Annotated in this window: 29 protein-coding genes and 3 pseudogenes (1 of these 32 running past the window's edge); 16 read left to right on the top strand and 16 right to left on the bottom strand. The window is 70.7% G+C overall.

Annotated elements, in window-relative coordinates; genetic code table 11:
- Positions 1-3,475: pseudogene (locus ACH45E_RS13210) on the top strand (BTAD domain-containing putative transcriptional regulator); the annotation flags it as partial.
- 61 nt (positions 3,476-3,536) lie between these two features.
- Here the strand turns inward: ACH45E_RS13210 and ACH45E_RS13205 are convergent.
- The 3 genes from ACH45E_RS13205 to panB all read right to left on the bottom strand — a co-directional run bounded on the left by ACH45E_RS13205 (position 3,537) and on the right by panB (position 6,606).
- Positions 3,537-4,364 carry an ABC transporter permease gene (locus ACH45E_RS13205; RefSeq protein ID WP_361437758.1) on the bottom strand — a complete coding sequence of 276 codons (828 nt, stop codon included), beginning with the start codon at positions 4,362-4,364 and terminating at the stop codon, positions 3,537-3,539.
- Entirely contained in the window at positions 4,361-5,386 is a 1,026-nt protein-coding gene (locus ACH45E_RS13200; RefSeq protein ID WP_361437756.1) for an ATP-binding cassette domain-containing protein, read from the bottom strand. The genes ACH45E_RS13205 and ACH45E_RS13200 overlap by 4 nt, the downstream gene beginning before the upstream one ends.
- A gap of 341 nt (positions 5,387-5,727) precedes the next feature.
- On the bottom strand, positions 5,728-6,606 hold the full coding sequence (gene panB, locus ACH45E_RS13195; protein ID WP_361437754.1) for a 3-methyl-2-oxobutanoate hydroxymethyltransferase: 879 nt from the start codon (positions 6,604-6,606) through the stop codon (positions 5,728-5,730).
- 200 nt (positions 6,607-6,806) lie between these two features.
- Between panB and ACH45E_RS13190 the strand changes: the two genes are divergently transcribed.
- The 4 genes from ACH45E_RS13190 (at position 6,807) to ACH45E_RS13175 (ending at position 11,737) form a co-directional block, all read left to right on the top strand.
- The gene (locus ACH45E_RS13190; protein WP_361437752.1) at positions 6,807-8,396 is read left to right on the top strand and encodes an MFS transporter; all 1,590 of its coding nucleotides are present in this window, start codon (positions 6,807-6,809) and stop codon (positions 8,394-8,396) included.
- 82 nt (positions 8,397-8,478) lie between these two features.
- Positions 8,479-9,108: a TetR/AcrR family transcriptional regulator gene (locus ACH45E_RS13185; protein ID WP_361437750.1), complete on the top strand. Its 630-nt coding sequence runs from the start codon at positions 8,479-8,481 to the stop codon at positions 9,106-9,108.
- A 180-nt stretch (positions 9,109-9,288) separates the two neighbouring features.
- Positions 9,289-10,347, top strand: coding sequence for an endonuclease/exonuclease/phosphatase family protein (locus tag ACH45E_RS13180; RefSeq protein ID WP_361437748.1), 1,059 nt, complete (start codon positions 9,289-9,291; stop codon positions 10,345-10,347).
- 172 nt (positions 10,348-10,519) lie between these two features.
- Positions 10,520-11,737, top strand: a complete 1,218-nt coding sequence (locus tag ACH45E_RS13175) for an MFS transporter (protein WP_361437746.1) — start codon at positions 10,520-10,522, stop codon at positions 11,735-11,737.
- A gap of 388 nt (positions 11,738-12,125) precedes the next feature.
- On the opposite strand, the pseudogene ACH45E_RS13170 reads toward ACH45E_RS13175, so the two are convergent.
- A pseudogene (locus ACH45E_RS13170) lies at positions 12,126-12,839 on the bottom strand (class I SAM-dependent methyltransferase); the annotation flags it as partial.
- A 122-nt stretch (positions 12,840-12,961) separates the two neighbouring features.
- Between ACH45E_RS13170 and ACH45E_RS13165 the strand changes: the two are divergent.
- Positions 12,962-13,402: a glutaredoxin domain-containing protein gene (locus tag ACH45E_RS13165; protein WP_361437744.1), complete on the top strand. Its 441-nt coding sequence runs from the start codon at positions 12,962-12,964 to the stop codon at positions 13,400-13,402.
- 29 nt (positions 13,403-13,431) lie between these two features.
- Here the strand turns inward: ACH45E_RS13165 and ACH45E_RS13160 are convergent, their stop codons facing one another.
- From ACH45E_RS13160 to ACH45E_RS13145, 4 genes are all read right to left on the bottom strand, one after another.
- On the bottom strand, positions 13,432-15,480 hold the full coding sequence (locus tag ACH45E_RS13160; RefSeq protein WP_361437742.1) for an NAD(+) synthase: 2,049 nt from the start codon (positions 15,478-15,480) through the stop codon (positions 13,432-13,434).
- Positions 15,481-15,617: 137 nt separating this feature from the next.
- Positions 15,618-17,564 carry a S53 family peptidase gene (locus tag ACH45E_RS13155; protein WP_361437740.1) on the bottom strand — a complete coding sequence of 649 codons (1,947 nt, stop codon included), beginning with the start codon at positions 17,562-17,564 and terminating at the stop codon, positions 15,618-15,620.
- Positions 17,565-17,810: 246 nt separating this feature from the next.
- Positions 17,811-18,434, bottom strand: a complete 624-nt coding sequence (locus ACH45E_RS13150) for a DUF305 domain-containing protein (RefSeq protein ID WP_361437738.1) — start codon at positions 18,432-18,434, stop codon at positions 17,811-17,813.
- Positions 18,434-19,108 carry a DUF3105 domain-containing protein gene (locus ACH45E_RS13145; RefSeq protein WP_361437736.1) on the bottom strand — a complete coding sequence of 225 codons (675 nt, stop codon included), beginning with the start codon at positions 19,106-19,108 and terminating at the stop codon, positions 18,434-18,436. The genes ACH45E_RS13150 and ACH45E_RS13145 overlap by 1 nt, the downstream gene beginning before the upstream one ends.
- 148 nt (positions 19,109-19,256) lie before the next feature.
- On the opposite strand from ACH45E_RS13145, the gene ACH45E_RS13140 reads away from it, so the two are divergent.
- Positions 19,257-19,697, top strand: a complete 441-nt coding sequence (locus ACH45E_RS13140; protein ID WP_361437734.1) for an Rrf2 family transcriptional regulator — start codon at positions 19,257-19,259, stop codon at positions 19,695-19,697.
- Between the two features lie 9 nt (positions 19,698-19,706).
- Here the strand turns inward: ACH45E_RS13140 and ACH45E_RS13135 are convergent, their stop codons facing one another.
- Positions 19,707-20,894, bottom strand: a complete 1,188-nt coding sequence (locus ACH45E_RS13135) for a globin domain-containing protein (RefSeq protein WP_361437732.1) — start codon at positions 20,892-20,894, stop codon at positions 19,707-19,709.
- Between the two features lie 361 nt (positions 20,895-21,255).
- Between ACH45E_RS13135 and glnA the strand changes: the two genes are divergently transcribed.
- Entirely contained in the window at positions 21,256-22,617 is a 1,362-nt protein-coding gene (gene glnA, locus ACH45E_RS13130) for a type I glutamate--ammonia ligase (RefSeq protein WP_361437730.1), read from the top strand.
- Between the two features lie 180 nt (positions 22,618-22,797).
- Here the strand turns inward: glnA and ACH45E_RS13125 are convergent, their stop codons facing one another.
- The 5 genes and pseudogenes from ACH45E_RS13125 to ACH45E_RS13105 form a co-directional block, all read right to left on the bottom strand.
- A complete protein-coding gene (locus ACH45E_RS13125) occupies positions 22,798-22,995 on the bottom strand; it encodes a DUF397 domain-containing protein (RefSeq protein WP_361437728.1) in 198 nt (65 codons plus the stop codon).
- A 34-nt stretch (positions 22,996-23,029) separates the two neighbouring features.
- Positions 23,030-23,248 (bottom strand): annotated as a pseudogene (locus tag ACH45E_RS13120) (helix-turn-helix domain-containing protein); the annotation flags it as partial.
- 116 nt (positions 23,249-23,364) lie between these two features.
- Complete coding sequence (locus ACH45E_RS13115) at positions 23,365-24,384, bottom strand: TolB-like translocation protein (RefSeq protein WP_361437726.1); 1,020 nt, start codon at positions 24,382-24,384, stop codon at positions 23,365-23,367.
- The gene (locus ACH45E_RS13110; RefSeq protein WP_361437724.1) at positions 24,381-25,652 is read right to left on the bottom strand and encodes an MFS transporter; all 1,272 of its coding nucleotides are present in this window, start codon (positions 25,650-25,652) and stop codon (positions 24,381-24,383) included. Before ACH45E_RS13110 ends, ACH45E_RS13115 begins: the two co-directional genes overlap by 4 nt.
- A gap of 1 nt (position 25,653) precedes the next feature.
- Positions 25,654-26,550 carry an alkaline phosphatase family protein gene (locus ACH45E_RS13105; protein ID WP_361437722.1) on the bottom strand — a complete coding sequence of 299 codons (897 nt, stop codon included), beginning with the start codon at positions 26,548-26,550 and terminating at the stop codon, positions 25,654-25,656.
- A gap of 289 nt (positions 26,551-26,839) precedes the next feature.
- Here ACH45E_RS13105 and ACH45E_RS13100 point away from each other — a divergent pair, with 289 nt between their 5' ends.
- Entirely contained in the window at positions 26,840-29,833 is a 2,994-nt protein-coding gene (locus ACH45E_RS13100) for a bifunctional [glutamine synthetase] adenylyltransferase/[glutamine synthetase]-adenylyl-L-tyrosine phosphorylase (RefSeq protein ID WP_361437720.1), read from the top strand.
- Positions 29,834-29,882: 49 nt separating this feature from the next.
- Here ACH45E_RS13100 and ACH45E_RS13095 read toward each other — a convergent pair whose 3' ends face one another.
- Both ACH45E_RS13095 and ACH45E_RS13090 read right to left on the bottom strand, forming a co-directional pair.
- Positions 29,883-30,746, bottom strand: a complete 864-nt coding sequence (locus ACH45E_RS13095; RefSeq protein WP_361437718.1) for a phosphatase PAP2 family protein — start codon at positions 30,744-30,746, stop codon at positions 29,883-29,885.
- 75 nt (positions 30,747-30,821) lie between these two features.
- Positions 30,822-31,856 (bottom strand): LacI family DNA-binding transcriptional regulator, encoded by a 1,035-nt coding sequence (locus ACH45E_RS13090; RefSeq protein ID WP_361437716.1) that lies wholly within the window; start codon positions 31,854-31,856, stop codon positions 30,822-30,824.
- Positions 31,857-32,231: 375 nt separating this feature from the next.
- On the opposite strand from ACH45E_RS13090, the gene ACH45E_RS13085 reads away from it, so the two are divergent.
- The 7 genes from ACH45E_RS13085 to ACH45E_RS13055 form a co-directional block, all read left to right on the top strand.
- Entirely contained in the window at positions 32,232-33,506 is a 1,275-nt protein-coding gene (locus tag ACH45E_RS13085; RefSeq protein ID WP_361437714.1) for an extracellular solute-binding protein, read from the top strand.
- A 114-nt stretch (positions 33,507-33,620) separates the two neighbouring features.
- Positions 33,621-34,625, top strand: coding sequence for a sugar ABC transporter permease (locus ACH45E_RS13080; RefSeq protein ID WP_361437712.1), 1,005 nt, complete (start codon positions 33,621-33,623; stop codon positions 34,623-34,625).
- Between the two features lie 19 nt (positions 34,626-34,644).
- A complete protein-coding gene (locus ACH45E_RS13075) occupies positions 34,645-35,550 on the top strand; it encodes an ABC transporter permease subunit (protein ID WP_361437710.1) in 906 nt (301 codons plus the stop codon).
- Positions 35,551-35,691: 141 nt separating this feature from the next.
- On the top strand, positions 35,692-37,386 hold the full coding sequence (locus ACH45E_RS13070) for a glycoside hydrolase family 13 protein (protein WP_361437708.1): 1,695 nt from the start codon (positions 35,692-35,694) through the stop codon (positions 37,384-37,386).
- A 133-nt stretch (positions 37,387-37,519) separates the two neighbouring features.
- A complete protein-coding gene (locus ACH45E_RS13065) occupies positions 37,520-38,899 on the top strand; it encodes an alpha-amylase family protein (RefSeq protein ID WP_361437706.1) in 1,380 nt (459 codons plus the stop codon).
- A gap of 139 nt (positions 38,900-39,038) precedes the next feature.
- A complete protein-coding gene (pulA, locus tag ACH45E_RS13060; RefSeq protein ID WP_361437704.1) occupies positions 39,039-44,438 on the top strand; it encodes a pullulanase-type alpha-1,6-glucosidase in 5,400 nt (1,799 codons plus the stop codon).
- Positions 44,439-44,528: 90 nt separating this feature from the next.
- Positions 44,529-44,725, top strand: partial view of an isomerase gene (locus ACH45E_RS13055; protein ID WP_361437702.1) — the 5' portion only. Its footprint extends 166 nt past the window's final position; only the first 197 of its 363 coding nucleotides appear in the window; it begins with the start codon at positions 44,529-44,531; its stop codon lies beyond the right edge, outside the window.

Here is a 44,725-nt window from a genome sequence, read left to right as displayed (position 1 = left end):
GCTATCGCATTCTCGGTACCACCCAGGTCCTCCGTCCCGACGGTACGTCCGTCCCCGTGGGCGGGGCGCGGTTGCGTGCGCTGCTGACCGTGCTCGGGCTCGGGGCGGTGCGGACGGTGGGGGCCGGGCCGCTGGTCGGCCTGGAGGCCGGGGGCGCCCCGCCGCGGAAACCCCGTGACCGGTGGTGAGTTCGGCGGGGAGAATAGGGTCCGTGCGCTATCGCATTCTCGGTACCACCCAGGTCCTCCGTCCCGACGGTACGTCCGTCCCCGTGGGCGGGGCGCGGTTGCGTGCGCTGCTGACCGTGCTCGCGCTCAGACCCGGGCGGACGGTGCCGGTCGGTGTGCTGGTCGACGAGGTGTGGGACGGGGATTCGCCCGCCGACGCCACCGCCGCGCTCCAGGCGCTGGTCGGGCGGCTCCGGCGGGCGGTCGGGGCCGACGCGGTCGCCTCCGCGGAGGGCGGGTACCGGCTCGCCGCCACGCCCGACGACATCGACCTGCACCGCTTCGAACGCCTGACCGGGGAGGGGGTGCGTGCCCTGGCCGACGGCGACGCGGCGAAGGCGGCCACCGTCCTCGACGACGCCCTCGCGCTGTGGCACGGCCCCGCCCTCGCCGACCTGCCCGACCGCACCGCCGAGGCCGCCCGCTGCGACACCCGCCGCCTGGACGCCCTGCGTGCCCGGCACGCCGCCGCCCTCGCCCTCGGCCACGCCGAAGGGGCGCTGCCCGAGCTGACCGCCCTGTGCGACACCCACCCCCTGGACGAACCCCTCCAGACCCTGCGGCTGCGCGCCCTGCGCGACGCGGGCCGCACGGCGGAGGCGCTGGCCGCCTACGAGGACGTACGACAGCTCCTCGCCGAGCGGCTCGGCTCCGATCCCGGGCCGGAACTGCGGGCGATGCACGCCGAGTTGCTGTGCCCGCAGCAAGTACCGGCGGCGGTGCGCCGGCCCGCGGAGCCCCCGGCGCAGGGCAACCTCCCCGCCCGCCTCACCTCCTTCGTCGGCCGGGAGGGCGACATCGAGGCACTCCGGGCGGACCTCACGACGGCCCGGCTGGTCACGCTGCTCGGGCCCGGCGGAGCGGGGAAGACCCGGCTGTCGCAGGAGGCCGCCGAAGCCGTGCGGGGCGCGGCCCGCGACGGGGTGTGGCTGGCCGAGCTGGCACCCGTCGACGACCCGGAAGCCGTACCGGAGGCCGTGCTCACCGCGATCGGTGCCCGCGAGACCGTGCTGCACGGCGCCGGCGCCGAGAGCATGCGGGCCGTCGCCGACCGGTACGACGACCCCGTCGAGCGGCTCGTCGAGCACTGCGGCCGGCGCCGCATGCTGATCGTCCTGGACAACTGCGAGCACGTGGTGGACGGGGCGGCCCGCCTCGTGGAGCGGCTGCTGGCCCGCTGCCCGGAGGTCACCGTGCTCGCCACCAGCCGGGAACCCCTCGGCGTCCCCGGCGAGCTGCTGCGCCCCGTGGAACCGCTGCCCGAGCCGGTCGCCCTGCGGCTGCTCGCCGACCGGGGCGCGGCCGCCCGGCCCGGCTTCCGCACCGAGGACGACCCGGAGGCGTGCGCCGAGATCTGCCGGCGCCTCGACGGCCTGCCCCTTGCCATCGAACTCGCCGCCGCCCGGCTCCGGATGCTCACGCCCCGCCAGATCGTCGACCGGCTCGACGACCGCTTCCGGCTGCTCACCTCCGGCAGCCGCACCGTGCTGCCCCGCCAGCAGACCCTGCGGGCCGTCGTCGACTGGTCCTGGGACCTGCTCGACGAGGGTGAACGCGAGGTGCTGCGCGGCCTGTCGGTCTTCGCGGGCGGCTGCGACCTCGCCGCAGCCGAGGCGGTGTGCGGACCGTACGCCTTCGACGCGCTGGGCTCCCTGGTCGACAAGTCCCTCGTCGTCGCCGCCCCCGCCCCCGACGGCGGGATGCGCTACCGGCTTCTGGAGACTGTCGCCGAGTACGCGGGCGAACGGCTCGACGAGTCCGGCCGGCGGGGCGAGACCGAGCGCTCCCACCTGACGTACTTCCGCGAACTCGCCCGCACCACCGACCCGTTGCTGCGCGGCGCCGGCCAGCGCACCGCCATCGAGCGGCTCCAGCTGGAGTACGAGAACCTGCGCACCGCCCTGCGCCGCGCCATCGCCGCGCGGGACGAGCAGGAGGCGATCTGCCTGATCCTCTCGCTGGCCTGGTACTGGCAGATGCGCGACCTGCGCATCGAGGCCCGCAATCTGTGCACCGAGGTCATGGCACTCGGCCCCGACCCGTTCGCCGAGCCCGTCCGCCGCGCCGCACCGGTGTGGCAGCGCTGCACGGACACCCCGCCCCCGTACACCGGCGAACTGCTCGACGAGGTCCGCCGCGGGCTGCACCTGACCCATCTCGCCTGCATGGACACCGAGCTGGACGCCTGGCAGACCCCCGCGGCCCAGGCGAAGCTGCGCGTCATCACCGAGGTGTACGAACCCGGCCTGCCGCAGACCTGCCGTCCCCCCGGCATGCTCTGGTTCTACGCCGTGCTGCTGACCGGGGGCATAGAGCGGCTGCGCGCCGTCATCGACGCCTGCGTGCGGACCTCCCGGGAAACCCCGGGCTTCGAATGGGAACTGGCCACCACCCTCCAGATGCGGGCCAACATCCTCGCCAACCGCAGCGAGTGGGCGGGCGACGCCAGGCGCGACGCCGACGAGGCACTGGAGATGTTCCAGCGCCTCGGCGACGCCTGGGGCGCGGCCGAGGCGCTCTCCGCGCGCGGCGAGTCCTACGAGCGCAAGGGCGAGTACGAGTCGGCCGCCGCCGACTTCCGGGCGGCCATCGAGCAGGCCGAACGCCTCGGCGCCCGCGCCCAGACGGCGGTGCTCGGCGTCCGCCTGGCCGCCGTGGTCCTGGAGACCGGCGAACCGGAGCTCGGCGAGCGCATGCTGCGCGAGATCATCGCCCGCCAGGACGGCAGCCACAACGAGGCGATGCCCATGGCCCGGCTCTTCCTCGCCGGCTGGCTCTCACTCACCGACCGCGTGGCGGAGGCCCGTGAGCAACTCCGCCTGCTCCGCCTGGACTTCGGGATCTCGCACTTCGTCGTCTTCGACGCCTTCATCCTCGGCCAGGAGGCCTGGGTGGACGCCGTCGACGGCCGCCCCGACGAAGCCCTGGACAAGATCCGACGCGCACTGGAGCAGGCCGGCGACCCGCTGGCCCTGGCCCTCGCCCCGCATCTGCGGACCCTGTACCTGACCACCGCCGCGACGGCCCTCGCCGAGGTCGACGGCGGTGCCCGTGCCCGCGACGCCGCCCGCTGCCTGGGCGCGGCCGCCGTGCTGCTGCCTTCCGGCCATGTCGCGGGGAGAGTCGAGCGCGCGGTGCGTGCGCGCACCGAGGCGGCCGTCCGGGCCGTGCTCGACGAGGAGACGTACGACTCCGCGTACGCGGAAGGCGGTGGCCTCTCCCTCGTGGAGGCCACCGCCCTGGTCTGACGTAGTTCTCGGTACGTCAGCTCTTGCTACGTCAGCTCTTGCTACGTCAGCTCTTGCTACGTCAGCTCTTGGTACGGAACTTGTGGATCGCGACCGGGGCCATCACCGCGGTGATCGCCACCGACCAGCCCAGCGTCACCCACAGGTCGTGCGCGACCGGGCCGCCGATCATCAGTCCGCGCGACGCGTCCGCCAGCGTGGACAGCGGGTTGTAGTCGGTGAAGGCCTGCAGCCAGCCCGGCATCGACTTCGTCGGCGCGAAGATCGACGAGCCGAACTGCAACGGGAACAGCACCAGGAAGCCCATCGCCTGCACCGACTGCGCGTTCTTCAGGATCACGCCCAGGGTGAGGAACACCCACATGATCGACGAGGCGAACGCCGTGGCCAGGCCCACTGCAGCGAACAGCCCGCCCCAGTGGTGGATGTCGAAGCCGACCAGCACGGCGACGACCATCAGCACGGCCGTCGCGAACAGCATCCGCGCCAGCTCCACCGTGATCTTCGCGAAGAGCACCGACCCGCGTCCGATCGGCAGGGAGCGGAAACGGTCCATGACCCCGGAGTTGAAGTCCTGGCTGAAGCCGGTGCCGACGCCCTGGGACAGCGTCATGCTCATCATCGCGATCATGCCGGGGATCACGTACTGCACGTACCCGTCCTGCCCGCCGCCCAGCGCCTGCCCGATCGAGCCGCCGAAGACGTACACGAACAGCAGGGTGAAGATGACCGGCATCAGCACCGCGTCCATCATCGACTCGGGGTCCTGCTTGATCCACAGCAGGTTGCGGCGGATCAGGGCGCCGGTGTGACGCAGGTGGCCGCGCAGCGGGATGCGGGTGTCGGCGGCGCTGACAGTGGGCGTCGCGGTGGCGGTTGCGGCGCTCATACGGCGACCTCCTGGCGGGTCTCGGTGGGCGTGGCGTCCTGCGGGGCACTGGCGCGGTGGCCGGTGAGGGACAGGAACACCTCGTCAAGGCTGGGCAGTTCGGTGGTGATGGAGGTGATCGTGATGCCGCGCGCGGTGACCGCGCCGACCACGGCGGTCAGCTGCTCGTCGCTGAGGATCGGCACCAGCAGGGTGCCGCTGTCGGTGTCCACGGTGGTGGCGGCGAGGCCGGTGATGCCGAGTTCGTCGAGCATGTGGGCGAGCGGGCGCAGCTCCAGCGGGTCGGCCGGCCGCACGCGCAGGGTGCGCCCGCCGACCTTGGCCTTCAGCTCCTCGATGCCGCCCTTGGCGATGACCTGGCCGCGGTCCACCACGGTCAGCTCCGAGGCCAGATGCTCGGCCTCCTCCATGTACTGGGTGGTCAGCAGGACGGTGACCCCGTCCCCGACCATGGCCTTGACCTCGTCCCACACCTCGTTGCGGGTACGGGGGTCGAGCCCGGTCGTCGGCTCGTCGAGGAACAGCACCTGGGGCCGGCCGATCATGGACGCGGCGAGGTCGAGCCTGCGTCGCATACCGCCGGAGTAGGTGCTCGCCGGGCGCTTGGCGGCGTCCGTGAGGGAGAACCGCTCCAGCAGTTCGTCGGCGCGGGCGCGGGCGTCCTTGCGCGGCAGATCGAGCAGCCGCCCGATCATGTAGAGGTTCTCCCAGCCGGGGAGCTTCTCGTCCACCGAGGCGTACTGCCCGGTGAGCCCGATCACCCGGCGCAGCTGCCGGGGCTGGTGCACGACGTCGTAGCCGGCGACGGTCGCCTGTCCGGCGTCGGGGGCCAGCAGGGTGGACAGGATCCTCACGAGGGTGGTCTTCCCGGCACCGTTCGGCCCGAGCACACCCATCACGGTGCCCTCACGCACGTCCAGGTCCACCCCGTCCAGCGCCTTGGTCTCGCCGTAGTGCTTGACCAGCCCCCGCACGGTGACGGCGCGGTCCGCGCCGGTGGGGTTGTTGTCGATTCGCGTCATGCCGACGACGGTGCCAGCCCCTGCCTACAAACCACCGACAAGCCGCCTACATGCCTCCGACGTCAGTGCGAGTGGGCTGGAAGGCGCGACTCTCCTCTCCCGTCGCTGCCGGCTCTTGTCAGCCCGTCCGGCGTTTGAGAACGAGGCCGTTCAGGCCGATGGGGTCCGGGGCGGAGCCCCGGCGGGGTGCAGGGGCGGAGCCCCCGGCGGGGTCGAAGGGGCGGAGCCCCTGGGGATGGGAAGGGTAGGGGCGGCGGGGGCGAGGAAAACGGTGGGCAGTGAACGCGGCAGCCCGCCGACGGGGGAAGATCGGCGGGCTGCCTGTGGTGCGGGCAATGGTCCTAGTGGACGGAGTGCTCCTCCAGCGGGAACGTTCCGCCGACGACGTCCTCCGCGAATGCCTTCGCCGCGCCGCTCATGACCTCACGCAGATCGGCGTACTTCTTGACGAACTTCGGCACCCGCCCGGACGTCAGCCCGAGCATGTCGGTCCACACCAGGACCTGCGCGTCCGTCTCCGGCCCGGCCCCGATCCCGACGGTCGGGATGTGCAGCACCCGCGTCACCTCGGCCGCCAGCTCCGCCGGCACCAGCTCCAGCACCACCGCGAACGCGCCCGCGTCCTGCACGGCCTTCGCGTCCCGCAGCAGCTGCGCCGCCGCCTCCTCGCCCCGCCCCTGCACGCGGTAGCCCATGGCGTTGACGGACTGCGGGGTCAGGCCGATGTGGGCCATGACCGGGATGCCGGACTCCACCAGCAGCCGGATCTGCTCGTGCGAGCGCTCGCCGCCCTCCAGCTTCACGGCGCCGACGCCGGCCTCCTTCACCAGCCGGGTCGCCGAGCGCAGCGCCTGCACCGGGCCCTCCTGGTAGGAGCCGAAGGGCAGGTCGCCGACGATCAGGGCGCGGCTCGTGCCCCGTACGACGGCCGCCGACAGCATGGTCATCTCGTCGAGGGTGACGGGCACGGTCGACTCGTACCCGAGGTGGCAGTTGCCGGCGGAGTCGCCGACCAGCATGACCGGGATACCCGCCTCGTCGAACACGGACGCGGTCATCGCGTCGTAGGCGGTGAGCATGGGCCACTTCTCGCCGCGTTCCTTGGCGAGAGCGATGTCGCGGACGGTGATACGGCGTGTGCCCTTGCCCCCGTACAGCGCCTTGCTGCTGCCGTCGGAGGTGCTGTGCTGCGCAGGCTGGGCAGCCGAAAGCTGCGTCATTGCAACGGCTCCTAACGTCATCTCGAGGCGCCCTGACGGCGTCCCCGGACCGCCTCCATGGTGGCACCTCGTGCCAGTCAGGGCCAGGGGGACCCCGCGTGATCCCTCGCGCACCCCTGGAGCGCCGTATGCGTAAGGCCTCGGTAAAAGAATTCAGATACGAGACGGTACCGTATTGAAATTGCCCTAGGCTCAGCCGCATGACTACTCCTGCCGTCCCGGCCCGCCGGATACCGGAAGAGGTCCACCGGCGCCGCTGGGCCATCCTCGGCGTGCTGATGCTGAGCCTGCTCATCGTGGTGCTGGACAACTCGATCCTGAACGTCGCCATCAAGACGATCTCCACCCCCGCCCCCACCGGTCTGGGTGCCACCCAGAGCGAGATCGAATGGGCGATCAACTCCTACACCCTCGTCTTCGCGGGCCTCCTCTTCACCGCCGGCCTGATCGGCGACCGGGTCGGCCGCAAGAAGATCCTGCTCGGCGGGCTCATGGTGTTCGGCATCGGCTCGGCCTTCGCCGCCGAGTCCGGCTCACCCGGCCAGCTCATCGCCTACCGCGCCCTGATGGCCCTCGGCGCCGCGTTCGTCATGCCCGCCACCCTCGCCGTCCTGATGAACGTCTTCGAACGCGAGGAGCAGCCCAAGGCCATCGGTATCTGGGCGGGCGGCGTCGGCCTCGCCATCGCCATCGGCCCGATCACCGGCGGCGCGCTGCTCGACCACTTCTGGTGGGGCTCGGTCTTCCTCATCAACGTGCCCATCGTGATCCTCGCGCTCGCGCTGATGATGTGGCTGGTGCCCGACTCCCGCGACCCGAACCCGGGCCGCCTCGACCCCGTCGGCGTCGTGCTGTCCGTCATCGGCCTGGTCCTGCTCGTCTACGGCATCATCAAGGGCGGCGAGCTGGCCGACTTCACGGATCCCAAGGTGCTGGCGACCATCGCGGCCGGCCTGGCCGTCCTCGCCGGCTTCGTGATCTTCGAGAAGCGCAGCGACCATCCGTCCCTGGACGTCTCCTACTTCAAGAACAAGGTCTTCTCGGCCGCGATGAGCGCCATCGCGCTGGTCTTCTTCGCGCTGATGGGCGTGACCTTCTTCTCGGTCTTCTACACCCAGAGCGTGCGCGGCTACTCGCCGCTCGAGTCCGGTCTGCTGATGCTGCCGCTGGCCGCCGCCCAGATGATCTTCGCGCCGCGGGCCCGGCTGGTGGTCGACCGGTTCGGCAACAAGGCCACCACCACGGCGGGTCTCGTGGTGATCGCGGGCACGCTGGCCGCCTTCGCCACCTTCCAGGCCGACACGCCGATCTGGCTGCTGGAGGTCGTCTTCTTCCTCATGGGCACCGGTATGGCGCACATCATGACGCCGACCTCCGTCGTCATCATGCAGGCCCTGCCGCGGGAGAAGGCCGGTTCGGCCTCCGCCCTCAGCAACACCTTCCGCCAGGTCGGCGGCGCCCTCGGCATCGCCGTACTCGGCTCGGTGCTGTCCACCGCCTACCGCAACGGCATCGAGGACAAGCTGAGCCTGCTGCCGGCCGGCCTCAGGGACACCGCGGGCGAGTCCATCGGGGCCACCCTCGGCGTCGCCGAGAAGCTCGGTCCCCAGGGCAAGGCCCTCGTCGGCCCGGCCAACGACGCCTTCCTGCACGCCATGCACGTCACCGCCCTCTGCGGCACCGGCGTCGCGCTCATCGGCGCGGTCGTCGTGGCCCTCTTCCTGCCGGGCAAGCCGCCGGCGCGTCAGGAGGACACGGAGGAGCCGCACTTGGTGGCGGCCGGAGAATAGCCAGGACACGGGGGAGACTCGGTAAACGGGGGAGGAGGCAGCTGCGCGACAATCGGCGCAGCAGGCGAAAGGACGGAACGACGTGAGCCTTGCCGACAGCGGGCCCCGGCCGTGCGCCCCCACCCGGGGCCGCCCCCGCAGCGAGGCGGTGGAACAGGCCATCCTCGAGGGTGTGATGAAGCTCCTCGAGGAGGGCGTGTCGCTGGCCGAACTCTCCATCGAGCGCATCGCCCGCACCGCCGGGGTCGGCAAGGCGACCATCTACCGCCGCTGGAGCGGCAAGGAGGAACTGTTCGTCGACGTCATGCGCGCCGCCGAACCCGACGACCCCGAACTCCCCGGCACCTCGATGCGGGACGACCTGGTGGTGCTGCTGGAGGCGCTGCGCCGGCGCGGCCTGATCAGCCGGTCCTCGGTGATCCTGCACAACGTGCACGCCCAGATGAAGAGCAGCCCCAAGATCTGGGCCGCCTACCACGCCAGTGTGATAACTCCCCGGCGCACACTCGGACTCGAGGTCCTGCGCCGGGGACAGCGGAACGGCGAGCTCCGCACGGACGTCGACCTCGAACTGATCAACGACATGTTCGTCGGCCCCATGCTCACCCGCTCCGTCCTGCGCCCCGACGCCGACCTCCCCGAGGGGCTCGCGGAACAGATCGTCGACACGGTCCTCGAAGGCCTACGGCCCGTCAGTTCTACCGGCTCCTGAATGTGCGCGTTTCGTCACAGTCCGGGTTGGCCGCCCCCGTAACCGGAACTCCCCGCGCCGACTTGTTCGTCCTCGTGCCCGTACGGCCGTCATGGACGGCGGGACCGAGGCCGATCATCCCCTAGGGTCGGAAGAACACAGGGGACGACGGTGTGCACGGCAGGCAGTGAGGCAGACGGTATGGCGCAGCAGGCGTACGTGACGGAGACGGACAACGGCGGCTCGGAGCCCGAGCGTCGGCGATCTCGGCTCCGGCGCCTGGCGACCGGCTTCCTCGAAGGCTGGCGCGGCGACCCGCGCATCTGGCGCCGGGGCATCGTCCTCGCGGTACTCGCGCTGCTGCTCGCCCTGGTGATGCTGCTGCACTCGCACATCCCCAACCGGATCGGCAACCTCGGCAGCCTCACGGAGACCTTCCTGCCCTGGCTGGGGCTGGCCGTCCCGGTGCTGCTGGTGCTGGGGCTGGTACGGAAGTCGGCGACGGCACTGATCGCGGTGCTGCTGCCCGCGATCGTATGGCTGAACCTCTTCGGGGGACTGCTCACCGACAAGTCGGGCAGCGGCGGCGATCTGGTGGTGGCCACGCACAACGTCAACGCCGACAACCCGGACCCCTCCGGCACCGCGCGGGACGTGGCCGCCTCCGGCGCGGACGTGCTGGCCCTGGAGGAACTGAAGGCGTCCGCCGTGCCGGTGTACGAGAAGACGCTGGCGTCGACGTACAAGTACCACTCGGTGCAGGGCACGGTCGGGCTGTGGAGCAAGTACCCGCTGAGCGGCGCCCGGGCCGTGGACATCAAGCTGGGCTGGACGCGGGCCATGCGCGCCACGGTGGCGACCCCCAAGGGCCCGGTCGCGGTGTACGTCGCCCATATGCCGTCGGTACGGGTGAAGATGAAGGCCGGGTTCACCGCCCGGCAGCGCGACACGAGCGCCGACGCGCTGGGCGAGGCGATCGCCGACGAGCCGGTCAAGCAGATCGTGCTGCTCGGCGACCTGAACGGCACGATGAACGACCGCGCCCTCAACGCCGTCACCTCCCAGATGCGTTCGACGCAGGGCGCGGCGGGCAGCGGCTTCGGCTTCAGCTGGCCTGCGTCGTTCCCGATGGCCCGGATCGACCAGATCATGGTCAAGGGCATCGAGCCGGAGAGCTCCTGGACCCTCCCGCGCACGGGCAGCGACCATCTGCCGGTGGCGGCGCGTGTGAAGGTCACCACATCGGCAACCGGGTCTTAGCCTGCTGGAATACTGGGCCTGAGCGCGTTTGTTCCGTACTTGAACATAGTGATACGACTGACAAGTCGAGCCACGACTGAAAGCTGCGGCTGAAAGCCACGGCTGAGAAGTCCCGGCTGAGAAGTCGCGCACTGTACGGAACTGCACGGAACCGCTCTGAAAGGTCCCCCTCATGCCCCTGGCCCTGCTAGCCCTTGCCGTGGGCGCCTTCGGCATCGGTACGACCGAGTTCGTGATGATGGGCCTGCTGCCCGACGTCGCGAAAGACCTGCACATCTCGATCCCCACCGCCGGGCACCTGGTCTCGGCATACGCGCTGGGCGTCGTCATCGGCGCCCCGCTGCTCGCCGCGGTCACCGCGCGGATGTCCCGCCGCACGGTACTGATCGGCCTGATGGCCCTGTTCGTCGCGGGCAACGCGCTCTCCGCGTTCGCCCCCGGCAACGAGTCGCTGCTGGCCGCCCGCTTCCTCAGCGGTCTGCCGCACGGCGCCTTCTTCGGCGTGGGCGCGGTGGTCGCGACGACCATGGTCCCGCCGGAGCGCAAGGCCCGCTCCGTGTCCCTGATGTTCCTCGGCCTGACCGTGGCGAACGTCGCGGGCGTGCCCGTCGCGACGCTGATGGGCCAGCACATGGGCTGGCGGGCGACGTTCCTGGGCGTCAGCGCGATCGGCCTGGCCGCGATAGCCGCGCTCGCCGCGCTGATCCCGCACGACCACACCCACGCCCCCTCCGGCGGCCTGCGCGGCGAGATGGCCGCCCTGCGCTCGCTGCCGGTCTGGCTGGCCCTCGGCACGACGGTGGCCGGCTTCGGCGCGCTGTTCTCGGCGTACAGCTACGTCACGCCGATGCTGACGGACTCCGCCGGTTTCGCCGAGTCCAACGTGACGCTGCTGCTCGCCCTGTTCGGCGTCGGTGCCACCGCCGGCAACCTGCTCGGCGGCCGCCTGGCCGACCACTCCCTGCGCGGCACCCTGTTCGGCGGCCTGGCTTCCCTGGCCACGGTCCTGCTGCTGTTCCCCGTGCTCATGCAGGCGCAGTGGAGCGCGGCCCTCGCGGTCGCCCTCCTCGGCATGGCCGCGTTCATCACCGGCTCCCCGCTCCAGCTCATGGTCATGGAGAAGGCCTCCGCGGCCCCCTCCCTGGCCTCCTCCGCCAACCAGGCCGCCTTCAACCTGGCGAACGCCGGCGGCGCCTGGATCGGGGGCCTGGCCCTGGCGGCCGGCTTCGGCGCGACGTCCCCGGCGCTGGCCGGCGCGGCGCTGGCCGTACTCGGCCTGGGCGTGGCGAGCGTGGCCTACGCGGTGGACCGCCGCCGGGCCCCTGCCGGGGGGCGGGAGCGCGTGGTCGTCTCCCACGTCCCGCAGGAGGCGGAGGCGCTGCACCGCTGAGGGCGACGGCCGGCGTGCGGCGGGGGCGAGGGTTCTCGCCCCCGCCGCCCTTACCCTCTCCCATCCCCAGGGGCTCCGCCCCTTCGCCCCCGGCGGGGGCTGCGCCCCCTGCACCCCCTCCGTGCCGTCCGCCCGTGGGACAGCTCCGCCCATCACTGACGCGCTGTGGCCGGTGGGGCCGAACACGCCCTTGCTGGGGTCGAAGATGACCGCTTCCAGCCGTGAGCCAGTTCGGCCACGATGGCGAATACGCCGGGACCGGAATGCGGGTCACCGAGATCGACGGGCTGTAGCTCACAGAAGGTCTCCCTGGGCGTCGGTCATGGCACGCAGGAACAGCCGGTAGCCGAGGTCCGCGACCGTGGCCCGGCCGGCGCGGTGACGTTCCTCAACTCCCGCTCGACGCTGTCGGAGAGGTCGGGCGGTCCGCCGTGACCAGCCATGACGTGCTACGCAGCCGGACCGTGCCGTCCGCCGCCTCGTGGTCGCGCAGGTGGTCCGTCAGGGTGCGGCGGGCGTGGGCCCGTGCGGTCGGGTCGGCCTGCTCCATCAAGTGGCGACCTGGGCCCGTGCCCAGCAGGAACTCCGCCGCGTCCCCGGCTCCACATCCCCAGGCCCCGTACGCCTGCGCCTGGTCGATGGTGATGCCGGTGAAGCCGGCAGCGGTGAGAACGTCACGGATGCGGTCCGGTGAGGCCAGGGAGAACATGCCGGGAAACCCCGCCCGCCCGAAGTCGCCGACCGGCAGGAAGTCGCGCAGTGATGCCACCGCCGTCACCCAGTCGTTGAGCAGGGCATCGGCCGGGCAGACGAACGCCAGGCGCCCTCCCGGGCGCAGCGCCCGGCCGACATTGCCGAAGGCCGCTATGGGGTCGGCGAAGAACATCACCCCGAAGCGGCTGATCGCCGCGTCGAAGGCGTCCGCCTCGAAGGGGTGCACCTGTGCGTCGCCTTGAGCGAAGGAGGCGTTGGCGATGCCCTCCCGTTCGGCGCGGGCTCGGGCCTCGGCCAGCATCGGGCTGGACAGGTCGAGGCCCAGCGCCCACCCATGGGGTGCCCGGAGCGCGGCGAGGCGCGTGGTCTGCCCGGAGCCGCAACCGAGGTGCCGGGCACACCTGACCCGCGGCCCTCCATGAAGCGCCTGGTGGCCGCGTTGGTGGACGGCTGGGCAGGAGCAGAGCCGGAGCAGTCGACCGGCTCTCGATCCCGGTAGCCTTCGTCTTCGTGATGCGCGCCTGGATCCTGCCGATGCTGTTCGTGCTCTGCGGCTCAGCTGTCGCGACCGCGCTGGTTCTGAAGGGGGACCCTGGCGCCGCCGGCGTGTACCTTCTGGCGTTCGCGCTGATCGCAGGCCTGAACTCGCCTCTCGTCTTCCCCAGATCGATCGGAGTCGTGGAGGCGCGACGCCGCAGTGCGGCCGACGGCCGGCCGGTCGTCTTCTGGCGGCCGGGGTGTACGTACTGTCTGCGTCTGCGCGTTCGGCTGGGACGGCGGGGCCGTCAGGTGCACTGGGTCAACATCTGGCGTGATCCGGCCGGAGCCGCGGCGGTGAGGGCGGTCAACGAGGGCAACGAGACCGTGCCGACCGTCGTCGTGGACGGCCGGCCGCACGTCAATCCCGACCCCGCGTGGGTGCGCGAGCAACTAGGGGCCGCACAGCGGTGACCCCACCGGTGATCCGGCTCTCGCAACCCTCACGTCTCCGGAAAGTCGAACCGGGCAAGGTCCTCCAGCCAGGCCCGCGCGTTGCCGTCCGACGGTGCCCGCCAGTCGCCGCGCGGTGACAGCGAACCGCCCGCCGACACCTTCGGCCCGTTCGGCATGGCCGAGCGCTTGAACTGGGCGAAGGCGAAGAAGCGGCGGCAGAAGACCTCCAGCCAGCGGCGGATCTCCGGCAGGTCGTAGGCGACCCGCTTGGCCTCCGGGAAGCCGGGCGGCCACTCGCCGGACTCCGGGTCGTGCCAGGCGTGCCAGGCCAGAAAGGCGATCTTGGAGGGGCGGAAGCCGTAGCGCAGGACGTGGAAGAGCGTGAAGTCGTGCAGCGCGTACGGGCCGATCTTGGACTCCGTCGACTGCATCTCCTCGCCCGGTACGAGCTCCGGGCTGATCTCGGTGTCGAGGATCGCGGCGAGCGTGTTACCGGTCTCCTCGTCGAACTGGGCGCTGCTGATGACCCAGCGGACGAGGTGCTGGATCAGGGTCTTCGGCACCCCGCCGTTGACGTTGTAGTGGCTCATCTGGTCGCCGACGCCGTACGTGGACCAGCCGAGCGCCAGTTCCGAGAGGTCGCCGGTGCCGAGCACGATGCCGCCGCGCTGGTTGGCGAGCCGGAAGAGGTAGTCGGTGCGCAGGCCCGCCTGGACGTTCTCGAAGGTGACGTCGTACACGGGCTCGCCGGACGCGAACGGGTGGCCCATCTCCTTCAGCATCAGCCGCGCCGTGGGCGTGATGTCCAGCTCGGCCGCGGTGACGCCGAGGGAGTTCATCAGTTTGTGGGCGTTGTCCTTGGTGTGGTCGCTGGTGGCGAAGCCGGGCAGGGTCCAGGCCAGGATGTCGCTGCGCGGACGGCCTGCGCGGTCCATCGCGCGGGCGGCGACGATCAGCGCGTGCGTGGAGTCGAGGCCGCCGGAGACGCCGATGACGACCTTCGGACCGCCGATCGAGGCCAGTCGCTGCTGGAGGCCCGCGACCTGGATGTGGTACGCCTCATAGCAGTCCTGGGCGAGGCGGTCGGCGTCGGCCGGGACGAACGGGAAGCGCTCCAGGCGGCGGCGCAGCCCCAGGTCGGTGAGCGGCGGGTCGAGCTCGAACGTGATCGTCCGGAAGTCGCCGGTCCGGGCGCGGTGCGTACGGCGGTTGTCGTCGAACGTGCCCATCCGCTGCCGCTCCTGCCGCAGCAGGTCGAGGTCCACGTCGGCCACCGCGTGACTGTCGCCGAGCGGGAACCGCTCGGTCTCGGCCAGCAGCACGCCGTTCTCGTGGACCATGGCCTGGCCGTCCCAGGACAGGTCGGTGGTCGACTCGCCGAGGCCGGCCGCCGCGTAGACGTACGCGGCGAGGCAGCGGGAGGACGCCGAGCGGCACAGCAGCTTGCGGTCCTCGGCCCGCCCGACCGTGATCGGGCTGCCCGAGAGGTTGACGAGGACGGTCGCACCGGCGAGGGCCGCCTCCGCGCTGGGCGGCACCGGCACCCACATGTCCTCGCAGATCTCCGCGTGCAGCACGAGACCGGGGATGTCCTGAGCCTCGAAGAGGAGATCCACGCCGAACGGGACGGACTCACCGCCGACCCGGATCGAACCCCCGCGCTCGTCCGCGCCGTCGCCGATCTGCCGGCGCTCGTAGAACTCCCGGTAGTTCGGCGGGTACGACTTGGGCACGACACCGAGGACACGGCCGCGGTGCACGATCACCGCGCAGTTGTAGACCCGGTTGCGGTGGCGCAGCGGGGCGCCGACGACCAGGACCGGCAGCAGCTCGGCCGAGCCGGCCACCACCTCCTGGACCGCTTCCTCGACCCGGTCGAGCAGCGCGTCCTGGAGCAGCAGGTCCTCGATGGAGTAGCCGCACAGCACCATCTCCGGGAAGACGGCGACGGCCACCCCGTCCGCGGCGCACCGGCGCGCGTGGCGCAGGACCGTTTCGGCGTTGGCGTGCGGGTCCGCGATGACGGTGTGACCCGTACACGCGGCGACGCGTGCGAAGCCGTGCTGATAGATCGACCAGAAGTTCAACGGAGGCACCCGCCCAGTGTAATCGTCAGAGCGACACGATGGGTGGCGGGCACCCCGGGCACACCCCGTCCACGCCGAAGGGGCGCGGGATGATCACATCCCGCGCCCCTCAGGTGCCGTTGCGGCGTGCCGTTACCGGCGGTGCCTCAGTGCTTCTTGTTGTACGACTGCACGTAGCCGTTCGCGGGCGAGCCCACGCCGGTCACGTCGTCGTAGCCCTTCACCGCGGACAGCGAGCTGTCCTTGCCGAGGCTGCGGACCGAGGTCAGCAGGCCGCCGGTGGCGTCGTAGCCGTTGGCGAAGTCCACGCGGGCGACCGCGAGGCCCTTGCCGGTCGGGTTGTCGGTGACGTCGTGGTACACCTTCGACCCGTACTTGGCGTAGATCGCCGGGTTGGCGAAGCCGAGCGCCTTGCCGCCGCCGGCCTCCTGGGCCAGAGCCTGGACGGCCGCGATCACCGGCGCGGCCAGCGAGGTGCCGCCGATGCGGTACTCGCTGTACTTCTCCGACCCGTCCGGGAAGGTCTGGGTCTGGCCGACCTTGAAGCCGGTGTTCGGGTCGGCGATCGCCGAGATGTCCGGGACGACGCGGTTGCCGGCGGCGTTGTTGGCCTTGGCGAGCGAGTCCGGGACGACGCCCTTCTGGTAGGCGGGCTCGGCCACGGTCTTGCTGGTGCCGCCGCCCGCACCCGAGGTGTAGGCGCCGGGGAAGCCCGTCCAGCTCTTGCCGTCGGCCGACAGCGAGGCCTTCTCGGTGCCCCAGCCGGTCTCCCACTGGTACTTGTCGCCCTTGCCGACCGCCAGCGAGGTACCGCCGACCGCCGTCACCCAGGCCGAGTTGGCCGGGGTGTCGACCTGCTTCGTGCCGGTGTGGGCGACCTCGTCGCCGTTGTCGCCGGAGGAGAAGTAGAAGCCGATGCCCTCGACCGCGCCGAACTGGAAGACCTGGTCGTAGGCCGCGGCCAGGTCCGGCGTCTGGTTGGCCTCGATGTCGCCCCAGGAGTTGGAGACGATGTCGGCCAGGTGGTTGTCGACGACCTTGCTGAGCGAGTCGAGCAGGTCGTCGTCCAGGCAGGACGCGGCGCCCACGTACGTGACGTTCGCGTCCGGCGCGACCGCGTGCACGGCCTCGACGTCGAGGGTCTCCTCGCCGTACCAGCCGGAGGCGTCGCACTCGTCGGCGCCGGTGTGCGTGTAGTTCGCGGGCAGCGACTGCTTGAGCTGACCGGTCTTCCACGCGGCGTCGCCGTGCTTCTTCGCGTAGGTCTGCGCGTCGAAGGCGATGGTCGGCGAGGCGAACGCGTCCGTGATGGCGACGCGGACACCCTTGCCCGTGTAGCTGCCGGCGCCGTAGGCGGCACGCAGCTGCTTGCCGGTGTAGCCCTTGACGGCGTACGGGATCTTCGAGCCGTACGCGTCGGGCAGCGTGCTGGCGGTGTTCGAGCCGTAGTACGAGGAGAACGGCCCGGAGTTCTTGAACACCGTGCCCGGCCCGGGCAGCTGGTCGTCGTGGGTCGCCTTGTGCGGCGCGTTGTCCAGGCCGGTGACGGTCAGGACGGCGCCGTTCAGGCTCTCCGGCGCGGAGGCCGTCTTCGACGGCGCGCGGTAGGTCTTGGAGCCCTTGGCGTAGTTGTGCAGCTGGGTGCCGAACGCCTTCTCGGCGGCGGCCACGTCACCGGAGACGGTGACGTAGTGCTGCGTGGTCCCGGTGACCTTCAGCCCGGCCGACTTCAGCCAGGACTTGACGGCGGCCACCTGGGCCTTGGTGGCGCCGTAGCGGGCCTGGGCCTGCTTGGCGCTGAGGTACTTGCGGTACTGCGGCGAGCTCGGGTCGGACACCGCCTTGGCGTACGCCGCGAGGCCGGACGCGTCGCGGCCGGCGAAGTACACCCGGGCGTTGACCTGGGAGCTGTTCGACGTGGAGCCCTTGTCCGCCTTGGCCGTGGCCCAGGCGGGCTTGGTGCCCGCGAGTGTGTCCCGGCCCGGGTTGTCCGCGGCGTGCGCCGCGGGTATGCCGAGCGCCAGCGCACCCGCGACCATGGGCAGTGTCGCTGCCAGGCTCACGGTGCGCAGGTTGGCGCGGTTGGATCTCATGTAACCCCCTGCGATGCTCCTCGCGATGTGAGGCGCATGTAGGCATGTGTGGTCGGTAATCGCCGATCCGGCCGGGCCCGCGGCGGTTCGGCCCGATGGATCACACGATGGGGGCCACTCTTTCGATGAACCGTTCATGCCAGGGGAACGCGAAAGTCAAGAGAATCCCAAGGAACGGTCACGCAGGGGGATTTGGGGCTTTCGTCCGTGCGGGAGTGTTGAGGCGGGAGTGTTGAGGCGGGAGTGTCAGGAACGCGCGTGCGCTCCGCGCTCCTTGAGCATGTCCGCCATCAGCTGGATCTCCGACTGCTGCGCGTCCACCATGCCCTGCGCGAGCTTCTTCTCCACGCCGACGGTGCACTTCGCCACGCACCCCTCGGCCATGTGGATGCCGCCCTTGTGGTGGTCCGTCATCAGCTGGAGGAAGAAGACCTCGGCCGGCTTGCCGCTGAGGCTCTGGAGCTTCTTCAGCTCGGTGTTGGTGGCCATGCCCGGCATCAGCGCGCCGTCCTTGCCGGCGGGCATGTCGCCCATGCCCATCCAGCTCATCGGCGGCTCGGCCGACACCTTGGGCAGCTTCCACAGGTCGAGCCAGCCCAGCAGCATGCCGCGCTGGTTGGCCTGCGTCTGTGCGATGTCGTAGGCGAGCCGCCGGACTTCCTCGTTCTTCGTGCGGTCGCGCACGATGTACGACATCTCGACGGCCTGCTGGTGATGGACCGCCATGTCCCGCGCGAACCCGGCGTCCGCCGACTCCGCGCCCGGAGTGCTCGGGGCGGAATCCCCGTCCTCGGCCACCGCGTACGTGATCGCCCCGGCCGCGACGAGCACCGCCGCCGCGGCGCCCGCGACCCAGCCGACGAGCCGCATCACTTCATCGTCCCGCCGGTGCACGAGGCACCCGGCTCGGGCGTCTGCTCACCCTGGACGTAGGTGGCGAAGAACTTGTTCACCGCCGGGTCGTCGGCGCTCTTCGCGCTCAACTGGTGCCCCCAGGCCGACAGCATCAGCGGCGCCGCCTGGTTCTCGTACGGGCTCATCAGCGTGTACGGCGTCTGCTTCACCTTGGCGGTGAGCGCGTCCACGTCCGCCTTCTTCGCCTTCGCGGTGTACGTCACCCAGACCGCGCCGTGCTCCAGCGCGTGCACGGCGTTCTCGTCCTTCACCGGCGAGGTGTAGACGTTGCCGTTGCAGTTCAGCCAGACCGGGTTGTGGTTGCCGCCCACGGGCGGGTGCATCGGGTACTTCACGCTCGTCGTGACATGCGTCCGGGACAGCTTCCCCGACCAGGTCCGCACGCCGTCCTTGCCGGTCGTGAAGTGGCCCGAGTCCCCGGAGCTCTTGGTACCGCTCGCCGAGTCCTTGCCGTCGTCCGACTGCGAGCGCACCAGCACGACACCGCCGACCACGAGACCGGCGACCACCACCACGCTCGCGGCGATCGTGAGCACCCGGTTGCGCCGCTCGCGGGCCTGCTCTGCGCGCCGCATCTCTTCTATTCGCGCCTTGCGCGCGGCGTTGCCGGTGTTCTTCGCGGAACCCATGACGATGTCCTTCTGGGGAAAGGATAAGGGGCGGGGTGGGGCTCGCTGATCGTAGTCGGGGGAGGCCGTCCCGCCGTAGGGAGGTCGGCGGAAACGGTAGGGAAACGATAATTTGAACCCAGGATGCGCATTATCTAGGCTGGCCGGTATGCGGCTGCTGCGCTCCACCGACCTCGCCCTGCGGATGCTCATGCGACTTGCCGTCGCGAGCGAGGCCACCCCCACGACCCGGGAGGTCGCGGGGGACATGGACGTGCCCTACACCCACGCGGCGAAAGTCGTCGCCGAGCTCCAGCACATGGGCCTGGTCGACGCCCGGCGCGGCCGGGGCGGCGGGCTCGCGCTCACCGAGAAGGGGCGCGGGGCCTCCGTCGGCGCCGTGGTCCGCGCCTTCGAGGGTGAGGGTGACGTGGTCGACTGCGAGGGTTCGGGTGGCACCGCGCCCTGCCCCCTGAACTCCGCGTGCCGTCTGCGCGGCGCACTGCGGCGGGCCCAGGAGGCGTTCTTCGCCACCCTGGACCCGCTCACGGTGTCGGACATGGTCACCGCCCCGACCGGGCCGCTCCTGCTGGAGATCACCAGGCCCTAGGGGTGCCACTCAGCCCTGCTGGGCCAGCCACAGGTCGGGGCCGAAGACCTCGTAGTGGATGTCGGCGGGGGTCACGCCCTTCTCGATCAGCTGGGTGCGGATCGCGCGCATGAAGGGGAGCGGGCCGCAGAGGTACGCGCGCGTGCCCTCCGGTACGGCGATGTCGCTCAGGTCCACCAGCCCGGTCCGCCCGTTCGCGGGGGCCTGCTCCTCGTACCAGAAGTGGGCCGCCGCGTCCGGGAGCTTCGCCACGAACGCCTCGTGGTCGGCGCGCAGGGCGTGGTCGGCGGGGGAGCGGTCGCCGTGCACGACGGTGACCGGGGCGCGGTGGCCGGTCTCCGCCAGCCGCGCCAGCATCGCGACCATCGGGGTCACACCGATGCCGGCGGAGGCGAGCAGCAGGGGCGTGTCCGTGGCGTCGTCCAGGACGAGGTCGCCGTACGGCTCGGAGAGCTCGAGGACGTCACCCTCGTGCACGCGCGCGTGGAGGTGGCCCGAGACCTCGCCGTCGGGGGTGGCGCCGCCGCGCACCGCCTTCACGCTGATCTGCCGCACGGTCGTCCCCGGCGCACCGGAGAGGCTGTACTGCCGGATCTGCCGGGCCCCGTCGGACAGCTCCGCGCGGACCGAGACGTACTGTCCCGCGCGGAAGTCCCGCACCGGTCCGCCGTCCACCGGGCGCAGCCGGAAGGTGACGACGTCGGCGGTCTCGGCGACGCGCTCGACGACCTCCCACTCCCGCCAGCCGCGGCTGCCGCTCTCCTCGTACAGCCGCTTCTCGATGGCGATGAGGGCGTTCGCCATCAGCCAGTACACCTCGTCCCAGGCGGCGGCGACCTCCGGCGTGACGGCCTCGCCGAGCACCTCGACGATGGCGGCGAAGAGGTGCTCGTGGACGACCGCGTACTGCTCGGGCGCGACGCCGAGGGAGGCGTGCTTGTGGGCGATGCGGCCCAGCATCGCGTCCGGCCGCTGGTCCGGGTGGTCCACGAGGTGCGTGGCGAAGGCGGCGATGGACCCGGCGAGGGCCTGGCGCTGGGTGCCGGCGGCCTGGTTGCCGCGGTTGAACAGGTCCCGCAGCAGCTCGGGGTGGGCGGCGAAGAGGCCGGCGTAGAAGCGCTCGGTGATCTCGCCGATGGCGGCGCCGACGACGGGGAGCGTGGCGCGGACGGTGGCTGCGGACTGCTCGGAGAGCATGGCGAACTCCTCGTGGTTCGACGGGGCCGGCACGGCTCCGGCGCTGATCAAAACGCTAATAAAACTTGCATCTGAGATGCAAATTAAAGAGACGTGGCGTCGCTCACGGCGGCAGCGAACGTGGAAGCGGTACGCAAGCGGAACGGACGCGGACGGCCCATTACGGATGCCGGTGCGAGCAGGCAAGATGGGCGAGGAGCAGTACATCTGCCGTACGCGAGGCGTTCAGGCCGTGGACGGTCGGACGATCAAGGTCGGCAACACGCGTGAAATGGTGTTGTGGTGTGATGCTCAGGTGCCCGACCGCCTCCCGTGGGACCGGGGACAGGCGGCCTGACCAGCAAGGATGGGGAAGCGGAAGATGGACAAGCAGCAGGAGTTCGTACTCCGGACCTTGGAGGAGCGCGACATCCGGTTCGTACGCCTGTGGTTCACGGACGTGCTGGGCTTCCTCAAGTCCGTCGCCGTGGCCCCCGCCGAGCTGGAACAGGCCTTCGACGAGGGCATCGGCTTCGACGGCTCCGCCATCGAGGGCTTCGCCCGCGTCTACGAGTCCGACATGATCGCCAAGCCGGACCCCTCCACCTTCCAGGTCCTGCCCTGGCGTGCCGAGGCCCCCGGCACCGCCCGCATGTTCTGCGACATCCTCATGCCGGACGGCTCCCCCTCCTTCGCGGACCCGCGCTACGTTCTCAAGCGCGCCCTCGCCCGCACCTCCGACCTGGGCTTCACCTTCTACACCCACCCGGAGATCGAGTTCTTCCTGCTGAAGGACCGCCCGCTCGACGGCTCCCGCCCGACGCCCGCCGACAACTCGGGCTACTTCGACCACACCCCGCAGAACATCGGCATGGACTTCCGCCGCCAGGCGATCACCATGCTGGAGTCGATGGGCATCTCGGTGGAGTTCTCCCACCACGAGGGCGCCCCGGGCCAGCAGGAGATCGACCTCCGCTACGCCGACGCGCTCTCCACCGCGGACAACATCATGACGTTCCGCCTGGTCATGAAGCAGGTGGCGCTGGAGCAGGGCGTCCAGGCGACCTTCATGCCGAAGCCGTTCTCGGAGCACCCGGGCTCGGGCATGCACACGCACCTCTCCCTCTTCGAGGGCGACCGCAACGCCTTCTACGAGTCCGGCGCGGAGTACCAGCTCTCCAAGGTCGGCCGCTCCTTCATCGCGGGCCTGCTCAAGCACGCGGCGGAGATCTCCGCGGTCACCAACCAGTGGGTCAACTCCTACAAGCGCATCTGGGGCGGCTCCGAGCGCACCGCGGGCGCCGGCGGCGAGGCCCCCTCCTACATCTGCTGGGGCCACAACAACCGCTCCGCCCTGGTCCGCGTCCCGATGTACAAGCCCGGCAAGACCGGCTCCGCGCGCGTGGAGGTCCGCTCCCTGGACTCCGGCGCGAACCCGTACCTGGCGTACGCGCTCCTGCTGGCGGCCGGCCTCAAGGGCATCGAGGAGGGCTACGAACTCCCGCCCGGCGCCGAGGACGACGTCTGGGCCCTCTCCAACGCCGAGCGCCGCGCCATGGGCATCGAACCCCTCCCGCAGAACCTCGGCGAGGCCCTCACCCTCATGGAGAACAGCGACCTGGTCGCCGAGACCCTCGGCGAACACGTCTTCGACTTCTTCCTCCGCAACAAGCGCCAGGAGTGGGAGGAGTACCGCTCCGAGGTGACGGCGTTCGAGCTCCGGAAGAACCTGCCGGTGCTGTAGGCGCCGGTCAGGGCGCGAGCACGTGACCGGAGTCGAAGGGCAGCGCGAACACGCGCCAGCCCTTGACGTACTCGTGGCCCGGCCAGGGGGCGGGCCACGTGCCGCCGGGAGGTCCTTCAACCTGGCGGACAAGTCGAGCATCTTGATCACCCCGCGAGGTCGGCCGTGCCGCGGTAGCCCCTACACCAGCGTAGGACGGTCTTCCGTGAGGGGCAGAAAGTCGGCCCAGGCGGCCGGCGTCACGGTGAGTCGGGGGCCCCGGGGACGTTTGGAGTCGCGGACGTGGACCGTGCCGGAGGCTATGGCGATCTCGACGCAGTCGTTGCCGTCACCGCTGCTGCTGTAGCTGCTTTTGAACCAGGTCAGATCGCGGATCATGTGTCTCCGTAAGTTGTTGGGTGGCCCGGGAGGGCTCTCTGCACTCGGGCCGGGGGATCCGCTTGTCGCCCTCGATCTTGTAGACGAGGTCCTCCCCGTACCCGACCGCCGTCCCGAAGTCGGCCGCCCGCATCCCCACGGCCTCCCGCCGCAGCTTCAACTGCCGTCCCACCGTGGCGACTACGGCCAGACCCCAGTCGTCGTCCGGGTCTACCTCCCACCCCGGCTCGTCTGCTTCGCCGTCCACTGGCATTAGCGCCCCTCCGTCATACGCGCCCTATCGCGACGTAGCTCACGCTAGGCATTCGGGAGACGCGTGGTGGCGTGAATCAACGTCGCGGCACGCCATCGGGTGACACCAGCCCGGCCTCACCCCACGTAGGCCGGGGACACCGCCGACGTGCTGATGCGGCGCGGCTCGCCCGTGCCGTCCGCGGGCGTCTCGTACAGGTCCGCCCCGTAGTCGCCCGGCAGCGCGTAGACGATCGTGTGGGTGTCCCGCCACACCGCCTGGTCGTCCACGCTGCGGGTTTCGGCGAGCGGGGTTTCGTGCATGGTGCGGAGGTTCAGGACGTACAGGCGCCAAGGGGCGTCCTTGGAGAGGCCCTTCACCCGCTTCTTGTAGGCGATGCGGGTGCCGTCGGGGGAGAGGGACGGGCATTCCACGTTGGGGTGGAGGGTGGTGAGCGTGCGCGTCCGAAGGTCGCCCCGGACCAGGTATGTCTTTCCCTTCGTGGCCAGCGTCGCGTAGAACGTGCGGTCGTCCGCCGCGAACGTCACTCCCCAGAAGTTCACGTCTGCCGCCCGGTAGGCGTGGCCGTCCTTGACGAGGTGGAAGGACTCCAGCGTCGGGATCAGCTTCCCCGTGCGGGTGTCCACGATCGCCGCGCGGGTCGAGAAGTTCGTGCCCGCGTAGGAGTCGCCGCCGACGAAGGCCGTCCAGGCGGCGAAGTGGCCGGACGGCGAGACCCTGGCCCGGGACGGGATGCCGGGGACGTCGTAATGGGCCGTCACCTTCAGGTGGGCGTCCAGGATCACCGCCCGGTACGTGTCCGAGACCGGGCCGTGCACCGCCTGGAGGCATACGCCGGTGCCGGAAGCGGCGTAGAAGCGCAGGCACTTGACGCCCGAGGCGGTGCGGGGGCCGGACGGGTCGGACGCGGGGACCGTGGTCAGCTCGTCGCGGTGCGGGCCCCAGGCCATGTTGCGGAAGACCATGCGGCCAGGGCGCGTGAGGGTCACCGTCCCGGACGTGACCTTCGGGCCGCCCGCCTGTGTCTGGTCGCGGCGGTCCGCCCGGGCCGAGGCGTGGAGGATGGAGGCCGCGGCGACCCCCGCCAGTGCGGCGAGGGCCAGGAGCAGCACCAGGACGCGGTTCCGTACCGTCATGCCGTTGTCGTGCCTTTCGGGCGGAGGGTGAAGGAGAACGCCGCGCAGACCCCGAGCGCCGCCGTCGCCGCCGCCAGCGCCGTGCGGTCGCCCCACAGCGTCCACGCCGCGCCGAACCCCAGGGAGCAGGCGAAGCGGGTCAGCGCCTGGCCCGTCTGGACCAGGGCCAGGCCCGAGGAGCGCAGGGCCTCCGGCACGCTGTCCGAGGCCGCCGCCATGAGGACGCCGTCGGTGGCCGCGTAGAACGTGCCGTGCAGGGCCAGGACGACGTACGGCAGAGCGGTGCCGTGCCAGGAGCCGAGCAGCAGCCCGTAAGCGAGGAGCAACGCGCCGTGGCCCGCCAGGAAGATCCGCCAGCGGCCCACCCGGTCCGCGAGCCCGCCCAGTGGCACCGCCAGCAGCAGGAACGCCGCTGCCGTGCCCAGCGGGAGCAGCGCGAACCAGTGGTCGGGGACGCCGAGCCTGCGCTGGAGCAGCAGGTAGACGAAGGAGTCGCTGACCGTGGCCAGGCCCAGCAGCAGGGCACACACCGTGAGGCGGCGCAGGTCGCGGTGGCGGAGCAGGGCGAGGGCCGCCCGTAGGGTCGGGCGCTGCCCGGCCGGGGCCGGCCGGCTCCTGCCGCCCGGTACGAACAGCACCAGCACCAGGACGCCCAGCACCGCCACGCAGGAGCTCACCGTGAACACCGCGTCGTAGCCGTCCACCGTCGCCCGCAGGATCAGGAAGGCGACCAGCGGGCCGAGCAGCGCGCCCGCCGTGTCCATCGCGCGGTGCACGCCGAAGGCCCGGCCGCGGGTCTCCGGGGTGGACGAGAGGGAGATCAGCGCGTCGCGCGGGGCGGTGCGCAGGCCCTTGCCGGTGCGGTCGGCGGCGAGGACCAGGCCGATGGGGGTGAGGGAGTGGGCGAGCAGCAGCAGTGGCTTGCACAGCGCCGAGATGCCGTAGCCGAGCCCTGCCACCCACTTGTGGCGGCCCCCGCCCCGGTCGGCGAGGTGGCCCCCGGCCAGCCGGACGAGCGCCGAGAAGCCGTTGTAGATGCCGTCGAGGAGACCGAAGCCGAGCGGGGAGAGGCCGAGGCCCGTCACCAGGTACAGCGGCAGCACCGCCGTGACCATCTCGGACGACACGTCGGTGACCAGGCTGACCGTGCCCAGCGCGAGCACCGTGGGGGCGACCGCGGCACGGCGCCGCCCGGCGGGAGGCCGGACGGCACCGCTCGCGGACGCCGGCGCGCCGGGGTTGCTCGCGCGGCTGTCCGCTACGTACACCTCAGGACGCCCAGATTCCGGTGATGTCCTGGGCGGCGGCGGCGTTGCCAGCGTGCGAGGTCAGGCCCTGGGTGTCCTCCAGGGTGCGCAGCAGGTCGTAGTGGTTGTAGGTGGTGGCGGACGACGATCCGGCCGTCACCGGCTGGCCGTACAGGACGGTCGGGATGCGGTTGCCGCTGAGCCGGTTGTCCTCGTCGAAGGTGACGACGAGGAGGCTGTTGTGGGTCTTGGCCCAGGTGGCGTAGGCGCCCAGGTTGTTCTTCAGCCAGGTGTCGCCGGTGGAGACCGAGCAGTCGTGCATGTCGCTGCACAGGTTCGGGACCACGAAGGACAGCTGGGGGAGGGTGGAGTAGTCGGTCGGGAACTGCGCGAAGGTCTTGGCCGTTGAGGTGGGTACGTTGCTGAAGCCGAACCAGGGGTTGTGCTTGCGGGCGTAGTTGCCGCTGCTGCACGTGGTCGAGCCCTGGCTGGGCAGGGTCTCGTTGTAGCTGCCCCAGGTGCGGCCCGCGGCGAGCTGCTCGGAGGCCAGGTTGGCGGCCGAGGAGAAGCCGGGGGTGTAGCAGCTGTCGTCGGTGATGCCCTGGGTGGAGCCGGAGAAGAGGGCGAAGTAGTTCGGCTGGCTCGGGTGGGTGATGGCGTAGGACTGGGTGAGGTTCGCGCCGCCCGTCTTGAGCGAGTTGATGTACGGGGCGCTGGAGGAGCCGATGACCTGGTTGTAGGCGTGGTTCTCCATGACCACGACGATCACGTGGTCGGGAGTCGGTACGGCGCTCGCGGCGTGCGCGGAGCCGCCGCCGAGCCCGGTCCACAGCCCGATCGCGGCAGCGGTGAAGGCGGTTGCCGACGCCACGGCGGTACGGGCGCGGCGATACGCGGACTTGGCAGTACTGCCGGACACATCAACCTCCGGAGGGGGGAGCGGGGCTGGCGGTGCGGTCAGAGCATGCGCACGCCAACACTACCCCGCGTCACGGTGTCCGACACGGCGAGTGAAGATCGAGTGAACTGCTGCCGCGCCCCGACCGCTGCCGCGGCTCCGCCCGGCGTACCGGCCCATACGCTCCCGGGTACCCGTGGGAGACCGGTAAGCGGAACTCGGCCCACCGGCCCTGAGCCCCCGCCGGGGTCTCCGGATAGGCTCTGGCCAGTACTAGCGCGATCCGTGCGCGATCCGAGGGAGGCCGGGGATGACGGGGCCGGGACGCAGGAGCAGTACCTTCACTCGGCTGCTGCGGCACGGTTTCACCGATCCGTCGGCCGCCGAGCGGTTGCTGGACAGCGGCGAGCTGGCGCTCGTGCGGGACGACCCGGTGCTGCTGGAGGCGCTGGGCGCGACCGCCGACCCCGACCTCGCGCTGCTGGGACTCGTACGGCTGCTGGAGGCACAGCCGGGCACCGCCCGCCGGGAGCTGCTGGACACGGTGATAGCCGCCAAGCCGCTGCGTGACCGCCTGCTGGGTGTGCTCGGGGCGTCCGCCGCCCTGGCCGACCACCTGGCCCGCCACCCGCGGGACTGGGAGGCGCTGGTCACCTATGAGCCCCGGGACCTGCACCCCGGGGTGGAGGAGTTCGAACGGGGGCTGGCGGAGGCCACCGATCTCGTCTCGCTGCGCGTCGCCTACCGCCGCTGCCTGCTGTCCATCGCCGCCCGCGACGTGTGCGGCACCACGGACATCGCGGAGACCGCCGCCGAACTCGCCGACCTCGCCACCGCCACCCTGCGTGCCGCCCTCGGTCTGGCGGAGGCCGCCGCGCCCGACGACGCCGCCGCGTGCCGGCTCGCGGTGATCGCGATGGGCAAGTGCGGCGGGCACGAGCTGAACTATGTCTCCGATGTCGATGTGATCTTCGTGGGGGAGGCTGCCGACGGTGGCGACGAGGGGAAAGCGCTCAAGTCCGCCACCCGGCTTGCCTCGCACATGATGCGGATCTGCTCCGAGACGACCGTCGAGGGGTCCATCTGGCCCGTCGACGCCAACCTCCGCCCCGAGGGCCGCAACGGCCCGCTGGTGCGGACGCTGAGCAGCCACCTCGCCTACTACCAGCGCTGGGCCAAGACCTGGGAGTTCCAGGCCCTGCTCAAGGCCCGCCCCGTGGCCGGGGACCTGCGGCTGGGGGAGGAGTACGTCGCCGCCGTCGGGCCGCTGGTCTGGAAGGCCGCCGAGCGCGATAACTTCGTCGCCGACGTGCAGAAGATGCGCCGCCGCGTGGTGGAGAACATCCCCGCCGCCGAGGTCGAGCGCGAACTGAAGCTGGGCCCGGGCGGACTCAGGGACGTCGAGTTCGCCGTGCAGCTGCTGCAACTCGTGCACGGCCGTACCGACGCCTCGCTGCGCAGCGGCACCACCCTCGACGCCCTCCAGGCGCTCGCCGCCGGCGGCTACGTCGGCCGGGCGGACGCCGTGCAGCTCGACGAGGCCTACCGCTTCCTGCGCTCCATGGAGCACCGGATCCAGCTGTACCGGCTGCGCCGCACGCACCTCGTGCCCGAGGACGAGGCCGACGTGCGGCGCCTCGGCCGCTCCCTCGGGCTGCGCGCCGACCCGGTGGCCGAGCTGACCCGGGAGTGGAAGCGGCACGCCGCCGTCGTGCGCCGACTGCACGAGAAGATCTTCTACCGGCCGCTGCTCGACGCCGTCGCCCAGCTCGCCCCCGGCGAGGCCCGGCTCAGCCCGGAGGCGGCCCGGGAACGCATGGTCGCCCTCGGCTACGCCGACCCGGCCGCCGCCCTGCGCCACCTGGAGGCCCTCGCCTCCGGCGTCAGCCGCAAGGCCGCCATCCAGCGCACCCTGCTGCCCGTGCTGCTCGGCTGGTTCGCCGACTCCGCCGACCCCGACGCGGGCCTGCTCAACTTCCGCAAGGTCTCCGACGCGCTCGGCAAGACCCCCTGGTACCTGCGGCTGCTGCGGGACGAGGGCGCGGCGGCGGAGAACGTCGCCCGCGTGCTGTCGGCCGGGCGCCTCGCCCCCGACCTGCTGATGCGCGCCCCCGAGGCCGTCTCCCTGCTCGGCGACGGCGACGGAGGCGGTCTGGAGCCGCGCGGGCGTGCCCACCTGGAGCAGGAGATCCTCGCCGCCGTGGGCCGCGCCGAGAACGCCGCCCAGGGTGTCACCGCGGCCCGTGGCGTGCGCCGCCGCGAGCTGTTCCGTACGGCCGCCGCGGACATCGTCGACTCCTACGGGACCGAGGCGAACCCGGCCGAGGCCGACCAGGGCGCCCTGGTGGACCGGGTCGGCGGCGCCGTCTCCGACCTCACGGCGGCCACCCTCGCCGGCACCCTGCGCGCGGTGGTCCGGGAGAGCTGGGGCGACACCCTGCCCACCCGCTTCACGATCATCGGCATGGGCCGTTTCGGCGGCCACGAACTGGGCTACGGCTCCGACGCCGACGTGCTCTTCGTGCACGAGCCGCAGGACGGCGTGGAAGAACGGGAGGCCGCCGACGCCGCGAACAAGGTCGTCGCCGAGATGCGCCGCCTGCTCCAGCTGCCCAGCGCCGACCCGCCCCTGCTCATCGACGCCGACCTGCGCCCGGAGGGCAAGTCAGGACCGCTGGTGCGCACCCTGAAGTCGTACGAGGCGTACTACCGCCGCTGGTCCCTGACCTGGGAGTCGCACGCCCTGCTGCGGGCCGAGCCGGTCGCCGGGGACGAGGACCTGGCCGGCCGCTTCATGGAGCTGATCGACCCGCTGCGCTACCCGGACGGCGGCCTCGGCGACGAGGCGGTGCGCGAGATCCGCCGGCTGAAGGCCCGCATGGAGTCCGAGCGCCTCCCGCGCGGCGCCGACCCCAAGCTGCACACCAAGCTCGGGCCCGGCGGCCTGTCCGACGTCGAGTGGACCGTGCAGCTGCTCCAGATGCGGCACGGCCGGCGCGAGCCCGGACTGCGCACCACCCGTACCCGCGAGGCCCTCGCCGCCGCCCGCGACGTCGGTCTGATCCCCGCCGAGGACGCCGAGACCCTCGACGAGGCCTGGGTGCTGGCGACCCGCGTCCGCAACGCCGTCATGCTGGTCCGCGGCCGGGCCGGCGACACCTTCCCCTCCGACGCCCGCGAGCTCGCCGCCGTCGGCCGCTACCTCGGCTACGGCCCGGGCCACGCCGGTGACATGCTCGACGCGTACCGCCGTACGACCCGCAGGGCGCGGGGAGTGGTGGAGGAGCTGTTCTACCAGGACTGAAAGCCACCGGGACTGAAAGCCACCAGGGCCCGCCCCCGCCGCGCAGCGCCTACGCCTCGCTCGGCTGCAGCGTCGCCTTCCTCGCCGGGACCCGGCGGGGCAGGGTGTACGGCAGGGCGCCGTACCACAGGCGGGCCACCGTGAAACCGAAGGTCAGGCACAGGACGCCGCCGACCGCGTCGAGCCAGAAGTGGTTGGCGGTGGCCACGATCACCACGAGCGTGGTCGCCGGGTACAGCAGCCCCACCACCCGCACCCACGGCACGCTCGCCAGCGCGAAGATCGTCAGTCCGCACCACAGGGACCAGCCGATGTGCATCGACGGCATCGCCGCGTACTGGTTCGACATGTGCTTCAGATCGCCGGAGGCCATCGACCCCCAGGTCTGGTGGACCGTCACCGTGTCCACGAAGTGGCCGTCGCGCATCAGCCGGGGCGGGGCCAGCGGGAACAGGTAGTAGCCGAGCAGGGCCACGCCGGTCGTCGCGAACAGCACCATCCGGGTCGCCGCGTACCGGCCCGGATGGCTGCGGTACAGCCACACCAGTACGCCCAGCGTCACCACGAAGTGCAGTGTCGCGTAGTAGTAGTTCATCCCCACGATCAGCCATGTCACCGCGTTGACGGCGTGGTTGACCGACTCCTCCACGGCGACCCCGAGGTGGTGCTCGGCCCGCCAGACCCAGTCGGCGTTGCGCATCGCCTTGCCGCGCTGCTCGGGGACCGCGTTGCGGATGAGCGAGTACGTCCAGTAACTGACCCCGATCAGCAGGATCTCGAACCACAGCCGGGGGCGGCGCGGAGCGCGCAGTCGGCGCAGAACACCCAAGGGCCCGGGCCCTTCGTCCGTGACAGGGTGCGGAACGGCCGTTTGCTCGCGACCTTCCGGCTCTGTCACGGTCGAGTCACCCATAGCCACAGAGTCTGCCAGAAAAGCCCTCAAGCCCCGATCATCCCTTGGTCGGGTTCGGGCCGCACGTTCTACTCCCTAGGTACGATTCCGGTCCCCAGGGGCCGAAGCGGTCGAACCGCGCACCACCAGTTCCGGCATGAACACGAACTCACTGTGGGGTGCGGGCGTCCCGCCGATCTCCTCCAGCAGCGTGCGTACCGCCGCCTGGCCCATCGCCGGGACCGGCTTGCGGATGGTGGTCAGCGGCGGGTCGGTGAACGCGATCAGCGGGGAGTCGTCGAAGCCCACCACCGAGACGTCCCGGGGTACCTCCAGACCGAGCTGCCGGGCGGCCCGTATCGCGCCCAGGGCCATCATGTCGCTGGCGCAGACCACCGCCGTGCAGTTCCGCCCGATCAGCGCGGCGGCGGCGGCCTGACCCCCCTCCAGGGTGTAGAGGGAGTGCTGCACGAGCTCCGACTCGACGGCCGACGCCTCCAGACCCAGCTGGTCCCGCATGGCGCGCACGAAGCCCTCGATCTTGCGCTGGACCGGGACGAACCGTTTCGGGCCGAGCGCCAGCCCGATCCGGGTGTGGCCGAGCGAGGCGAGGTGGGTCACCGCCAGCGTCATCGCGGCCCGGTCGTCGGGAGAGATGAACGGCGCCTGCACCTTCGGCGAGAAACCGTCGACCAGCACGTACGGCACGCCCTGCGCCCGCAGCCGCTCGTAGCGCTCCATGTCGGCGGTGGTGTCCGCGTGCAACCCGGAGACGTAGATGATCCCGGCGACCCCCCGGTCGACGAGCATCTCCGTCAGCTCGTCCTCCGTCGACCCGCCCGGGGTCTGGGTGGCCAGCACCGGCGTGTAGCCCTGCCGGGTCAGCGCCTGGCCGATGACCTGCGCGAGGGCGGGGAATATCGGGTTCTCCAGCTCCGGGGTGATCAGGCCGACCAGGCCCTCGCTGCGCTGCCGCAGCCGTACCGGACGCTCGTAGCCGAGCACGTCCAGCGCGGCGAGGACGGACTGGCGGGTGGTGGCGGCTACGCCAGGCTTGCCGTTGAGGACGCGGCTGACGGTCGCTTCGCTCACCCCCGCCTGCGCAGCGATGTCCGCAAGCCGTGTGGTCACGGCACCGGACTGTACCGGCCGTATCGTCATCGCGGTCCCTCTGTCGTGGTCGGCGTCGTGGTCGGCGCCCCGGTCCCGCAAGGGATGATCCCCGTGACGGAGCCGGATAGCAAGAGCTTGCAGAGTCTTGCACAACCGGGCCGTTGCCCGCTCAGCCACGTAAGAGAAGGGTCTCGTGGCGGTCGACGCGGGGTCACGGCGGGATAACTTCCGCAGCCTCTTGCACTTTTTTTCTGCAAGGTCTTTCGCAGCGCTTGCATCGCTGTTACGTTCCCACTCGCCCGGCGGCGGCGACGGCGCGGTCGGCAGGACGGCAGGGGCGGCGGACGGGACCGCCCCCTGTCAGCACTCGGGCTTAACCCTCAAGGAGAACTCATGCGGCGTGGCATAGCGGCCTCCGCGCTGGTGGCGTCCCTCGCCCTCACGGCGACGGCGTGCGGCGGGAGCGACAGCGACAGCGGAAAGTCGGACGGCCCGGTGACCATCACCTGGTGGGACACCTCCAACGCCACCAATGAGGCACCGACGTACCAGGCCCTGATCAAGCAGTTCGAGGCCGCCAACAAGAACATCAAGGTCAAGTACGTCAACGTCCAGTTCGACCAGGCGCAGAACAAGTTCGACACCGCCGCCGGCTCCAGCGGCGCCCCGGACGTGCTGCGCTCCGAGGTCGGCTGGACCCCCGCCTTCGCCAAGAAGAGCTACCTCCTGCCGCTGGACGGCACCGAGGCCCTCGCGGACAAGGACAAGTTCCAGTCCAACCTGATCACCCAGGCGCAGTACGGCGGCAAGACCTACGGCGTGCCACTGGTCACCGACACCCTGGCGCTCGTCTACAACAAGGCCATCTTCAAGAAGGCCGGCATCACCGAGGCCCCCAAGACCTGGGACGAGCTGAAGGCCGACGCCTCCAAGATCGACGCCAAGGAGAACGTCTACGGCTACTGGGGCTCCACCGCGGCCTACTACGCCCAGACCTTCCTCTACGGCGAGGGCACCGACACCGTCGACGCCTCCGCCAAGAAGATCACCGTCGACTCCGCCGCCGCGAAGAAGGCCTACGGCACCTGGCTGAGCACGTTCAAGGGGCAGGGCCTGCACAAGGCCGACACCACCGCCGACGCCTACGCCCACATCCAGGACGCGTTCGTCAGCGGCAAGGTCGCCGCGATCATCCAGGGCCCCTGGGAGATCACGAACTTCTACAAGGGCTCGGCCTTCAAGGACAAGTCCAACCTGGGCATAGCCACCGTCCCGGCCGGCTCCGCCGGCAAGGCCGGCGCCCCGACCGGCGGCCACAACCTCTCGGTCTACGCCGGCTCGGACAAGGCCCACCAGGCGGCCTCGCTGAAGTTCGTCAACTTCATGACGTCGGCGAAGTCCCAGGAGACCATCGCCCTGAAGAACTCCACGCTGCCCACCCGCGGCGACGCCTACACCGCCCAGGTCAAGGCCGACCCCGGCATCGCCGGCTACCAGGGCGTCCTGGCCGCCGCCCAGCCGCGCCCGGCGCTGCCCGAGTACAGCTCCCTGTGGGGTCCGCTGGACATCGAGCTGCCCAAGGTCGCCGCCGGCAAGGAGTCGCTGGACAAGGGCCTGAGCAACGCCGAGGTCGCCATCACCAAGCTGGTGCCGGACTTCAGCAAGTGAGCCCGCGTGGCCGCCGGGTCCTCCCCGCGAGGGGCGGGGAGGACCCGGCGGCCACCGGCCTGCGCCCAGGCCCGCCCCTCTGATCTGACTTGATCTCCCCGAAGGTGTCGAACCATGACAGTCGCCATCGACCGCGCGACCGGCAAGCGCCACGGTGACCGCGCGCCGCGGCCTGGCCTGGGCCGGCGCATCAGAAACGGATTCCAGAAGTACTGGTACGCCTACGCGATGATCGCCCCGGTGGTCGTCGTGCTCGGCGTCCTCGTGGGATACCCGCTGGTGCGCGGCTTCTACCTCACCCTGACCGACGCCAACAGCCTGAACTCGGCGCGCACGATCGGCGTCAACCACATCGCCGCCACGTACAAGTTCATCGGGATCGACAACTACAAGGACATCCTGTTCGGCCCGTTGTCGTACGACCGGTTCTGGTCGCACTTCCTGTGGACCGTCTTCTGGACGGTCGCCTGCGTGGCCCTGCACTACACCATCGGCCTGGGCCTGGCGCTGATGCTCAACGAGAAGCTGCGCGGCCGCACCTTCTACCGGCTGCTGCTGGTCGTGCCCTGGGCCGTGCCGACCTTCGTCACCGTCTTCTCCTGGCGGATCATGCTCTCCGACTCCGGAGTGCTCAACCAGGTCCTGCACACGCTCCACCTGCCCCAGCCGCAGTGGCTGGAGGACACCTTCTGGCAGCGGTTCGCCGCGATCATGGTCAACACCTGGTGCGGTGTGCCGTTCATGATGCTCTCGCTGCTCGGCGGCCTGCAGTCCATCGACTCCACGCTGTACGAGGCCGCCGAGATGGACGGGGCGAGCGCCTGGCAGCGGTTCCGGTACGTCACGCTGCCGGGTCTGAGGTCCGTCAGCTCCACCGTCGTGCTCCTCGGCATCATCTGGACCTTCAACCAGTTCGCCATCATCTTCCTGCTGTTCGGCCCCACCGGCGCGCCCGACGCCCAGATCCTCGTGACCTGGGCCTACTACCTGGGCTTCGGACAGCAGCCGCGCGACTTCGCCCAGTCCGCCGCTTACGGCGTGCTGCTGCTGTCGGTCCTCACCGTCTTCACCTCCTTCTACTTCCGCTGGCTGAAGCGCAATGACCAGCTCGCCGTCTGACGCCGCAGGAGCCGCCGCCATGAGCACCACGACCCTGGAAAAGACCGAGGCCGGGCCCGCCCCCACCGCGCGGCCCGCGCGCCGCACCCGCCGGCGGGGTGAACGCGGCCCGCTCGGCGCCGCCCTCCTGCACGCCGGTCTCGCCCTCGCGAGCCTCATCGCGCTGGCGCCGGTGGCCTGGCTGATCTTCCTCTCGCTCGGCCCGGACAAGGACGACTACCTGCACCCGGGCAAGATCCTGAGCAGGCTGACCTTCTCCAACTACAGCTTCGTGCTCCAGCACACCGCGTTCTTCGACTGGTTCAAGTCGACGATGATCGTGGCCCTCGGCACCACCCTGATCGGCGTCTTCGTCGCCGCCACCACCGGCTACGCCGTCTCGCGCATGCGCTTCCCCGGCTACAAGTCGCTGATGTGGGTGCTGCTGCTCACCCAGGCCTTCCCGATCGCCATCCTGATCGTGCCGATGTACGAGATCTTCAGCGAGCTCGGTCTCATCGACACCTACTGGGCCCTGATCGTCATCAACTGCACCACCGCCGTGCCGTACAGCGCCTGGCTGCTCAAGGGGTACTTCGACACCATCCCCTTCGAGATCGACGAAGCGGGCCGGGTGGACGGCCTCAGCCCCTTCGGCACCTTCGCCCGGCTGATCCTGCCGCTGGCCCGCCCGGGGCTGGCCGTCGCGGCCTTCTACAACTTCATCACGGCCGTCGGCGAGGTCGCCTTCGCGACCACGTTCATGCTGGACGACTCCAAGTACACCTTCGCCGTCGGCCTGCAGAGCTTCGTCAGCGAGCACGACGCACAATGGAACTACATGGCCGCCACCGCGGTGTTGATCGCGATACCCGTGTCCGTGTTCTTCTACCTTGTCCAGAAAAACCTGGTGACCGGCCTCACCGCCGGCGGCACCAAGGGCTGACGGCCTTCACGTCAGCAGCGCTCCCGCGCGCCTGTCCGCGCGGGTGGCGGCCGCGGTGCCCATCCGACCCCGCCGGCACCGCGGCCGCCTCATCAGCGCACCCGAGAAACCATGACCCCTTCCCCACCGCACAAGGACGCCATGAGCCAGCACTCCGCCGACCCGGCACCGAGCCCCGCTTCCGAGTCAGCGCTCGCCACCGTCGCCCAGCGCCGCGACTGGTGGCGGGACGCGGTGATCTACCAGGTCTATCCGCGCAGCTTCGCCGACAGCAACGGCGACGGCATGGGCGACCTGGAGGGCGTGCGCTCCAGACTCGCCCATCTGCGCGACCTGGGCGTGGACGCCGTCTGGCTCAGCCCGTTCTACGCCTCGCCGCAGGCCGACGCCGGCTACGACGTGGCCGACTACCGCGCCGTCGACCCGATGTTCGGCAACCTGCTGGACGCCGACGCCCTGATCCGCGACGCCCACGGGCACGGCCTCAGGGTCATCGTCGACCTCGTGCCCAACCACTCCTCCGACCAGCACGAGTGGTTCAAGCGGGCGCTCGCCGAGGGCCCCGGCTCGCCGGTGCGGGAGCGTTACCACTTCCGCCCCGGCAAGGGAGTGAACGGCGAGCTGCCGCCCAACGACTGGGAGTCGATCTTCGGCGGCCCCGCCTGGACCCGGGTGACCGAACCGGACGGCTCGCCCGGGGAGTGGTACCTGCACCTCTTCGCCCCCGAGCAGCCCGACTTCAACTGGGAACACCCGGCGGTGGGGGACGAGTTCCGCTCGATCCTGCGCTTCTGGCTGGACATGGGCGTCGACGGCTTCCGCATCGACGTGGCACACGGCCTGGTCAAGGCCGACGACCTGCCCGACCTCGGCTCCCACGACCAGCTGAAACTGCTGGGCAACGATGTCATGCCGTTCTTCGACCAGGACGGCGTGCACGAGATCTACCGGCAGTGGCGGCTGATCCTGGACGAGTATTCGGGGGAGCGCATCTTCGTCGCCGAGGCCTGGACCCCGACCGTCGAGCGCACCGCGAACTACGTCCGGCCCGACGAACTCCACCAGGCCTTCAACTTCCAGTACCTGAGCACGGAGTGGGCCGCGGAGGAGCTGCGTACGGTCATCGACCGCACCCTGGAGGCCATGCGCCCGGTCGGCGCCCCCGCCACCTGGGTCCTCTCCAACCACGACGTCACCCGCCACGCCACCCGCTTCGCCAACCCGCCCGGGCTCGGCACCCAGATCCGCACGGCCGGCGACCGCGCGCTGGGTCTGCGCCGGGCGCGCGCGGCCACCCTGCTGATGCTCGCCCTGCCCGGCTCGGCGTACATCTACCAGGGCGAGGAGCTCGGTCTCCCCGATGTCGTCGACCTGCCCGACGAGGTGCGCCAGGACCCGGCGTACTTCCGGGGCGCCGGCCAGGACGGCTTCCGCGACGGCTGCCGGGTGCCGATCCCGTGGACCCGCACGGGATCCTCGTACGGCTTCGGCAGCGGCGGCAGCTGGCTTCCGCAGCCGTCGGGCTGGGGGGAGCTGAGCGTCGAGGCGCAGACCGGTGTGCCGGGCTCGACGCTGGAGCTGTACCGGGCCGCGCTCGCCGCCCGACGGGACCACCCCGCGCTCGGTGCGGGCGACGCGGTGGAGTGGCTGCGCGCCCCCGAGGGCGTCCTCGCCTTCAGGCGCGGGGAGTTCGTGTGCGTCGCGAACACCACGGGGGAGGCGGTGACGACCCCGGCGTACGGCAGGGTCCTGCTGACCAGCGGTGAGGTGACCGAGGCGGGCGGTGAGGCGAAGGTGCCGGCCGACACCACCGTGTGGTGGACGACGGCGGACTGAGGGCCCGTCTGAAAGTTCTTGCATCAACTTCACAACGGCCCGCTGCCTTTCAGGCAGCGGGCCTTTAACATCTGCGTCACCGCAAGTTTGCTGAAACATTGCAGCAAGCGCCTTCAAAGACGAAGGACCCCACATGGCACGCAGAACCCTCTCGGTACTCGCCCTCGCCGCCGCTGCCGTCGTTACGGTTGGCATGTACCCGACTACTGCACAGGCCTCCCCGCCCGGCACCAAGGACGTCACCGCCGTCCTCTTCGAGTGGAAGTACGCCTCGGTCGCCAAGGAGTGCACCAGCACCCTCGGCCCCGCCGGCTACGGCTACGTCCAGGTCTCCCCGCCCGCCGAGCACATACAGGGCGCGCAGTGGTGGACGTCGTACCAGCCGGTCTCGTACAAGATCGCGGGCCGCCTCGGCGACCGTACGGCGTTCCAGAACATGGTCAGCACCTGTCACGCGGCCGGCGTGAAGGTCGTGGTCGACACGGTGATCAACCACATGTCGGCGGGCAGCGGCACCGGTACCGGCGGCTCGTCGTACACGAAGTACGACTACCCGGGCCTGTATTCGGTCTACGACTTCGACGACTGCACCTCCCAGGTCTCCAACTACTCCGACCGCTGGAACGTCCAGCACTGCGAACTCGTCGGCCTGGCCGACCTGGACACGGGCGAGGAGTACGTCCGCAAGACGATCGCCGGCTATATGAACGACCTGCTCACGCTGGGCGTGGACGGCTTCCGCATCGACGCGGCCAAGCACATCCCGGCTCAGGACCTGGCCAACATCAAGTCCCGTCTGACGAACCCTTCCGCCTACTGGAAGCAGGAGGTCATCTACGGCGCGAACGAGGCCGTCCAGCCCACCGAGTACACCGGGAACGGCGACGTCCAGGAGTTCCGCTACGCCTACGACCTCAAGCGCGTCTTCAACAACGAGAAGCTCGCCTACCTGAAGAACTACGGCGAGGGCTGGGGCTATCTGAGCAGCTCGGTCGCCGGCGTCTTCGTCGACAACCACGACACCGAGCGGGGCGGCTCCACCCTGAACTACAAGGACGGCGCCAACTACACCCTCGCCAACGTCTTCATGCTGGCCTACCCCTACGGCGCCCCGGACATCAACTCCGGCTACGAGTGGACGGACGCCGACGCGGGCCCGCCCAACGGCGGCACGGTGAACGCCTGCTGGCAGGACGGCTGGAAGTGCCAGCACGCCTGGCCGGAGATCAAGTCCATGGTCGCCTTCCGCAACACCACCCGCGGCCAGTCGATGACCGACTGGTGGGACAACGGCAACAACGCGATCGCCTTCGGGCGGGGCGGCAAGGGCTATGTGGCCATCAACCACGAGTCGGGCAGCCTGACCCGGACGTATCAGACGTCCCTCGCCGCCGGGACGTACTGCAACGTCCAGAACAACACCACGGTGACCGTGAACTCCAGCGGTCAGTTCACCGCCACGCTGGGCTCGAACACGGCTCTGGCGCTCTACGCGGGCAAGGCCGGCTGCTGAGCAGGCCCGCTGACAGTACGTGAAGTACGTGAAACCTCTTTCTTCGGGTTTCACAAGTCTTGCTGCAACCCTTTCGTCGGCGGTACGGTCGCGCCGGGGTCGGACCCGAATGAGCCGTAATCGCAAGGAGTTCTCGCCTGTGATACCGAGATGGCCGGCGCCCCTCAGGCGCCGTACCGCCTACGTCAGACGGGCAGCGGCCGTCACCGCCGTCGCCCTCCTCACCGCGCTGGTCCAGCCCCTGGCCGCCGAGGCCGCCACTCCTCCCGCACCACCGTCGGACGCGGTCCTCGCCGCGCAGCCCGCCCGGCACGACGACACGCGCGAGCAGTTCTACTTCGTCATGCCGGATCGTTTCGCCAACGGCGACACGTCCAACGACAAGGGCGGCCTGACCGGCTCACGCCTCAGCACCGGCTACGACCCCACCGACAAGGGCTTCTACCAGGGCGGCGACCTCAAGGGCCTGACCCAGCGGCTCGACTACATCAAGGGACTCGGCACCACCGCCATCTGGATGGCGCCGATCTTCAAGAACCGGCCCGTACAGGGCACCGGCGCCAACGTCTCTGCCGGGTACCACGGGTACTGGATCACCGACTTCACCCGGGTCGACCCGCACTTCGGCACCAACGAGGACCTCCAGACCCTCATCTCCAAGGCGCACGCCAAGGGCATGAAGGTCTTCTTCGACGTCATCACCAACCACACCGCCGACGTCGTCAACTACAAGGAACAGTCCTCCGGCTACCTGTCCAAGGGGGCCTTCCCCTACCTGACCAAGGACGGCAGGCCCTTCGACGACGCCGACTACGCCGACGGGACCAGGAGGTTCCCGGCCGTCTCCGGCGCCGCCTTCCCGTACACCCCGCAGGTCACCAGCCAGGCCAAGGTCCCGGCCTGGCTCAACGACCCGACGATGTACCACAACCGGGGCGACTCGACCTACGCGGGGGAGTCCGCCACCTACGGCGACTTCTCCGGCCTGGACGACCTGTGGACCGAGCGTCCCGAGGTCGTCCACGGCATGGAGAGGATCTACCAGCGGTGGGTGAAGGACTTCGGTGTCGACGGGTTCCGGATCGACACCGTCAAGCACGTGAACATGGAGTTCTGGACCCAGTGGGCGACGGCGCTCGACAAGTACGCCGCCGCGCACGGCCGGAAGAACTTCTTCATGTTCGGTGAGGTCTACTCCGCCGACACCTCGATCACGTCCCCGTACGTCACCCAGGGCCGCCTCGACGCCACCCTCGACTTCCCCTTCCAGGACGCGGCCCGCTCCTACGCCTCCCAGGGCGGCAGCGCGCGGAAACTGGCGTCGGTCTTCGGCGACGACTACAAGTACACGACCGACAAGGCCAACGCCTACGAGCAGGTCACCTTCCTCGGCAACCACGACATGGGGCGGATCGGCTCCTTCCTGGAGCAGGACAACCCCAAGGCGTCCGACGCCGAACTGCTCGCCAAGGACCGGCTCGCCAACGAGGTCATGTTCCTCAGCCGCGGCAACCCGGTCGTCTACTACGGCGACGAGCAGGGCTTCACCGGCTCCGGCGGCGACAAGGACGCCCGCCAGACCATGTTCGCCTCCAAGGTCGCCGACTACCTCGACGACGACGAGATCGGCACCGCCCGCACCCACGCGAGCGACTCCTACGACACGAGCGCACCGCTCTACGAGGAGATCGCCGCCCTCTCCAGACTCCGCAAGTCCAACCCGGCCCTGACGGACGGGGTGCAGACCGAGCGGTACGCGGCCGACGGCGCCGGGATCTACGCCTTCACCCGTACCGACGCCAGGACCGGCCAGGAGTACGTCGTCGCCCTCAACAACGCGGGCGAGGCGAAGACCGCCACCTTCGCGACCGGCTCGGCGGGGATGTCGTACCGGGGCGTCTTCGGCACGGACGGCACCCTGAGGACCGACGGCGACCGCCGGCTCACCGTCACCGTCCCGGCCGGCACGGCCGTCGTCTACAAGGCGACCGGCCCCCTGGCCAGGCCCGCCACCAAGCCCACGATCACCCTCAAGGCCCCGGACACCGGTGCCACGGGCACCGTCGAGCTCTCCGCCGACGTCGCCGGGGGACAGCTCGACCGCGTCGTCTTCGCCGCCCAGACCGGCAAAGGCACGTGGCGCACCCTCGGCTCCGCCGACCACGCCCCGTACAAGGTCACCCAGACCATCGGCAAGGACGTACCCGCCGGAACCGCCCTGCGCTACAAGGCGGTCGTCGTCGACTCCGCCGGGCACACCGCGAGCGCCACCGCCGGCAGCACCACCGGCACCCCGCCCCCGGCCGAGGTCCCCACGGCCTCCTCCCGGGACTACGCGATCGTCCACTACAAGCGCACCGACGGCGACTACGGCGACTGGGGCCTGTACGCCTGGGGCGACATCGCCGACGGCGAGTCCACCACCTGGCCCGCCGGCCACCCCTTCACCGGCCGGGACGCCTACGGTGCCTTCGCCTACGTCAAGCTCAAGCCCGGCGCCTCCAACGTCGGCTTCCTGGTCGTCGACAAGGACGGGAACAAGGACGTCTCCGCCGACCGGTCCATCGACGTCACCAAGACGGGTGAGGTGTGGATCGAGCAGGGGAAGACCGATGTCCTGACCCAGCGGCCCGACTACCCGGCCCAGGACAGGACGAGGGCCGTCATCCATTACCACCGCGCCGACGGGAACTACGACGGCTGGGGACTGCACGTCTGGACGGGCGCAGCCAGCCCCACGGACTGGTCGAACCCCCTGAAGCCGGTGAAGACTGACGCCTATGGCGCGGTCTTCGAGGTACCGCTCACCGACGGTGCCACCAGCCTCAGTTACATCATCCACAAGGGCGACGACAAGGACCTCCCCACCGACCAGTCCCTGGACCTCAAGAACAACGGCTACGAGGTGTGGCTGTTGAACGGCCAGGAGAAGTACCTGCTGCCGCAGCCCGCGGGCAGTGCCGCCGCCCTCGACCTGACCACCTCCAAGGCGATCTGGATCGACCGGAACACGCTCGCCTGGAACGGCGCCGACGGCGCCGTCTCCACCCAGCTGCTGTACTCCGCGGACGGCTCGATCGCCGTCAAGGACGGGACGCTGACCAGCGACGACGAACGCTGGCTGCGGCTGTCGAAGACCACGCTCACCGACGCCCAGAAGGCGAAGTTCCCGCACCTGAAGGACTACACCGCCTGGTCCGTCGACCCGCGCGACCGGGACCGGGTACGGCAGGCGCTGGGCGGCCAGCTCGTCGCCTCGCAGCGCGCGGCCAACGGCGCGGTGCTCACCGCGACCGGTGTGCAGATCGCGGGCGTGCTCGACGACCTGTACCCCGGCGCGACCAAGGCCAGGCTCGGGCCCGCCTTCCACGACGGGAAGCCGACGCTCTCCGTCTGGGCGCCGACGGCCCGGTCCGTCCGCCTCGACCTCGACGGCCGCAGCGTCGGGATGCACCGGGACGCGGCCACCGGAGTCTGGTCCGTCACCGGCCCGGTGTCCTGGAAGGGCAAGCCCTACCGGTACGTCGTGAAGGTCTGGGCGCCCAGCGTCCGGAAGATGGTCACCAACGAGGTCACCGACCCGTACTCGGTCGCCCTCACCGCGAACTCCGAGCGCAGCCTCGTCGTCGACCTGAACGACAGGTCCCTCGCCCCGAGCGGCTGGTCGGGCCTGCGCAAGCCCAAGGCCGTCCCGCTGAAGGACGCGCAGATCCAGGAGCTGCACATCCGGGACTTCTCCGTCGCCGACAAGACCGTCCCGGCGAAGGACCAGGGCACCTACCTCGCCTTCACCGACAAGGGCAGCGACGGTTCGAGGCACCTGCGCGAGCTGGCGAAGTCGGGCACCTCGTACGTCCACCTGCTGCCCGCCTTCGACATCGCCACCATCCCCGAGAAGAGGACCGACCAGGCGAGCCCCGACTGCGACCTGGCCTCCTACGCTCCCGACTCCGACAAGCAGCAGGAGTGCGTGGCGAAGACCGCCGCGAAGGACGCCTACAACTGGGGGTACGACCCGTACCACTACACGGTCCCCGAGGGCTCGTACGCCACCGACCCGGACGGCACGGCCCGTACGGTCCAGTTCCGCAGGATGGTGCAGGCGCTCAACCAGGACGGCCTGCGGGTCGTCATGGACGTCGTCTACAACCACACGGCGGCCGGCGGCCAGGCGGACACCAGCGTCCTCGACAAGATCGTGCCCGGCTACTACCAGCGGCTGCTCGCCGACGGAACCGTGGCCAACAGCACCTGCTGCGCGGGCACCGCGCCGGAGAACGCGATGATGGGCAAGCTGGTCGTCGACTCGATCGTCACCTGGGCCAAGGAGTACAAGGTCGACGGGTTCCGCTTCGACCTGATGGGCCACCACCCGAAGGCCAACATCCTCGCCGTCCGCAAGGCCCTGGACGCGCTGACCGTCGACAAGGACGGCGTCGACGGCAAGAAGATCATCCTGTACGGCGAGGGCTGGAACTTCGGCGAGGTCGCCGACGACGCCCGGTTCGTGCAGGCCACCCAGAAGAACATGGCCGGCACCGGTATCGCGACCTTCTCCGACCGCGCCCGGGACGCGGTGCGCGGCGGCAGCCCCTTCGACTCCGACCCCGGCGTCCAGGGCTTCGCGTCCGGGCTCTACACCGACCCCAACTCCTCGGCGGCGAACGGGACGAAGGCGGAGCAGAAGGCCCGGCTGCTCCACTACCAGGACCTGATCAAGGTGGGCCTGACCGGCAACCTCGCCAAGTACCGCTTCACCGACACCGGCGGCAAGGAGGTCAGCGGAGCGGAGATCGACTACAACGGCGCACCCGCCGGGTACGCGCAGGCGCCGGGCGACGCTCTCGCCTACGTCGACGCGCACGACAACGAGTCGCTCTTCGACGCCCTCGCCTACAAACTGCCCAGGGACACCTCCGCGTCCGACCGGGCCCGCATGCAGGTCCTCGCGATGGCCACCGCGGCCCTCTCGCAGGGCCCGGCGCTCTCCCAGGCCGGCACCGACCTGCTGCGCTCGAAGTCGCTGGACCGCAACTCCTTCGACAGCGGCGACTGGTTCAACGCCATCCACTGGAACTGCGCGGACGGCAACGGCTTCGGCCGGGGCCTGCCGATGGCGGCCGACAACCAGTCCAAGTGGCCCTACGCCAAGCCACTGTTGAACTCGGTGAGCGTCGGGTGCCCGCAGATCGAGGGCTCCTCGGCCGCGTACCGCGACCTGTTGCGGATCCGTACGACGGAGCGGGCCTTCTCCCTCGGCACGGCCGACCGGGTGCAGTCCCGGCTGTCCTTCCCGCTGTCCGGCAAGGACGAGACACCCGGTGTGATCACCATGCGTCTCGGTGACCTGGTCGTGGTGTTCAACGCGACGCCCGAGAAGCAGGCGCAGCGGATCACCGCGCTCGCCGGGCAGCACTACCGGCTGCACCCGGTGCAGTCGTCGGGTGCGGACCCTGTCGTCAAGTCCTCCGCCTTCGCGGCGGAATCGGGCACATTCGCTGTTCCCGGCCGTACCGTGGCGGTGTTCAGCCGGGGCTGACGCGCGGGCACCGACGTGGGTGGGGCGGACCTCGTTCGGGGTCCGCCCCATTAGGGTGACACCGTTGCCCTAGAACAGGAGTGCGTGCCCATGCCGCAGATCACCGTCGACTACTCCGCCGTGATGGCCCCGGCCTTCGACCAGGCCGGTTTCGCCCACGCCCTGCACACCGCGACGGTCGAGATCGCGGCCGCGAAGCCGGAGGCCTGCAAGACGCAGTTCCGGCCCAGCGCTTTCACGGCGTTCGGCTACGAGGACCCCGAGGACCAGCACCACGCCATCGTGCA

This window comes from Streptomyces sp. NPDC020299 (genome assembly GCF_044387825.1).
GTDB lineage: Bacteria > Actinomycetota > Actinomycetes > Streptomycetales > Streptomycetaceae > Streptomyces.
This window is presented reverse-complemented; position numbering and strand designations above follow the sequence as displayed.

Coding starts and splice junctions, on each gene's coding strand:
- ACH45E_RS13085 (WP_361437714.1), top strand. CDS start 32,232: ATGCGGCGTGGCATAGCGGCCTCCGCGCTGGTGGCGTCCCTCGCCCTC.
- ACH45E_RS13145 (WP_361437736.1), bottom strand. CDS start 19,108: ATGGGTTCCGCGAAGAACACCGGCAACGCCGCGCGCAAGGCGCGAATA.
- glnA (WP_361437730.1), top strand. CDS start 21,256: ATGGACAAGCAGCAGGAGTTCGTACTCCGGACCTTGGAGGAGCGCGAC.
- ACH45E_RS13180 (WP_361437748.1), top strand. CDS start 9,289: ATGGCGCAGCAGGCGTACGTGACGGAGACGGACAACGGCGGCTCGGAG.
- ACH45E_RS13095 (WP_361437718.1), bottom strand. CDS start 30,746: ATGGGTGACTCGACCGTGACAGAGCCGGAAGGTCGCGAGCAAACGGCC.
- ACH45E_RS13125 (WP_361437728.1), bottom strand. CDS start 22,995: ATGATCCGCGATCTGACCTGGTTCAAAAGCAGCTACAGCAGCAGCGGT.
- ACH45E_RS13155 (WP_361437740.1), bottom strand. CDS start 17,564: ATGAGATCCAACCGCGCCAACCTGCGCACCGTGAGCCTGGCAGCGACA.
- ACH45E_RS13065 (WP_361437706.1), top strand. CDS start 37,520: ATGGCACGCAGAACCCTCTCGGTACTCGCCCTCGCCGCCGCTGCCGTC.
- ACH45E_RS13115 (WP_361437726.1), bottom strand. CDS start 24,384: ATGACGGTACGGAACCGCGTCCTGGTGCTGCTCCTGGCCCTCGCCGCA.
- ACH45E_RS13100 (WP_361437720.1), top strand. CDS start 26,840: ATGACGGGGCCGGGACGCAGGAGCAGTACCTTCACTCGGCTGCTGCGG.
- ACH45E_RS13175 (WP_361437746.1), top strand. CDS start 10,520: ATGCCCCTGGCCCTGCTAGCCCTTGCCGTGGGCGCCTTCGGCATCGGT.
- ACH45E_RS13075 (WP_361437710.1), top strand. CDS start 34,645: ATGAGCACCACGACCCTGGAAAAGACCGAGGCCGGGCCCGCCCCCACC.
- panB (WP_361437754.1), bottom strand. CDS start 6,606: ATGACGCAGCTTTCGGCTGCCCAGCCTGCGCAGCACAGCACCTCCGAC.
- ACH45E_RS13135 (WP_361437732.1), bottom strand. CDS start 20,894: ATGCTCTCCGAGCAGTCCGCAGCCACCGTCCGCGCCACGCTCCCCGTC.
- ACH45E_RS13200 (WP_361437756.1), bottom strand. CDS start 5,386: ATGACGCGAATCGACAACAACCCCACCGGCGCGGACCGCGCCGTCACC.
- ACH45E_RS13070 (WP_361437708.1), top strand. CDS start 35,692: ATGAGCCAGCACTCCGCCGACCCGGCACCGAGCCCCGCTTCCGAGTCA.
- ACH45E_RS13190 (WP_361437752.1), top strand. CDS start 6,807: ATGACTACTCCTGCCGTCCCGGCCCGCCGGATACCGGAAGAGGTCCAC.
- ACH45E_RS13205 (WP_361437758.1), bottom strand. CDS start 4,364: ATGAGCGCCGCAACCGCCACCGCGACGCCCACTGTCAGCGCCGCCGAC.
- ACH45E_RS13140 (WP_361437734.1), top strand. CDS start 19,257: ATGCGGCTGCTGCGCTCCACCGACCTCGCCCTGCGGATGCTCATGCGA.
- ACH45E_RS13080 (WP_361437712.1), top strand. CDS start 33,621: ATGACAGTCGCCATCGACCGCGCGACCGGCAAGCGCCACGGTGACCGC.
- ACH45E_RS13150 (WP_361437738.1), bottom strand. CDS start 18,434: ATGCGGCTCGTCGGCTGGGTCGCGGGCGCCGCGGCGGCGGTGCTCGTC.